Annotated in this window: 53 protein-coding genes and 10 pseudogenes (2 of these 63 cut by a window edge); 47 read left to right on the top strand and 16 right to left on the bottom strand. The window is 35.0% G+C overall.

The genetic code is table 11. From position 1 onward, the window contains the following. The 4 genes from kamA to KFD70_RS00575 all read left to right on the top strand — a co-directional run. On the top strand, positions 1-263 hold the 3' end of the coding sequence (gene kamA / locus KFD70_RS00590; protein WP_336452545.1) for a lysine 2,3-aminomutase. Its footprint begins 1,156 nt before the window's first position; only the last 263 of its 1,419 coding nucleotides appear in the window; its start codon lies beyond the left edge, outside the window; the stop codon is at positions 261-263. Further along, positions 260-532, top strand: a complete 273-nt coding sequence (locus KFD70_RS00585) for a YokU family protein (protein ID WP_336452544.1) — start codon at positions 260-262, stop codon at positions 530-532. Before kamA ends, KFD70_RS00585 begins: the two co-directional genes overlap by 4 nt. A gap of 72 nt (positions 533-604) precedes the next feature. Further along, complete coding sequence (locus KFD70_RS00580) at positions 605-820, top strand: YozE family protein (RefSeq protein WP_336452543.1); 216 nt, start codon at positions 605-607, stop codon at positions 818-820. A gap of 164 nt (positions 821-984) precedes the next feature. Next, positions 985-1,647: a hypothetical protein gene (locus KFD70_RS00575; RefSeq protein ID WP_336452542.1), complete on the top strand. Its 663-nt coding sequence runs from the start codon at positions 985-987 to the stop codon at positions 1,645-1,647. Here the strand turns inward: KFD70_RS00575 and KFD70_RS00570 are convergent, their stop codons facing one another. Further along, on the bottom strand, positions 1,648-1,803 hold the full coding sequence (locus KFD70_RS00570; RefSeq protein WP_336452541.1) for a DUF3930 family protein: 156 nt from the start codon (positions 1,801-1,803) through the stop codon (positions 1,648-1,650). A 158-nt stretch (positions 1,804-1,961) separates the two neighbouring features. On the opposite strand from KFD70_RS00570, the gene KFD70_RS00565 reads away from it, so the two are divergent. From KFD70_RS00565 to KFD70_RS00545, 5 genes are all read left to right on the top strand, one after another. Then, positions 1,962-2,141 (top strand): YozD family protein, encoded by a 180-nt coding sequence (locus KFD70_RS00565; protein WP_003197525.1) that lies wholly within the window; start codon positions 1,962-1,964, stop codon positions 2,139-2,141. A gap of 124 nt (positions 2,142-2,265) precedes the next feature. Further along, positions 2,266-2,457, top strand: coding sequence for a hypothetical protein (locus KFD70_RS00560; RefSeq protein WP_241818440.1), 192 nt, complete (start codon positions 2,266-2,268; stop codon positions 2,455-2,457). Next, on the top strand, positions 2,457-3,278 hold the full coding sequence (locus tag KFD70_RS00555) for a serine/threonine protein kinase (protein WP_336452540.1): 822 nt from the start codon (positions 2,457-2,459) through the stop codon (positions 3,276-3,278). The genes KFD70_RS00560 and KFD70_RS00555 overlap by 1 nt, the downstream gene beginning before the upstream one ends. Further along, a complete protein-coding gene (locus tag KFD70_RS00550) occupies positions 3,260-4,018 on the top strand; it encodes a sporulation protein (RefSeq protein WP_336452539.1) in 759 nt (252 codons plus the stop codon). Before KFD70_RS00555 ends, KFD70_RS00550 begins: the two co-directional genes overlap by 19 nt. Before the next feature lie 80 nt (positions 4,019-4,098). After that, positions 4,099-4,734, top strand: coding sequence for a phosphatase PAP2 family protein (locus tag KFD70_RS00545; protein ID WP_336452538.1), 636 nt, complete (start codon positions 4,099-4,101; stop codon positions 4,732-4,734). Here KFD70_RS00545 and KFD70_RS00540 read toward each other — a convergent pair. Beyond that, positions 4,721-5,602 (bottom strand): cation diffusion facilitator family transporter, encoded by an 882-nt coding sequence (locus KFD70_RS00540; RefSeq protein WP_336452537.1) that lies wholly within the window; start codon positions 5,600-5,602, stop codon positions 4,721-4,723. The genes KFD70_RS00545 and KFD70_RS00540 overlap by 14 nt on opposite strands. Positions 5,603-5,819: 217 nt before the next feature. Between KFD70_RS00540 and KFD70_RS00535 the strand changes: the two genes are divergently transcribed. Beyond that, positions 5,820-6,236, top strand: a complete 417-nt coding sequence (locus KFD70_RS00535) for a YhfM domain-containing protein (RefSeq protein WP_336452536.1) — start codon at positions 5,820-5,822, stop codon at positions 6,234-6,236. 45 nt (positions 6,237-6,281) lie between these two features. Here KFD70_RS00535 and KFD70_RS00530 read toward each other — a convergent pair whose 3' ends face one another. After that, the gene (locus KFD70_RS00530; protein WP_174100783.1) at positions 6,282-6,596 is read right to left on the bottom strand and encodes a thioredoxin family protein; all 315 of its coding nucleotides are present in this window, start codon (positions 6,594-6,596) and stop codon (positions 6,282-6,284) included. A gap of 82 nt (positions 6,597-6,678) precedes the next feature. Then, positions 6,679-7,086: pseudogene (locus KFD70_RS00525) on the bottom strand (tyrosine-type recombinase/integrase). Between KFD70_RS00525 and KFD70_RS00520 the strand changes: the two are divergent. Beyond that, entirely contained in the window at positions 6,987-7,289 is a 303-nt protein-coding gene (locus tag KFD70_RS00520) for an EamA family transporter (protein ID WP_336452646.1), read from the top strand. The pseudogene KFD70_RS00525 and the gene KFD70_RS00520 overlap by 100 nt on opposite strands. Positions 7,290-7,436: 147 nt before the next feature. On the opposite strand, the pseudogene KFD70_RS00515 reads toward KFD70_RS00520, so the two are convergent. The 3 genes and pseudogenes from KFD70_RS00515 to KFD70_RS00505 all read right to left on the bottom strand — a co-directional run. Then, positions 7,437-7,817 (bottom strand): annotated as a pseudogene (locus tag KFD70_RS00515) (MBL fold metallo-hydrolase); the annotation flags it as partial. Positions 7,818-7,898: 81 nt separating this feature from the next. Next, a complete protein-coding gene (locus KFD70_RS00510; RefSeq protein ID WP_336452535.1) occupies positions 7,899-8,753 on the bottom strand; it encodes a manganese catalase family protein in 855 nt (284 codons plus the stop codon). 193 nt (positions 8,754-8,946) lie between these two features. Further along, a pseudogene (locus KFD70_RS00505) lies at positions 8,947-9,096 on the bottom strand (spore coat protein); the annotation flags it as partial. A gap of 235 nt (positions 9,097-9,331) precedes the next feature. Between KFD70_RS00505 and KFD70_RS00500 the strand changes: the two are divergent. Then, complete coding sequence (locus KFD70_RS00500) at positions 9,332-9,544, top strand: alpha/beta-type small acid-soluble spore protein (RefSeq protein ID WP_016131582.1); 213 nt, start codon at positions 9,332-9,334, stop codon at positions 9,542-9,544. Between the two features lie 344 nt (positions 9,545-9,888). Continuing rightward, positions 9,889-10,404 (top strand): DUF3231 family protein, encoded by a 516-nt coding sequence (locus KFD70_RS00495; RefSeq protein WP_336452534.1) that lies wholly within the window; start codon positions 9,889-9,891, stop codon positions 10,402-10,404. A gap of 25 nt (positions 10,405-10,429) precedes the next feature. Here KFD70_RS00495 and KFD70_RS00490 read toward each other — a convergent pair whose 3' ends face one another. Continuing rightward, complete coding sequence (locus KFD70_RS00490; RefSeq protein ID WP_336452533.1) at positions 10,430-10,924, bottom strand: YndM family protein; 495 nt, start codon at positions 10,922-10,924, stop codon at positions 10,430-10,432. 280 nt (positions 10,925-11,204) lie between these two features. Here KFD70_RS00490 and KFD70_RS00485 point away from each other — a divergent pair, with 280 nt between their 5' ends. From KFD70_RS00485 to KFD70_RS00475, 3 genes are all read left to right on the top strand, one after another. After that, positions 11,205-11,417, top strand: coding sequence for an alpha/beta-type small acid-soluble spore protein (locus KFD70_RS00485; RefSeq protein ID WP_000069657.1), 213 nt, complete (start codon positions 11,205-11,207; stop codon positions 11,415-11,417). 304 nt (positions 11,418-11,721) lie between these two features. Next, complete coding sequence (locus KFD70_RS00480) at positions 11,722-11,874, top strand: hypothetical protein (protein ID WP_336452532.1); 153 nt, start codon at positions 11,722-11,724, stop codon at positions 11,872-11,874. Between the two features lie 14 nt (positions 11,875-11,888). Then, entirely contained in the window at positions 11,889-13,232 is a 1,344-nt protein-coding gene (locus tag KFD70_RS00475; protein ID WP_336452531.1) for an amino acid permease, read from the top strand. A 114-nt stretch (positions 13,233-13,346) separates the two neighbouring features. Here KFD70_RS00475 and KFD70_RS00470 read toward each other — a convergent pair whose 3' ends face one another. Together KFD70_RS00470 and KFD70_RS00465 are read right to left on the bottom strand one after the other, a co-directional pair. Further along, positions 13,347-13,973 carry a LysE family transporter gene (locus KFD70_RS00470; protein WP_336452530.1) on the bottom strand — a complete coding sequence of 209 codons (627 nt, stop codon included), beginning with the start codon at positions 13,971-13,973 and terminating at the stop codon, positions 13,347-13,349. 241 nt (positions 13,974-14,214) lie between these two features. Beyond that, positions 14,215-14,973, bottom strand: coding sequence for a YqcI/YcgG family protein (locus KFD70_RS00465; protein WP_336452529.1), 759 nt, complete (start codon positions 14,971-14,973; stop codon positions 14,215-14,217). A 558-nt stretch (positions 14,974-15,531) separates the two neighbouring features. On the opposite strand from KFD70_RS00465, the pseudogene KFD70_RS00460 reads away from it, so the two are divergent. The 5 genes and pseudogenes from KFD70_RS00460 to KFD70_RS00440 all read left to right on the top strand — a co-directional run. Further along, positions 15,532-15,666: pseudogene (locus KFD70_RS00460) on the top strand (spore coat protein); the annotation flags it as partial. 58 nt (positions 15,667-15,724) lie between these two features. After that, complete coding sequence (locus KFD70_RS00455) at positions 15,725-16,225, top strand: DUF2243 domain-containing protein (protein ID WP_336452528.1); 501 nt, start codon at positions 15,725-15,727, stop codon at positions 16,223-16,225. Then, complete coding sequence (locus KFD70_RS00450; protein WP_336452527.1) at positions 16,222-17,016, top strand: cytochrome c oxidase assembly protein; 795 nt, start codon at positions 16,222-16,224, stop codon at positions 17,014-17,016. The genes KFD70_RS00455 and KFD70_RS00450 overlap by 4 nt, the downstream gene beginning before the upstream one ends. Before the next feature lie 100 nt (positions 17,017-17,116). After that, positions 17,117-17,455: pseudogene (locus KFD70_RS00445) on the top strand (hypothetical protein); the annotation flags it as partial. Then, positions 17,397-18,001 (top strand): annotated as a pseudogene (locus KFD70_RS00440) (replication-relaxation family protein). The pseudogenes KFD70_RS00445 and KFD70_RS00440, both read left to right, overlap by 59 nt. Before the next feature lie 51 nt (positions 18,002-18,052). Here the strand turns inward: KFD70_RS00440 and KFD70_RS00435 are convergent. The 3 genes and pseudogenes from KFD70_RS00435 to KFD70_RS00425 form a co-directional block, all read right to left on the bottom strand. After that, positions 18,053-18,667, bottom strand: coding sequence for a pesticidal protein (locus tag KFD70_RS00435; RefSeq protein WP_336452526.1), 615 nt, complete (start codon positions 18,665-18,667; stop codon positions 18,053-18,055). A gap of 689 nt (positions 18,668-19,356) precedes the next feature. After that, positions 19,357-19,461, bottom strand: a pseudogene (locus KFD70_RS00430) (thioredoxin domain-containing protein); the annotation flags it as partial. A 42-nt stretch (positions 19,462-19,503) separates the two neighbouring features. Next, positions 19,504-19,667, bottom strand: a pseudogene (locus tag KFD70_RS00425) (tyrosine-type recombinase/integrase); the annotation flags it as partial. Between KFD70_RS00425 and KFD70_RS00420 the strand changes: the two are divergent. The 5 genes and pseudogenes from KFD70_RS00420 to KFD70_RS00400 form a co-directional block, all read left to right on the top strand. Further along, positions 19,667-19,778, top strand: a pseudogene (locus KFD70_RS00420) (IS3 family transposase); the annotation flags it as partial. The pseudogenes KFD70_RS00425 and KFD70_RS00420 sit on opposite strands and share 1 nt — an antisense overlap. 322 nt (positions 19,779-20,100) lie before the next feature. Continuing rightward, complete coding sequence (locus KFD70_RS00415; protein WP_336452525.1) at positions 20,101-20,370, top strand: Gp49 family protein; 270 nt, start codon at positions 20,101-20,103, stop codon at positions 20,368-20,370. 688 nt (positions 20,371-21,058) lie between these two features. Further along, positions 21,059-21,376 (top strand): hypothetical protein, encoded by a 318-nt coding sequence (locus KFD70_RS00410; RefSeq protein ID WP_336452524.1) that lies wholly within the window; start codon positions 21,059-21,061, stop codon positions 21,374-21,376. Between the two features lie 80 nt (positions 21,377-21,456). After that, positions 21,457-21,669, top strand: a pseudogene (locus KFD70_RS00405) (YqaE/Pmp3 family membrane protein). 485 nt (positions 21,670-22,154) lie between these two features. Next, positions 22,155-23,159 carry a GH25 family lysozyme gene (locus KFD70_RS00400; RefSeq protein WP_336452523.1) on the top strand — a complete coding sequence of 335 codons (1,005 nt, stop codon included), beginning with the start codon at positions 22,155-22,157 and terminating at the stop codon, positions 23,157-23,159. A 114-nt stretch (positions 23,160-23,273) separates the two neighbouring features. On the opposite strand, the gene KFD70_RS00395 is transcribed toward KFD70_RS00400, so the two are convergent. Then, positions 23,274-23,480 carry a KTSC domain-containing protein gene (locus tag KFD70_RS00395; protein ID WP_336452522.1) on the bottom strand — a complete coding sequence of 69 codons (207 nt, stop codon included), beginning with the start codon at positions 23,478-23,480 and terminating at the stop codon, positions 23,274-23,276. Positions 23,481-23,575: 95 nt separating this feature from the next. Between KFD70_RS00395 and KFD70_RS00390 the strand changes: the two genes are divergently transcribed. From KFD70_RS00390 to KFD70_RS00340, 11 genes are all read left to right on the top strand, one after another. Then, positions 23,576-23,761 (top strand): hypothetical protein, encoded by a 186-nt coding sequence (locus KFD70_RS00390; RefSeq protein ID WP_336452521.1) that lies wholly within the window; start codon positions 23,576-23,578, stop codon positions 23,759-23,761. Positions 23,762-24,758: 997 nt separating this feature from the next. Next, a complete protein-coding gene (locus tag KFD70_RS00385) occupies positions 24,759-27,266 on the top strand; it encodes a transglycosylase domain-containing protein (protein ID WP_336452520.1) in 2,508 nt (835 codons plus the stop codon). A gap of 245 nt (positions 27,267-27,511) precedes the next feature. Continuing rightward, entirely contained in the window at positions 27,512-28,657 is a 1,146-nt protein-coding gene (locus KFD70_RS00380) for an MFS transporter (RefSeq protein ID WP_336452519.1), read from the top strand. Between the two features lie 12 nt (positions 28,658-28,669). After that, a complete protein-coding gene (locus KFD70_RS00375) occupies positions 28,670-28,960 on the top strand; it encodes a HesB/YadR/YfhF family protein (RefSeq protein ID WP_336452518.1) in 291 nt (96 codons plus the stop codon). Between the two features lie 421 nt (positions 28,961-29,381). Next, positions 29,382-30,500, top strand: coding sequence for a citrate synthase (gene mmgD / locus KFD70_RS00370; RefSeq protein ID WP_336452517.1), 1,119 nt, complete (start codon positions 29,382-29,384; stop codon positions 30,498-30,500). 98 nt (positions 30,501-30,598) lie between these two features. Beyond that, on the top strand, positions 30,599-32,035 hold the full coding sequence (gene prpD / locus KFD70_RS00365; protein WP_336452516.1) for a 2-methylcitrate dehydratase: 1,437 nt from the start codon (positions 30,599-30,601) through the stop codon (positions 32,033-32,035). An 18-nt stretch (positions 32,036-32,053) separates the two neighbouring features. Then, a complete protein-coding gene (gene prpB / locus KFD70_RS00360) occupies positions 32,054-32,962 on the top strand; it encodes a methylisocitrate lyase (protein WP_336452515.1) in 909 nt (302 codons plus the stop codon). A gap of 110 nt (positions 32,963-33,072) precedes the next feature. Continuing rightward, positions 33,073-34,833, top strand: a complete 1,761-nt coding sequence (locus KFD70_RS00355) for a sigma 54-interacting transcriptional regulator (protein WP_336452514.1) — start codon at positions 33,073-33,075, stop codon at positions 34,831-34,833. 140 nt (positions 34,834-34,973) lie between these two features. Next, positions 34,974-36,683 (top strand): acyl-CoA dehydrogenase FadE, encoded by a 1,710-nt coding sequence (locus KFD70_RS00350; RefSeq protein WP_336452513.1) that lies wholly within the window; start codon positions 34,974-34,976, stop codon positions 36,681-36,683. A gap of 16 nt (positions 36,684-36,699) precedes the next feature. After that, positions 36,700-37,590, top strand: coding sequence for an NAD(P)-dependent oxidoreductase (locus KFD70_RS00345; protein WP_336452512.1), 891 nt, complete (start codon positions 36,700-36,702; stop codon positions 37,588-37,590). 43 nt (positions 37,591-37,633) lie between these two features. Then, positions 37,634-39,094: a CoA-acylating methylmalonate-semialdehyde dehydrogenase gene (locus tag KFD70_RS00340; RefSeq protein ID WP_336452511.1), complete on the top strand. Its 1,461-nt coding sequence runs from the start codon at positions 37,634-37,636 to the stop codon at positions 39,092-39,094. A gap of 75 nt (positions 39,095-39,169) precedes the next feature. On the opposite strand, the gene KFD70_RS00335 is transcribed toward KFD70_RS00340, so the two are convergent. Continuing rightward, a complete protein-coding gene (locus KFD70_RS00335; protein WP_336452645.1) occupies positions 39,170-39,772 on the bottom strand; it encodes a LysE family translocator in 603 nt (200 codons plus the stop codon). Positions 39,773-40,120: 348 nt separating this feature from the next. Here KFD70_RS00335 and KFD70_RS00330 point away from each other — a divergent pair, with 348 nt between their 5' ends. Continuing rightward, entirely contained in the window at positions 40,121-40,306 is a 186-nt protein-coding gene (locus tag KFD70_RS00330) for a hypothetical protein (protein WP_336452510.1), read from the top strand. Positions 40,307-40,361: 55 nt separating this feature from the next. Here the strand turns inward: KFD70_RS00330 and KFD70_RS00325 are convergent, their stop codons facing one another. Then, on the bottom strand, positions 40,362-41,414 hold the full coding sequence (locus KFD70_RS00325) for an enoyl-CoA hydratase/isomerase family protein (protein WP_336452509.1): 1,053 nt from the start codon (positions 41,412-41,414) through the stop codon (positions 40,362-40,364). Positions 41,415-41,844: 430 nt separating this feature from the next. Between KFD70_RS00325 and KFD70_RS00320 the strand changes: the two genes are divergently transcribed. The 9 genes from KFD70_RS00320 to KFD70_RS00280 all read left to right on the top strand — a co-directional run. Next, a complete protein-coding gene (locus KFD70_RS00320) occupies positions 41,845-42,102 on the top strand; it encodes a hypothetical protein (RefSeq protein WP_336452508.1) in 258 nt (85 codons plus the stop codon). Between the two features lie 312 nt (positions 42,103-42,414). After that, complete coding sequence (locus KFD70_RS00315) at positions 42,415-42,654, top strand: DUF2584 family protein (protein ID WP_336452507.1); 240 nt, start codon at positions 42,415-42,417, stop codon at positions 42,652-42,654. A gap of 21 nt (positions 42,655-42,675) precedes the next feature. Further along, entirely contained in the window at positions 42,676-43,833 is a 1,158-nt protein-coding gene (locus KFD70_RS00310) for an exonuclease SbcCD subunit D (RefSeq protein WP_336452506.1), read from the top strand. Further along, positions 43,830-46,919, top strand: coding sequence for an AAA family ATPase (locus KFD70_RS00305; protein ID WP_336452505.1), 3,090 nt, complete (start codon positions 43,830-43,832; stop codon positions 46,917-46,919). The genes KFD70_RS00310 and KFD70_RS00305 overlap by 4 nt, the downstream gene beginning before the upstream one ends. 875 nt (positions 46,920-47,794) lie before the next feature. After that, a complete protein-coding gene (locus KFD70_RS00300; protein WP_336452504.1) occupies positions 47,795-48,580 on the top strand; it encodes a 2,3-dihydro-2,3-dihydroxybenzoate dehydrogenase in 786 nt (261 codons plus the stop codon). 23 nt (positions 48,581-48,603) lie between these two features. Beyond that, positions 48,604-49,821, top strand: a complete 1,218-nt coding sequence (gene dhbC, locus KFD70_RS00295; protein ID WP_336452503.1) for an isochorismate synthase DhbC — start codon at positions 48,604-48,606, stop codon at positions 49,819-49,821. Positions 49,822-49,839: 18 nt separating this feature from the next. Beyond that, entirely contained in the window at positions 49,840-51,456 is a 1,617-nt protein-coding gene (locus KFD70_RS00290) for a (2,3-dihydroxybenzoyl)adenylate synthase (protein ID WP_336452502.1), read from the top strand. A 46-nt stretch (positions 51,457-51,502) separates the two neighbouring features. Beyond that, positions 51,503-52,423 (top strand): isochorismatase family protein, encoded by a 921-nt coding sequence (locus tag KFD70_RS00285; RefSeq protein ID WP_336452501.1) that lies wholly within the window; start codon positions 51,503-51,505, stop codon positions 52,421-52,423. 14 nt (positions 52,424-52,437) lie between these two features. Further along, positions 52,438-57,671, top strand: partial view of an amino acid adenylation domain-containing protein gene (locus tag KFD70_RS00280; RefSeq protein ID WP_336452500.1) — the 5' portion only. It continues 1,921 nt past the right edge of the window; only the first 5,234 of its 7,155 coding nucleotides appear in the window; the start codon lies at positions 52,438-52,440; the stop codon falls past the right edge of the window.

Here is a 57,671-nt window from a genome sequence, read left to right as displayed (position 1 = left end):
AAGGCTACTTTAAAGAAATCTACCCAACTTATGAAGAGAAGCGTTCAGATATTGGCGTGGCTGGATTGATGAGTGATAAGAAATTCAATCTTGTTCCGGATGACCTGCAGCGCATGAATCGCCGCAAAGATTATGAAACAAATGAAGAACATGCCTCCTTAAAAGATAAACGTGATAAGCGTGATCAGTTAAAAGATAAAAAATATCAAGCGCAAATGGCGAAATTAGAAGAAAATAAAAAAGCTGAGGGTGACGCAGTATGAATTGTATGTGGTGTGACAGTACAGAAGCGCAAGAAAGTCTGAATACTGTATATTGGGAATTGCCAGATGGTACAAAAGCCATTGAAATTCAAAAGACACCATGTATTTCTTGTTCATCATGCGGAATGGACTATCAACCTGATCATATTGTAAAAGAAATAGAAGATCAATTGTTTTTAATTTATACAAAAGATCTACCTAAACAACTAACATATGAAGAACTAATGGAACGCCCACGTTTACTAAAGAGAAATTATTTTGACTTTTAACCAGCGATTATGCTGGTTTTTTTCTTTTCTCCCTTGTATAATGTACCCAAGTTAGAAAGGTAGGGAATATGTTTGAAAAAGTCATTTTATCACTATATGATGAAGCACCGTGCGTCTTTAATTAATAATGAAGTATCGAATTTAGCTGAAGCTATGTATGATGATTTAAGTTTTCCAAAGCACTCAGAAGATTACGATGAAATTAGTTCATACTTAGAATTAAGTGGACTACTAGGTAGTATGTCTATTTTTGATGAGGCGTGGGAGTTATACATACAGGAAAGATAAAAATAGTAATCAAATAAAATATATCAATATTGGTACATCACTTTATAAAAAGTGATGTATTTTTTATTGAAAATTTTTTTGAATATAAGCTTATGTGGTAAGCGTTTTTTCATCGTTTGCATATACTGGTATCAAAATCACGACTTTAAAAAGGAGAGAGATAAATGGCACGAAAAAAACAACCTAAATACAATGTGGGAGACATAGTCGTGATTACGCTATATGGAACCGTTGGTAAAATCACAAATATGAAAATATTAGATGGTGTTTATGTATATGAAGTAAATAATCATGATGGATATTATGTGGAACAAACACTTCAACATGTCACGGAACAAGAAATGAAAAAAGGTGAAACAGAATGGATTGAATTGCGCTATCGTTTTACGTTCGGTGACCTAGTGCAAGTTACGGGATATGATAAAGATGTTTTTCGTATCGTTGGGTTTCGGACAGAAGTGTGGCGTTATAAAAATGATGCTTGGGAAGATACAATATATGAATTATCAAGAATTACGGATGGTGAGTGGTTAGAGGCTGATGAATCAGATTTAACCTTGCTTGCGAATGCGCAAACTGCTAACGCGATTTTGAAAAAACTAAAACAAGATAAAGCAGGTATGAATAAATTAGATTTAGGAAAATTGAAATCAATAAACAACTCCAAAAAGGTGAGTATTAAAACAAGCAGACAAGAAATTATTGATGGATTATTAGACATTTATAATGACTATCAATTATTATATGAAACATTTCAAGATGAAGAATATAAAATTGTTATGGATGTTGTCCATAATTATTTAGTTAAATTAACAGAGAAAAAATAGCTAGAAAGTTAGCAGGAACTGAACAAAAATATATGCTGTGTAAGGTATACCTACAATTGTTAAAAAAATAATAAGTGCTTTGATAACAGAGTCTGCCCATTTATCTTCATGCATGAACTCTTCTTTTCTTTGTTCTTCTTTATATTGGTATTCCATTTTTATTTCCCCCTTCAAATAGCTTGTACTACATCGTATGCTTTGAGCTGAATTGATATGACAGACAAGCATGATATAGAAAAGAAAATCTATTTTTCTAATCTTGTATACATAATTTTGAAATTTCTTCATAAAACAGAAATAAAGGAGTGATGCTCATGAAGGAAATTGAAGTCGTAATTGATACGGAAGAAATTGCGGAGTTTTTTTATGAGCAACTAATTGAGAGAGGGTATGTGCCAAAGCGAGAAGAGATTGAAGATCTCGCTGATATTACATTTGAGTATTTACTAGAAAAATGTATGATTGATGAAGTGTTTGATGAGGATGAAGGATGAGAGTAACGACGGGACCTACTCGTCGTTTTTTACACTTCAAAATTCTTTCTTTACAAACTTGTCACAAACATAAAGGATTATTATTGGTATAATAAAAAGAAAATTTGAAACAAGAGGTGAAGGGATGTTCAAAAAAATTATTGATTCTTTACTAGGAAAGAAGAGTAGATATCGTTCCTATTCAAGTAGTGATTATCGTCATAGAGGTCGCTCGTATTCAAGTAGCGATTATAACAGGAGAAGAAATTCTCATGGTTATGGACATCAGCACTATAAAAGAAAACGTAAAAGCCGTAGTTTCTTTTCCAGTAGTTGATGAAGTGGCGTGACATACTTGCTTGGTTTGATAGACCGCTGCGCACTGATACAATTGTTACGCAGCGCTATAAAATTGAATCAGTAATTGGAATGGGCAGCTATGGCTTTACATATATCGTTTATGATTTGCAAACGAAAGAAAAAAAGGTTTTGAAACAATTAAGACAAAGTAAGCAAAGGTATATGTCGGGTAGAATGTCATTTGCACAGGAACAAGCAATTTTAAAACAGTTAGATCATCCGGCAATACCGAGCTTATATGATAGTTTCATATGGAAAAAACAGCCGTTTTTTATAATGGAGTACATGCCAGGTGATAATTTCGAAGACTTCATTTTCAGAGATGGACATGTATATGAAGAACATGAGGTTTTTCATATTTTATATAAGGTACTCGAGCTTGTTTCTTATTTTCATAGTAAAGGTATTATTCATCGAGACTTACGAACTCCCAACATTTTAATGGAAGAGGGGCAGATTAGTATTATCGATTTTGGATTAGCTAGATTTATAGAAGAAATCGATGAGCGGGCATCGACCTATAAAGGAGAACAAGCCTATATGCGGGAAGTTCACTATCGGAGTGATTTTTATGCACTAGGTCACTTTACATTATTTTTATTATATTCTGGTTATGAGTCTACTACAAAAGAAGAAAGACCATGGTATGAAGAGTTACAGCTAGCGAAAGAAAACCGTGAAATTATTATGCGAATGCTACGGATGCAGACTCCATATTATGAGAATGTACAAGATGTTAGAAAAGATGTACGCCATGCATTAGAAAGGATGGGGGATACATGTTTCAAAAGTTTTTAGCAAGTGTTGGAATAGGAAGTGCGAAAGTCGATACAGTTCTTGAGAAAGAAGAATATTTAGTAGGAGAAGAAATTGTAGGTGTGGTTCATATTACAGGTGGATCAGTTGGTCAACAAATTGAAAGCATTTACTTAACATTAACAACGTCATATGTACGAGAAGTAGATGATAAAAAAGTAAGCGCTACATTTGATTTAGAGCGAGTACGTTTAACTGATCCTATTACGATATCTCCAAATGAAAAAGTAGAAATTCCGTTTTCATTCCCGATGCCAATTGAAGCGCCGCTTACTTTTGGAATGAAAACGGTTTGGGTTCATACAGGTCTTGATATTAAGCGGAGTATTGATCCGAGTGATCGCGATTACATTCAGGTGTTGCCGAATGCATTATTAAATAGTGTGTTAGATAATGTAAAGCAACTAGGATTTAGGCTTCGTCAAGCAGAGTGTGAAGAGCTGCCACGTTATTTGCGTACGAATATTCCATTCGCACAAGAATTTGAATTTGTGCCAGTTTCAGAGGAATATTATGGAAAATTAGATGAATTGGAATTATTAATTTTACCACGTGCGCATGATCGATTGGATATCGTTATGGAAGTAGACAGAAAAGCTCGCGGATTAGCAGGGTTATTTTCAGAAGCGTTAGACTTAGATGAGAGAGTCGTTCGTTTTACTGTAACGCGTGAAGATATTCCGGCTATGCAGCAAAAAATTAACAGTTATATTTCTTCATAAATAATGCATAAAAAAAGAAATGGAGAGGGAAACTAAAACAACCGCTCCATTTTTTATTTTTGTATTGTGAGGTTATGTATGTGAAACGATATCGACATGTATACTTGTTAAGCTTATTACTTATTTGTTTTGTCGGATTATCACTTTCGTATCATACCGCTTGTGTTGAGAAATTTGATGATGTTGTTACCGAATTTATCCAAAGTTTTCGGAACGATTATTTGACAGCTTATTTCACTTGGATGTCTTATATTGGTTCGAAAAAAATATATTTCCCGTTATTAATCATAGTTGTAATGTACTTTCTCATTCGGAAAAGGTTGTTAGGTGCGTTATTTTTAATCATCAATTATTATGGATCTCGTCACCTTAACAGCCTTCTAAAATTATGGTACGAACGACCAAGACCAGATGTCACGCAGCTTGTTACAGCTACAGGATATAGTTTTCCGAGCGGACACACGATGAATGCTACAGCATTTCTAGGGTTTATCGCTTATGTAACAATCACGGAACATCGTATTACATTGCATAGAAAGTTATTGATTATTTTTATTACATGTTTCGTGATATTCTCTATTTCTGTTAGCCGCGTATATCTCGGGGTCCATTATCCATCCGATATATTAGCAGGCTGGGCAGCGGGTGGAAGTTGGCTTGTTTTATGTATTATGTTCCATCAAGTATTCATCAAAAAAGAACCTATGTCATCATAGGTTCTTTTTGCGTAGGCTCAACATGAATATGAGTGTGCAAAATTCCAAATTTTTGTTCTAATGTTTCTTCAATTTTATCAGTAATATGATGACTTTTACTCACGTCCATATGAGCATCTACTTCAATTGTAATATCCACATACGTTTGATTCCCATACATACGTGCACGAATATCAACAATATGTTCCACACCAGAAACAAGCTTAACAGCTTGTGAGTATTCCTCCATTTTATCTGGATCAATGCCATCGGTTAACATATGAGAAGCTTCCACAAAGATGTCCCACGCAGTTTTGCAAATGATAAAACCAACAAGTAGGGCCGCGATTGGATCGAGAATCGGCATGTGGAACTGAGAAGCAACAATACCGACAACTGTACCGATGCTAACGAGGGCATCTGATAAATTATCTTTTGCTGCGGCTTCTAGTGCTTTACTTTTTGTACGCTTTGCAATTTTATTATTATATTTGTAAACGATGTACATGACGACAGCACAAAATAAGGCAACCCAGGCTGCAAGCATATTTGGCGCGGTTTTTTGCGGATTAAAAAAGGATTGAATTGCACTTACAATAACTTCTAAACCAACCGTTGCCATAATAAAGGAAGCAACAAGTGAAGCGATTTGTTCTGCACGTGAATGACCATACGGATGATCTGGATCACGAGGCTTTCGAGAAATTTTTAAACCGATTAATACAGCTAAAGAAGCGCCAATATCTGTTAAATTATTTAAACCGTCCGCACGTAATGCACTGGAAAGAGCAATATAGCTAATTACGATTTTCAGTGATGACAAAAATATGTAGGCGATAATGCTGACAATAGCTCCTTTATCAGCTTCTTTATTAGAAAGTGAATTCATAACGATCACTCACCTTTCTGTTAGGAATTTCTTTCTAGTAATAGAGTATCAAACGAAACTCGTGTGGGTCTATACAAACATTGTTGACGTTTTATAGCTTTTTAAGTAGGGGGTAACAAAGTTTCGTGAAGGAAAAATATGTTACGAAGTACAAAGTGAGGAAAGGTGAAATTTTCATGAGGTTTCCTTTACAATATAAGGAAGGGGGAGGAGTGAGATGCACAAACTATTATCTTGTTTCATATTGGTGCTAATTATTTTGGGTAGTACTGGATGTGAGTTGCCTCGTGAAGAAAATGTAAAAAATCAAGACATTTCTAAGCTATCGATATCTGTTTCGAAAGGATTTTGCGGTTTAAACGAAGATTATTTTATGAATATTGAAGACACAGAAAAAATAGAGAGGATTCGTAATCTGCTAAATGACGTAAAAAAACAAAAAAGAAGTGATGAAAAGCCACAATACGATTTGTTGATTACATATCAAAATGGAGATACACATGGAATCCATCTATACCTTGGAGGCGCAGGAGAGAAAAGTGTCATCATGTATATCGGTCATGAGGAAACCGCATATTACACTTCTGAAGAAATGACTAAGCAATTGCGAAAGATAATCATTAAAAAAGACTAAAAAAATACCTCTGAAAAAATATATCTCAGAGGCACTTTTTCTATTTTAGTATGCTTCTAAAAACTCAGTAACTTGTTCTTCTGTTTTTGCATTTGCACTATGTAAATGACCAAGTTTTTCACCATTTTGATACACAAGTAGGCTAGGAATTCCCATTACTTGATATTCTTCCGCAATATTTGGGAACTCATCTTTATTAATAGAATACCATTCAAATTTATTGAACTCTTCCATTACATCTCCGATAAAGTTATCCATACGTACGCAATCTGGGCACCATGTTGTGAAGAACTTAACTACTACTGGCTCCTCGCTTGCGATAATGTCCTTAAATTCCTTGTCACTCTTGATTTCTTTCATGCTTTTCGCTCCCTTTACAATTGTTTTATTTTGTATTTTTTAGGTGGTAATTTCATTAAAAATCAAAACTTCTAACGAATTTTCAACGAACGGTTTTATTTCCGAACAATTCGTTTGCAAATTGATCCACCGCAGTTTCTTGAAGTCCTGGTACGACATGGGAGTAGGTGTCTAATGTGATGCCTACTCTTTTATGTCCTAATCGCTCACTTACAATCTTCGGATGTATACCTTGTTTCAACATGATAGTTGCATGGATATGTCGCAGATCATGGAATTGGATGTCAGGAACCTCACTTTTCTTTATAAGCTTTTTCTAGGGATGTGTCAAACTTCTGAGATTGCAAGGGTTTCCGTTAAAGGTAGGGCAGACTAAATCGTAGTCGTTATATTCACTTCCGTACTGTTCTTTTTCTATATTTATTCGTTCATGATGTTCTTCCAGGGTGTGTAATTTTTTATATTCAATTAACGATGATACGAAAAACATCTCCTACACGTGTAGGATTACTCTTGGGAACAGAATCCATTTTTGCTGCGTTGTTTGCCGTCATAATAGAAGATGAGCACGTAAGCTTGCTTCAATGGATTGGTGGTACTTTAATTGTTATCGCTACTTATTACGGTCGCTATTTAGAAAATTCTAGAGAAAATTGTACAACTCATAAAGCGGAATCAGCCTATCAATCCTAACTGTAATCTCACTTGATGAAGAAGATAATATAAACAATCTTGGAAGGGAATTAGAGGAATTAATTAATATATTAGGAGATTTCCTACTATAACATTGATTAAAATTTTACAAGTAAACCAGAAATCCGTATCACACAATGTTTAAAATAACTGTGTTAGATTTTGAAGTTTATGTTCTTTTAATTTGATTTCGATTAATCTTAGGGTTAATTTCGTTGCATAAATTGGTACATTCAATTGTTTTAATAGATACGGAATACCTCCAATGTGGTCTTCGTGTCCATGTGTAACGACTAAACCTCGAATTTTATCCTTATTTTCTTGCAAATATGTAATATCAGGTATTATCAAATCTATTCCTAATAAACTTTCATCTGGAAACTTAGAACCGCAATCAATAATCACAATATCATCTGAATATTGTATTGCATACATATTTTTTCCTATTTCCTTAACCCCACCTAAAGCAAAAATGGATAGTGTATTTTGTATTGTACTCAAAATGAATATCCTCCTTTTTGAAAACATCCAAGCTTATTTGAATCCATATAGAGATTTTCTAATCTAGATTCATGACCAACCATTTATAAGTGGTTGGTCATAATAATCTCAAAGCTCCATATCTTTTAGTCCCGGACTATGCTCATTTGGCATTTCAGGAAGTTCTGGTACAGGAAAACCTTTTGGTGGCTCTGTTACACTTAACGTTCCTTTGTTTCTACTTGGTGATTCACCTTGGAAGATCTCTCCGATTCTTGTTTCATCCAACCTGAAATTAAATTGAGCATTATGAAATCCCATTTCTACGTACTTTCTACACTCAGGATACTTATTGATATCATAGTTTGGTACTGGGAAAAGTTTTCCCCATTCAACGCCTAAAGTTTCTAATGCTTTCGCAAATGCATTTTGATGTGCATTATCACGCACAATTAAAAAGGCAAGTGTTTCACGAAAAGTTTGATTTGAACTCATTTCATAAATTCTTGTCTTTTGAAGTACACCAGTTGATTCAAGAACTAGGTTATCCATTAAATCACTAATTAGATTTCCATGACTGTATACCCACGATCCGTTCCATGGGTTACCAGCTGCATCTACTGGCAATGAGCTTTGAGCACCTACAATAAAATGGTGAGGATTTGCATGTTTTACCGCCTCATCAAGCGGTGCTTTATCCATACCAGCATTACCTGACGTAGACTCACCAGCTCCATTTAATAATTGATTAATTGTATTCTGAACAAGCTCTACATGACTAATTTCCTCAAGAAAAACCCCTCGAAGTAAATCACGATATTGTTTCGCTTTTCCTCTAAAATTTGAACTTTGAAAGAAATATTGCATCATTGTACGCATTTCACCAAAATGTCCGCCAAGTATTTCTTGTAAGACCTTCGCAGCAGCGGGATCTGGTTTGTCTGGTTTAATAATATTAATCAATTCTTCTTTGTAATAATACATAGAAAGTACCTCTCTTTTTTGAGATAAACAACAACTTTTATATTTCCCAAAGGCAGGGGATTTATTACTATATTGCTTTTATATTCTAATTATTTAATTACAAAAGATAATTAATAAAGAACATATCCTGCTTTCTGTAGAAAGCAGGATATGTTCTTATGTATCAGATAGAATTCCATATATTTTTTAGTTCTTAAAGAGGGTATTGTTGATTTTGTGCTACGTATAGAGCTGTTTGTGTAGTCATTAAATCTACTTGTAACTGTTCTTGTACATTAGTCGGATGATAATACCCTTTATCAATCATATATTGACTTACTTGCTTATGTGTATCAATTGCATCCTGATGAATTCAAGCAAGAGAAAAGAAGAGGAGAAGGAGGGATAACACAATCATTTCAAACAAACCTTGTGATGAAAAGATGCTAGAACAGTTCCTCTTCTTGGCTCTCTCAGCCATATTTTAAGTAGAAAAATAAAACTTATACTTCAAATTCAGGTGGAATGAAATACCATAAAAAGGAATTTATATTTTTCTATGTTTCGTAAAATATTAAAAACATAGGAGGTGATACAATATGGCAAACAATAAGAGTGGAAATCGTAATGAATTATTAGTTCAAGGTGCTGAAAGTGCACTTGATCAAATGAAATATGAAATCGCGCAAGAGTTTGGTGTACAACTTGGTGCAGATACAACAGCTCGTGCAAACGGTTCTGTTGGTGGTGAAATCACTAAACGCTTAGTAGCATTGGCTGAACAACAACTTGGTGGAGGATTTACTCGTTAACTTCATCCCAAAATAGAAAAGATTAGGGCAAGCGATATGGTTGATTATTGGAAACATAGCAGATTACAGTAGTTAGCATATACATCTTTTGTCTGTATAAAATCATGAAATAAACTCTCATAATGAATGCAGTTGTACTCAAAGATTGTTGATAATTTCAAATAATAATCTTTGAGTATTTTATTTGAAAAATTCTTTTCTAGATTACAAACATATACTTTGTGGGGAAGGTGTTTCCCATGAATCATAAAAGATCCTTTTTAGGAACAAATATACTTAAAAATTTATTTTTAATATTAAAAAGCATACTGACTATGATATTTATAAAAGGGAGGCATCTTAAAATGGGTGTATTAAGTGGAAATCCTCAAAATGAACCTTTACATTATGGAGAAGTATTTGATATTTGGAGTTATCTTCTTGCAGCACAAGGAGCAGTTGCTGGCCACCAGGTTTACATTAATCACACGGGTGATGAAGACTTAAAGAAGTTCTTAGAAAATCTAATTGAGAATGATATGACTTCTGAAATAGATGAACTAAAATCACTTCTAAAGGTAAACGGTGTAGCTTTACCACCAGCGCCTCCAGAAAGACCGGTTGCATCTATTGAAGATATTCCTCCTGGAGCACGTATCAATGATGCTGAAATTGCAGCAGCTGTTTCGGCAGGTCTTGCGGCAGGATTAGTAAATTGTAGTCAGGTAATGGGAAAATGTCTTCGAGAAGATGTAGGAATGCTTTTTGGACAATTCCATATGAAAAAAGCACAAGCTGGGGCAACTTTACTACGTCTAAGTAAGAAAAAAGGCTGGGTAGTTCCTCCGCCATTACATGTTAAAAATACTGAACAAGCTTAAAAAAAGTGGCTGAAAGCCACTTTTTTTACTTCATTTTATTCTTTATATCGTTTTCCTTTTGAATGGATCGTACTTTTTCTATCTCAGAACGGTTTAAATATTCATGTGAGATCTCCATAGCATATCTATCGTGATGCATATTAGTTGATTCTCGTGAATCATTGTTTTCATGTAAAACTGCTTTTTTCATATAAATGTGAAAAAATACTTCTATCACACCGATAAGAAGCGCCGCCCAAAATGAAGATGCGACAATATTACGAACGAAATTGTTGTCTGTAAGAAGATACGTTAACACCCAGATTCCTAAAAAACTTAACCCAAAATCTGCAATTGTAGCAACCATGTTCCCATACTTAGGTAGAACAAATAAATCTCCTATTAAATAGGCTGTCCCTGTAATTAGTAATGAAATCAGTAATATTCTAGGAATCGAAACGTCCTGGAATATACCTAAAATCATCAATAATACGGCACTAATAGCGGTATATTTAATTAATAAGGCAACAATATGTTTCATGAATGTTCCTCCTGTTTTTTAACTTTCATGTAGGAATAGTACTTTTCAATAAAAATGGGTTGCACTTTCATAAAGTACAACCCATTTTATCGTGTTCAGGAGGTTTACTCATTACATGATACTCATATGGCACGAAATTTTTTCGCTCTCCTACACAATACTATTTTGTGAAATATAAATATGAATTATGTGTTAAAACAATAAAAATTAATACCAAAAAAAGGACTATATATTTTCGAATGCTTTTTTACATATTAAAATGTGAAGGAGGTGACATAGCATGTCAAACAATAACAGTGGAAACAGCAATCAATTGTTAGTACGTGGGGCTGAACAAGCTCTTGATCAAATGAAATATGAAATCGCACAAGAATTTGGTGTGCAACTTGGTGCAGACGCAACAGCTCGTGCAAATGGATCTGTTGGTGGAGAAATTACAAAACGTCTAGTATCATTAGCTGAACAACAACTTGGCGGTGGAGTTACTCGTTAATTTTATATGTTAAATGGATATAGAGGGGAGACATACTGTCTCTCCTTTCTCATACATTTCTTTTTAAATATATAGTTAATCTTTTTGAGCGTATTAAATAAGTTCAGTAGTCTGAGCCTTATATATTTAAGATTTACAACTATAAAATGTTAGGATTTGAAAATCTGGAATTTTATTTATATATTTTATCCTTTTAACTTTCAATGCTTTAAATATTGACTTAAACAGAATTAAACTAAGTTAAATTCGAGGCTAAAAGGTAGGGAATATGTTCATATAAATCAATTCAGAAGGAGCAGAGTAAATGAAATATGAAGAGGTATTTACGGTTGAGATTTCTGTAGGCAGTGCAAGAGTAGCAAGACATGAATTAAAGGCTCATGATGTCATTGAGGTCGTTGAAAAGCTTGCTCAAAAGTATTTAAGTAATCCTGAGGGGCATTCTCATGATAAATAAAGGAGCATAATGATATGACCTGTCATGATATTAAAAAGCAAACGAAAGAAAAAAAAGATTTAAAATGGTGGCAACTCTCACTCATAGGGATAGGATGTACGATAGGTACCGGTTTTTTTTTAGGATCCAGCATAGGAATTAAAATAGGTGGATCTTCAATTATCCTTATTCTTATTTTAACCGGATTTACTACATATATTGTATTTGAGGCATTGGCAAAAATGACTGTAGATGATCCACAAAAAGGTTCTTTCCGCATTTATTCAAGAAAAGCATTTGGAAATTGGGCTGGTTTTAGTCATGGATGGACATATTGGTGCTCAGAGCTACTTATTATGGGTAGTCAGTTAAGTGCGTTAGGTATTTTTTCTCGCTACTGGTTTCCTAAAATACCACTTTGGATATTTGCTGCTATTTATGGAATAGCAGCTATATTGATTATTTTTATAGGGATTAAGGTATTTGAACATTTAGAAAAATGGATGGCTATTATAAAAATTGTAGCTATTATAGGATTTATAGTGATTGCGATTTTGGTTATTTTCGGATTTATAAGGGGTGGTTTATATAAAGCTCAATTTCCGCAAAATTTTAAAGACTGGTTTCCTAATGGACTAAAAGGCACTTGGTCGTCTCTTATATATGCATTTTATGCATTTGGGGGAATCGAAATCATGGGGCTAATGACAATAAGACTTAAAAACCCTAAAGAGGCACAAAAATCAGGAAGAGTAATGTTAATGATCTTAACGATTATCTATGTAGTTTCTCTAGGGTTGGCAATTATAATGGTTCCATTAAACCATTTTAATACGAAAGAAAGTCCTTTTGTAATAGCATTACAAGATTATGATTTACCGTATGTTCCATTTGTTTTAAATGTAGTATTAATATTAGCGGGTTTTTCGACATTAGTTGGTTCTTTATTTGCAGTGACAAGTGTATTGATTAATTTGGCTGAGGAAGGCGATGCACCTGCGATATTCGCTAAAAAACACAAGAAAAATATCTCTTTTCCGGCTTTAATTCTTATCATAATTGGGCTTGGTGCATCTATCCTTAGTGCTTTGTTACTCCCAAAAAACATATATGAATATGTAACAACTGCAGCTGGGTTGATGCTGTTATATACGTGGAGTCTAATCCTTCTTTCATTTAGGAGATTAATGAGTCCTAAAGGTTGGATGCGTATAAAAAGTATTATAGGTCTTATTATGATTACACTAGCTATAAGTGGAACATTACTTCAAAAAACAACTAGATCCGGTTTTCTAGTGAGTTTGTTGTTCTTAGGAGTGATTATTATTGTTACTATAATTGTTCATTTTGTTTCAAGAAAACAGAATAGAGTTATGTGAAATTGATTGTTAATGGTGAAGTAATCTTCAATTACAAAACAGAGATAACGGACTTTTTAACCCCTATTCAAAAGAATCTGCCTTCCCAAAATGTGAGTAGGCCCTATGTAAAATTTATTGGAAAATGATTTGGTATGTTTGAAATCCAAAATATAATCCATACATAATAAGTGATATTCCAGATATCACTGTAATAAGCGATAACATACGTACATTTAAAATTCTACGGAATATACTAGAAGTACTTGCCATAGTAATATCCCAAATAAAAATACCTAAAATGATACCAAAGCTATATAACAAAAGCTGCTCTTTATTATAGGAAGAAGCGGCTTTTGCTAATATAGAACCAAAAATTCCGAGCCAGAATAGAATTGTTAATGGATTAGATAAAGACATAAAGAAACCAGAAAAGAAACTTTTAGTAATTGAATCATCATTTTCGGTACTCCTGATACTAATTTGATTAGCACTTTTTAAACTTTCTATACCTGTATAGATTAAAACAAAAGCTCCGAAAGACCATAGGAAAAGTTTTATGATGTCTTTTTCGAGGAAATGAATTACACCTAAATAAATAAGTGCCATATACATAATATCTGCAATTAAGGCCCCTATGCCCAGAATCCAAGCATGTAAAAACCCACTTCTAATACCTTTTTCCAACTGTGCAGCATTAATAGGCCCAATTGGAGCAGATAATGATAAACCCAAGAAAACATAGCTTAAAAATATGCCCACTTATGACATGCTCCTCCCACTAAATTTCATTTATATTAAATCTATTCAGTGGTTAATATTTGTACAACTAAATAATATATGTCTTAGCATATTTTTGTTGCTGTACAAAAAAGGGGCAAGTAAATCATACATTTTTTTAAGTGAACTCAGCAAATTATTTCTGAATAGGTGTAGGAGGATTTCATATCATTAATAAACTGAATTTCATAAATTAACCTAATTAGGGTATTTATAGAATTTATTACTTATTCTTATGCAGAAATTTTATTATTCGAGAAAATGGACACTTTGATGGGATTGTCTCGTCATCACGTAAAAAATACTGCTGCCATTCATAATTATCTTTTTGGCCATAATCGTTAAGAGAAGGGTGAATAGGAGCTTTGTCATAAGCGGCCAAACGATGACGTATTAAGTTTTTTAGTTTTTGACTGCGTTTGTCAGAGTTCATAATTTCTTGTAAGACCCATCGAGGAGTTAAAGCAAGCATCATACATGGGAAGTGCCTACTTTGTCTTCTGATATGGGCGGGTGTAGCGCAATAAACAAAATATGATTCGTTATGAAAACAAAACTCCCATGTGTTTTCCATGGGGTTATTTGGAATGTGCTTAGGCCATTCCTTCTCATCCAATTTGCTAGTTTTATTAAGTATGGACCAATAAATATGTTCAAAATTTTCTACTGTAGCTTCTTCCATCAAATCTTTTGGGGTTTCAATAAAAACAATAAGAGAGGCGTATTTACCTGTGTCCTTAGAGTATTCGGTGTATTCTTTAAGTAATTTAGCTAAATTTTCGCTAGTATTGGGTCTTCTAGGATCATCAATGAATCCATATCTAAGGTGATTGGATGTAAAACCATGTTGTGCAGGGATACAAGGAAACGGTCTATTTTTATCAGTCATTTTAAGTATAAAAGAACAGAAAGCATTTTGTTGCCAATGTGGAAGATTAGTAACATCTCTTTGTAAAGAATCTTTATCGTAAAGCATATTCATTTTTTACTCCCTTCCTAAGCAATAATATATAACCTATTAATTATGAAGAAATAGGTGACTAATAAAGAAATGAAAATTATTTTATAATATATATTAATAATATAGATAGAATCTCTCAGAAATTTATTTACTCTTATTGTTGTTTCCTTGCAGTAAAAAAGTTAAGAACCAATAAAATTTGGAAATTATATAAAAAATATGAAAGTACAATGTTCACATTTATATTTTTTAACTAGTATGTTTATAACGTAATAAGAAAGGATGTATCGTTATGAAAATTTATAAGGAAGAAAAAATCAAATTTACAGATTGTAAAGGTGAGGAAATAATTTTAAAAATAAAAACTAAGGATGCAAAGGTACAGTGAAGAGCAATTAAGTATATATTGATCTAATTTAAATTCGAATATTAAGTAGTTTAATTACTTATTTAAATTAAACTCACTTTTATTTTCCATTGTAAAATAAAAGTGAGTTAGGCTAAGTTTATTTAATGCAGTATAAGCACTTTTGTTTTTTTGCATAATGTAACTTGAATCAAGAGTAAGGGGGAACAGCTATGTCTTATCCTAATCAGTTAGCTTGGCATGAAACATTGGATTTACATGAATTAGTAGCATTTCAAGCAATCAGTCTAATCAAATTTAAAAAATCAGTTAAAAACATAATTCCTAGCCAACAGCAGAGTATGTTTAGCGCGCGTTTCTTTTGGGAAAACTAAGAATATACATTGGTGGAAAGGATACGGTTTAATGGCTAACGAAATCGATAATACAAATCATTTAACCTCTTCTGTCTACTTGACCCGTAATCTATGGTCAGGCATCTTGTTTGGACTAGGATTAGCGGCCTTTATAGATGAAACTATTTTTCATCAACTATTGCATTGGCATCATTTCTATGACAAATCTACAACAGATATTGGATTGATTTCAGATGGCTTTTTTCATGCTTTTAGTTGGTTTGCAACGATTGGTTCCTTGTTCATGGTTGCTGACCTTCGCCGTAGAAATGCATTTTGGTTGAAAAGATGGTGGAGTGGCATAATGCTTGGAAGCGGTGGATTTCAATTATATGATGGTACAATTCAACACAAGCTAATGAAAATACATCAGATTCGATACGTAGATAATGTTCTCATCTACGACGTGATATGGAATATAGTTGCGACTGTAATGGTCTTAATTGGGATTCTACTAGTTTTTCAGACAAGAAAAGAATTAAAACTATTGAGAGGTAAAAACCTTAAATGAACAATAATCATCTTCATCACGAAATCTGGAATTTGATGGATTTCTTGCTATTAGTATTGATTGTAATTATATTAATGATTTATATCATAGCTACAGTCTTATCAAATCGTCATCACAAACGATGGCCGTTATATCGAAATGTCTTCTGGATTTTAGGAGTTATTTGTCTGGGTATAGCAGTTGTTGGTCCCTTAGCCCATCGTGCTCATATTGATTTCACAGTGCACATGCTAAGTCATTTACTCCTTGGGATGCTTGCTCCAATTTTTATGGCACTAGCCGCTCCGATGACTCTTTTTTTGCGAACGCTCAATGTGAAAACAGCTCGACGTCTTTCATTTGTACTAAAGAGTAGGCCTCTGCAAACTCTTAGTAATCCAATTGTAACAACCTTACTTAATTTAGGAGGGCTATGGATTCTCTATACGACAAACTTATACTCGATGATGCATCAAAATATACTTCTTCATTTGTTCATACACCTCCATGTTTTTATTGCAGGCTATCTGTTTACCATATCAATAATTTATATTGACCCAGTACCACATAGGTATAGTTATATGTACCGAGCAATTGTTTTAATAGTTGCATTGGCTAGTCATGGGATATTATCAAAATACATTTATGCTCATCCGCCTACTGGTGTAGTCACTGCACAGGCTGAAATAGGAGGTATGCTAATGTATTATGGTGGGGACTTAATTGATATTATTCTCATATTTATTCTTTGTTTGCAATGGTTCAGGGCTAACAAACCGAGAACCAAAGTACATGAGCCAGTAAGTTCTTAAACATTACCAGCTTCTTTTTAATTAAAAACTTCTAAATGAGTTTTGATCAAACTTTTTTATAAAACGGAAAGCTCGTTTCAAAAGAAAAGAATCTATTTTAATTGGTGGGCCGCTAGGTTTTCGAATTGTATTTTGTACACAGTATCCAACAAGTGATTCATTACCAAGGGTTGTAAAGCAAATGTCTAATGCAAAGTTAGGGTTCAGACTACCTACACGAACTGCATCAGAAGTTGTAATAGATGAGCCAGGTTTAGAATCATTACCATCCATCCCAGGAAGGGCCATCTATATGAAAGATAACTTCACTGAGTTACAAGTGCCATTCATTGATGATGAGCTTATGTAGAAACATCTAAAAGAATATGAGGTGGAAAAAGATGCGCACATTGAAACAATTGAAGAAGGAACGTCAGATGGAGGTACTTGCGACGATTAGAATGCTGCAGTTTGCGACGAGAACACATTTGATGTGTGTGCATAATATGGGGGGATACGGAATGCAAACAGGATTATGAAAGACTTAACTCCATTTGTAAGTCGTGTAACCTATTATAAAGAATATGCATACTACCTGAATAAAGAAGGTCATGCCCTATTGGGACAAAGGAAAGTGGTTTCCAGAAATAGAATGGAGCATGCATTATTACGAAATGAAGCATGGTTACATTTATTTTGCCCAGATGATTGGCAAATTGAACCAGAAATACGTTATAGAAAGAATAGAGAAAAAGAAAGAATTATACCAGATGTGAAATTTCGGGATGAAGAAGGGATACTTCATGCAGTTGAAGTAGATCGTTTACAAAAAATAAAGATTAATGAAGAGAAGTTAAAAAAATATGAAGAATTTACGCACATTTATAAGCAAAAATACAATGGAAAGGTGCCAATTATTCATTTCTTTACAGTTACAAAATATAGGGAACAGAAATTGGAACAGTTAGCAGCAAAATATGATATGTATGTGATTCAAAGTATATAAGAGTGTAACAAAAAATAACAGCCCCTCAACTTATAAGTAGAGGGGCGAGGGTTACGAGGGATAAACATCTTCAAATTTAATCCCAACAAGCATATGTTTCATCATTATAAGGCATTGTGCACTATCATTAACTGTGAACGAACAAACTTCCTGTTTAGTTTTTTTTACAACCAAAACATCAAAACTAATTGCTAAAAGGTCTGTAAGATAGTCTTTGTCCTGAGTATCTATAGCGATTAAAATATTATAAGTATATCTTGGAAAACTATTCCCAGTGTTATACCAGAAAATCCATGGTTCAACATCTTGCTTATTTAAATGAATAAACATGTTAGTAATAGCATCGGTCACCTGACTCACAATATCTTGATTTATACTTTCTCCCCAACGATAAGTAGGAAGCGCTAATATATCTTTAATAATCAGATTGCTAATTTTCTCAATTAATTCTGAAATTTGAAGTGCTTCTCCTCCGATGATTGCTTCCTGTGACGACTTCAAAAAGTTTATATCACGATTTGATTCTAGCACGTTGACTAGAGCGCGAGGATCAGTGAAATCATTAAAATCTATATCCAAATCTTCAAAGAATTTCTTTAATTTAAGAACTTGTCCTAAATGTTCTTGTTTCACAGCAAACACATTATGAAAGTGATTATACCCCACTTTTCAACATTCCCTTCTATATAGATCGTAAGACAAATATATGATGGGAACTCCAATATATAACTATTTTTTGTTTTAAAATGTAGTACTGTACCTTTTCGAAAATAAGTTACCCTAAAATCTTGAAGAATAAGATTGTTTAGGTTCATTTTTTTGTTCATTGTAGTTGGAATAAACAGTGAACAATTTTTTAGCGTACGAAATTTGCGAAATGTTGGTGCTACTCCCTCCATCAATTTAAGAGATCAATTGTCTCCAAAAACGAAAAGAATGAGCCGAATTCTCATTAAAACCTGTAAAAAGGTAAAATTTTCGATATGGGGGCTCTCAAAATCTTAGCTTGATAGGCATGAGGTAGTACCAACAAAACATGAATTTTACAGGTTAAGAAAAATTTGAAAGAGAAAAGTTGATTTAATATACGTTAATGAAACGATTGTTTTAAGTAGGTTCTTTAATTGATAATTTTCGTCATAATGTCAGTGAGAGTGATGTGTAATTGAAGAAATACAATGGAGGTTTTTAATTGAAGAAGTATAAAAAGTGCTAACAAGTTTGCAAACAAAAATGCAAACTAAACGAATACTTCTTAGTAATGGTAAGAGCTAAATGGTCGCTGATATGTCCTCTAAATCCTTATATTATAACGTTTGTTAACGATGTATACTCATGCATAAAACTGACTACTTCACCCGAACACAATCTGGGCACCATGTAGTGAAGAACTTCACTACTACTGGCTCCTCGCTTGCGGTAATGTTCTTAAATTCCTTTTCAGACTTGATTTCTTTCATGTTTTTTGCTCCTTTCTATGTCGTACAAATTTGCTAGTATTTTTATGCAAAATCTTCAACTGCTTTTTCTTGTAGTTCTGGTACAACATGCGAGTAGGTGTCTATGTGATGCCTGCTCTTTTATGTTCTAAACGTTCGCTTATAATCTTTGGATGAATACTTTGTTTCAACATCAGTGTTGCATGAGTATGTCTTAGATCGTGGAAAAGCAATATTCGCAAAGTATATAGAATACTATAATCATAAAAGGATTCAGGCAAAACTAAAAGGCATGAGCCTTCGTACAATATCTGGCTCATGCTCAAGAAGCTGCTTAATGAAATAAAACCTCAGTTACCTAAGGGAATAGTAAAAAGTATTTATGAGAAATCCAAATGCAACCACCACAATTACTATTAGAAAGGCTAAAAATTCAAGACTTCTATGACCATGAAGTGCATATATATTATTCATAATGGATTTCGAAACTATAGCTTATAAGATCAGTTACCGTCAAAAGTACAATAACAGATGGAACAAGTGTAACAAATACAAGAAGAGAAAAGACAAAAGCAGGAACAAGGCTTAGAGTTACAACATCATAAGTTAGACATCGAAGAGAAGAAGGGTGAAAAACAAAGGCAGAAGGGTGAGAAGTAAATGAAGAATACTGTAACACAAGAAGATATTAATGGTATTTTAGAAAAAACTCGATGGACAGTTGAGGAGTTTCATGGCAAATGTACAGTAGTGGTTGCTAAGTTGCCGAATGGATTCATTTTAACTGAATCCAGCGCATGTGTAGCTCCTGCTAACTATGATGTGAATATTGGAATTCAATGTTGCAAAGACCGCATTATTGATAAAATTTGGGAGTTAGAAGAATATAGGCTGCAATGTGAATTAGCTAAACAAGTCGCTATAGAATAGCGGCTTGTTTTATATAGTCTCTTTCGCACCTTATAGCAAAACTAGAAAATAGTGCAAATAATGAAATGATAGCTAAAAATTTTTTCATGATCTTTTCTCCTTTTATGTGTTTCTGTAGAGAGTATATTGCTATTTTGATAATGAAAAAGTCGAGTTAGATTACATTACCCTTACAATCTTGTAAGGAAAATTAGATTATTTAGAGAGGTGGGATTTCAAAGATTATATGAATGATATGAAGATTGCTCAACATTATGCTGAACTATATAGGTGATCAAATTTTTGTATTTGAAAAGTATATTAATGTTAAATAATAAAAAGTTTCATTATTGGAGTAGCATTTTTATTTTATAAATCGTACACCTTTTGAACAGGATGAGCATATATTAAAGTATGGGACAAGCGTAAATTGCTTTTTTCATACTCATTGAAAACTCCTTATCACGAAAAGAGCACTTTTAAGTGCTCTTTTTAATTTGGATTTAAGCAATGCGAACAGCGGTTTTGGCAATTGGAATTACACAAATGGTAGAAGAGTGAGATTGAAGCTGTGGTTATTAGGATAAGAACTCTAGGAATGGTTATTTTTTTAGTTTTGATTTTTAGTAATTTAAAATAAAGATAGATGTGTTATGGTGTAGGTTTTTCTTTTCTTCTGTCGAAGATGTAATAAAAGGGAGTGAGTTAAATGGCACAGTTTGAGGTAGAACGGATCACTTATTTAGGAGAGAGAAAAGAAGAAATCGATTTTCGAATAGCTTATGTAAGGATTGATGACTATTTAGACTGGGAAGTCATTATACGTGGAACTACTGATAAAGAAACATTCTTCATTGAAACAATGAAGAAAAATGAACAACCAGTATTTGAATTTATTACTACTGAAGGGGAAGTTTTTCAAGGTAGGACAAAAATAATGAAATTCATCCCGAAATTAACTGATACAGAAATCGCTTTATTTGGTATTGGAAAGTTAAATGGTTATGAAATAAAAAGCATCCAATAGGATGCTTTTTATCATCTTTAGTGCTACATTTATTTTGATGGTGTAAATTTACAAATGGATAATGAGGAGAGCTGGTAAGGATGATGTATTTGTTAGCGATTCTTTTTCCGCCACTTGCTGTTTTACTTTGAGGAAAACCATTTCAAGCAATGATAAACTTCTTTTTGACATTAATTGTATGGGTACCAGGAGTTATACATGCAATTCTTGTAGTCAGTGATAAAAAAGCAGATAAGCGTCTTGAGAAACAAATTAGAGCATATGACAAAATCAATAATAGAAATAAAAATTAAGTGGTGTGACTAAACCTTATATATTCTTTGAAGAAAGCCGGCTTTTATTAAAAAATTTAGTCTATATATTCCTGTCATATACCGTTAAATTATAGTTGACTTAGTAAGTATTCATGAGAAAAAAAGAATCTGTCACAGATTCTTTTTTTCATTATATATATTGGATTAGGAGAGTATGTTAAACCCTTGAAGGGAGCAAGGATTTAACGGTAATAGTAACCGTAGTATTAATATAACATAGTTAACTTCTATAGGTAATTGATAATGTTTGTATTGAATATTACTAATGTTTAGTATAGATACTTAATACCATAAATATAGTATTAACTTATTTAATTTACTATTTGATCAATTGTTAGGTAGAATCAGCAAAACAAACACCTATTTTAATCGATTCCTACTATATACATATTGCAGGAATGTATCCAATCTGCAAGTAACGTTTTAGATATTTAAAATGGTATGACAAAAGGAGAAGAGGAATAATGGACAAACATATTATTGATATTTCTAAGTGGAATGGTAATATCGATTGGGATGTGGCTGCACCGCAAATTGAGCTTGTTATATGTCGGGTACAGTATGGTTCTAGAACAGTTGATGAACAGTATAGAAGTTATGTAACAAATTTGGAACAACATGGTATACCACATGCTGCATATGCTTATGGATGCTATGTTTCTGTGACGGATGCAATTGTAGAAGCGAAGGATTTTATGGAGAGAGTAAGTTCTAACGCTAAATTTCTTGTTCTTGATGTTGAAGATGATACGTTAAAAAGTTGCGGTTCTGATAAGTTAGCTGAAGCATCCCAGGCATTTATCAATACTTGTAAAGCCGCAGGGTGGAAAGTTGGATTATACGTAGGTCATCACATGTATAATAAATATGGTTTAAGAGGAGTGGAAGCGGATTTCCTATGGATTCCACGTTACAGTGGTAATAAACCAGCTTATCCATGTGATATATGGCAATATACTGAAACAGGGAATATTAAAGGGATTGGGAAAGTTGATTTGAATTATTTAGTTGGCGATAAATCACTTTCTTGGTTTGTAGATGATGTAAGTCAGACAAAAGAAGATTTTGGACAAACAGTAGGTATTGGGAGTGCCCTTTCAAAATACCCTGAAGGTTATGGAGTTAATTTATATGAGAATCCTGAAGAACCTATATTTACTGGACGTATCACTAATAAAATTCCTTATCTTATATTTGAAGGATATTGGGGCGGTGGGGATAAGGATATGATTAGATTAGGGAATGAGAAACAGTGGGCGAAACTAGAGCACTTTGATGTAGAGTGGTTCTGTGCCTATTCAAAATACCCTGCTGGATATGGAGTTAATTATTACGCAGAACCTGAATGTATAAACTTTAAAGGTGTGATTGATGGCTCAATTTCTTATCGTGTTTGGGATAGAAAAGATGGAGCAATTGATATTGGACAAAGTAGCTGGATTAAAGAAGAACATGTAGTGGTTCGGTAATATGCTAAAGATAGATTATGTATGAATAATGTGAAAAAAAGATGGTATTATGTTCTCGAACATAATACCATCTTTTTTTATTTTTATAAGTAGACTTTTTATGCATATAGAATTTTAAATTTTTGTGTGACGATAAGAATTTCTAATATAAGTGTCATGATAGTAGCTTTTGGATTGTGCGTTTCGTAATCCTTTGTATATACTTTCTGGCACATCGTAAAAATCATATGTACCATTTCTAAATTCAATTCGTAAAATCATAGATGATGGATTATAACCTACAGCGACTAAATTTCTAGAAATTACTGGATATAAAGTCATGTTAGTTCATCTCCCTTCTTTAATATATTTAGATATTAATAAAGGAAAATCCTGCTATTTTGTCGAAATATAGTCGTTGAGAAGGAGTGGAGAATATGAATGAACAAGAATTTATAGATATTATATTGGAAGAGGAAGATTCTCTAGCACATATTTTAAATGAAATTGTTGAACAAAAAAGAGAGGAAACAGGTTCGTATAACATCACTGTTCAACATGTAATTCCTGTTAGGGAAAAGCATTTTACAGTTATTTTATGTAAAATTGTTTCAGATTTTTAAGAGGATGTATTTCGATGTGCAATGTTGACTTATGGTAGGAGAAGGACAAGTTGATAACTGTTTTGTACTGTTTATCCTGCTATTAACAGTCGGTAAAACCCTAAAAAGGAATTATATTGGTGGCAACTATCAGTAAAAGCCTGATTAGTGAGGACTAATAATTTGTGTGTGATGAAGAAATATTCCACTGATTTTTGTGCATAGGCGATTTTTGAAGAAGCGACTGGAGATAGAGTAAAGGGTTATTTCCATTCACTTTTCTATTTTATGACATAGGAATATTTGTTAGAACGATTCTACAAAGTATGTTGTAGAATTTAGGGTTTATTCTGTTACGTATTGACTGAATCGTGCATTGTAAATAGTATATATGTTGTTGGATAAAATATCATAATTACCTCCTTCACTAGCTATGTTGATTCATTTTATTAGAAGTTCACACGAAATTCATATTGTTATGCTATTTTATTCTCACTATTGATTTGTCGCTAACGATTGTGTAGAAGGAAGTTATATTTTAGATGACAGTTTTTGTACAACTAGTCCGGAATATAATTAGAGCTAAGTTAAGAAATGATTTGGTTTTAATGCAATTACCAGCTTACTATTTGTGGCTGGAACAGGGTGTCAATATAGAACATGGGAGAAACTATTGTTTAAATGTATTAGTTGTGTCTGTATCTTTTTGATACAATCTTTGACAATGAAGACATTTTGGACGGATGTTTAAGAAATGATTTATGTGGAATAAAAGGAGGAATACGAGCTCAAGTTTCAGTGTGAAAAGAATATACTTCTTACTATTACAAGCGTATAGATTAATAGAGTTATATTTTTCATCAAGAGAAACAGGTGGACAATACAAACAACAAAATATGAATTTTTTAAGTGATTCAAAAATGTGTTCGGGGGCCTTTTTGATTAAACAACATTGTAAGAGTAGACTTATTTATTGATGATAAATCAACAAGAGAATTGAAAGGCAGGAGAAAGCAACATGTCAGAAAATTATCGTTCTCGAGAGGAGCGAAGACAGGTACAAAAGAAAAAGCAACCAAGTGCTAATAACGAAAAAACGAAAGGGAAAACATCGTTTTTTCGTAAGTTTTTAATTGGGTGTTTAATACTTGGAATCGTAGCTCTCATAGGTGGAGTAACTACTTTTTTCATTATGATAAAAGATGCTCCTAAACTTGAAAAATCAAAGCTTGTTAATTCACAATCAGCAAAAATTTATGATAAAGATAAAAATCTGATATATGAATATGGGAAAGAAAAACGAACGAATATTACGTACGATCAAGTGCCAAAATTAGTAGAAAATGCATTTTTAGCTACAGAAGATGCACGTTTTTATGACCATAGTGGTGTTGATTTTAAGGGTACTTCACGCGCAATTTTAGTCAGTCTGACTGGGAACTATGGTTCGCAAGGTGGGAGTACAATTACTCAACAAGTTATTAAAAACTATTTCTTATCTATGGATAAAACACCTAAACGTAAGGCACAAGAAATATATTTAGCCTATAAGTTAGAACAACAATATTCGAAGCATGAAATATTAGAAATGTATTTAAATAAAATCAACTTAGGAAACCGTTCATATGGTATTGCGACAGCAGCTGAAAACTATTATGGAAAAGAATTAAAAGAGTTGACTTTACCAGAAGTTGCGATGCTTGCAGGGTTACCAAAGGGACCAAGTATTTATGATCCAACCAAACAACAAAATATAGAGAGAGCAACAGAGCGTAGAAATGTTGTATTACATTTAATGAATCGTCATGGATATATTTCGAAAAAACAAATGGAAGAAGCTTCAAAAGTTCCTGTAACGGAGGGACTTCTTCCACCTAAAGAAATTACAGAAATGCCATATCCAGCATTTATAGACGCTGTTGTGAAGGAAGTGGAGAAAGAGTTACCGGATGCAAACATTGGGTCTGATGGGCTATCTATTTACACAACTTTAGATCCGGAAGCACAGAAGTATGCTGATGATCTTTTAAACGGAAATAGTATTAGTTATCCGAATGATAAATTCCAAGGCGCTTTTACATTTATGGATACAAAAACTGGAGAAATTCGTGCTATTGGTAGTGGACGTGGTGAAAATAAAGCGACATTCAAAGGGCACAATATGGCAATTGAACTAGACCGTTCAGCAGGTTCAACAATGAAGCCAATTTTTGACTATGGCCCAGCAATTGAATATTTAAAATGGCCAACTTATCATCAACTTGATGATTCACCATATAAATATTCAACAGGACAACAGGTTCAAAATGCTGATAGAACGTTTAAAGGTATGATGACGATGCGTGATGCTCTTAAAATGTCTCGTAACATACCAGCCATTAAAACAGCAAAAGAGGTAGGATTAAGTAAAGCACAAAGCTTTGCAGAAAGCTTAGGTATTCCATTTAATAAAGATGCTGTTGAATCAACCGCAATTGGTACGAATGAAGTATCACCAACTGAAATTGCAGGTGCGTATGCTGCATTTGGTAATGATGGTAAATATATAAAGCCACACTTTGTTAAAAAAGTAGTTTATCCTGATGGGAAATCACAAAGTTTTGAACCAAAATCTAAGCGTGTGATGGAAGACTATACTGCGTATATGATTACAGATATGCTACGTTCTGTTGTTAAATCTGGTACAGGTACAGCAGCAAATGTAAGTTCATTAGATGTTGCGGGTAAAACAGGAACAACAAATTATTCATCTAAAGAATTAGCGAGATATGGTATACCAGCTAGTGCATCGCGTGATAGTTGGTTTGCTGGTTATACACCGCAATATACAATGGCAGTTTGGACTGGATATATGAAAGATGGTTCTGAAGATTATATAAGCAGTAAAAATACGAAAATTGCTCAACAAATTTTTAAAGAGATGATGAGTAAATTTGGCACAAGTGGAGCAAAATTCAAAATGCCAAGTACAGTTGTACAAGAGGGAGATGAATTACGTGTGAAAGGTGCAAAACGAGATTCCTCTCCAAATCCGAGCACGTCAAATTCAAACTCAAGTTCAAATTCAAACTCAGATGAACAGAAGAAAAATGATGAGCAAAAGAAACAACAAATAGAAGAAGAGAAAAAGAAACAACAAATAGAGGAAGAACAAAAGAAACAACAAATGGAAGAAGAGAAAAAGAAACAAGAGCAAGAACAAAGTGAAGAAAATAAGGAAAATGATCAAAATGGCCAAGAGCAAGGTAATATAAATCCGCCAAGTAATGGAAACGAAAATGGCCAAGGTGGTACGAATCCGCCAGGTAATGGAAATGGAAATAACCAAGGTGGTACGAATCCGCCAGGTAATGGAAATGGAAATAACCAAGGTGGTACGAACCCGCCAGGTAATGGAAATGGAAATAACCAAGGTGGTACGAATCCACCAAGCAGCGGGAACGGTGAAGGGCAAGTTAGTCCGAATCCACCGAGCACTGGAAATGGCCAAGGTGAGACAAACGCAAATCAAAATGGCGGTCAATAATAATATGTTAATTAGAAAAACAAAGTCGGCTCTAGAAAAAGAGTCGACTTTGTTTTTTTATTTTTATATGAATAAGTAAGTCTTATCTAGTAGAACTAAGCACAAAGTCGTAAGACCAATTCAATCTATCGATGGTAGACCATTTAAATGTAAAAATACGTCTATATACGGAGGAAAATATACCATTAAAAATGTACAATACGAGTATAAATAGTATTGATACAGGTTATATGGAGGTGTTTTTTATGGAGCGATTATGGACTAAGTCATTTATTCAAGTGACTTTAGCGATGTTATTTTTATTTACAGGATTTTATTTACTTGTTCCAACACTCCCATTATTTATAAAGGAACTAGGAGGAAGTGAATCTCAGGTTGGAATTATGATGGGAATGTTTACGATATCAGCTGTTATCGCACGGCCAATTATTGGAGGGATGTTAGATAGGTATGGAAGAAGGTCATTTATCATTTGGGGGCTAGTCTTCTTTGGTATTACGATGTATTCATACAATTGGGTAGTAAGTATTGCATCTTTAGTTATTTTACGAATTATTCACGGTTTGACATGGGCTGTTTCTACGACTGCAGTTGGAACTGCTATTACTGATATTATTCCAAACTCTCGACGAGGGGAAGGAATGGGTTGGTACGGAATGGCAATGACGATTGCAATGGCAATTGGACCAATGATTGGTTTGTGGATGATACAAAGTTATTCCTTCCAGGGCCTATTCTTATTAGCTACATTATTGTCGTTCATTGCACTATTTCTCACATTTGTGACAAAAATACCGTTTACACCACAATTAGAAAAAGGGAAAATACAGTTGTTTGAAAAATCTATTTTACCTATTGCGATTGTTATTTTCTTTTTGGCATTTGCCTATGGAGGAATTACAACATTTTTACCACTGTTTGCAACATCTATTGATGTGAACCCAGGTACATTCTTTCTTGTTTATGCAGTTGCACTAACAATCGTCAGACCGATTTCAGGGAAATTATCAGATAAATATGGAGAAGTATTAATAATTGTTCCATCTTTATTTATAACAGTGTTAGCTATATTTGTATTAACAGCTTCAAATGGACTAATGGGAGTAGTAGCAGCAGCTATTTTATATGGAGTAGGATTTGGTTCAGCACAACCAACTTTGCAAGCTGCGATGCTGAAAATTATTGATCCAAGTAAAAGAGGAATTGCAAATGCTTCTTTCTTTACAGCATTTGATTTAGGAATTGGACTTGGTGCTATTTTACTAGGGTTTGTTTCACAACTTTTCGGTTATCGTATTTTATTTACAGGTAGTGCGATATCAGGAGTGGTAGCTCTCTTGATTTTTATGTTTTTTGTAAAACAGCGATTAACTAAAAAGGTGCTCGTATAAGGAGAGAATAAAATGAACATTCAAATTGAATCTAGAGCCATGCAATGGTTTAAGGAAGAAATGAATTTACAGAGCGGTGATTTTGTACGTTTTGTTGTGCGATATGGTGGTAATAGTACCATCCAATCTAGTTATTCTTTAGGATTAGTTTTTGAAGAACCAGAAGATATAGCTACATCTACTGAACAGGATGGAATCCAATTTTTCATAGATGAAGATGACATTTGGTATTTTCAAGACTATGATTTAGTAGTAAGCTATCATATGGAAATGGATGAAATTGAATTTAATTATATAAAATAATAACTTTATTAAAAATAAAAATATCCTATATAAAAATTATATTGTATTAATAGCAGTATATAAAATATATGTAAGCGAGTTGAGTATAGATACAACTCGCTTTTTTCTTTGTTTAAAAAAGATAATAAATATATGGAAGTGAATAGTTTGTTTTACTAGCTTTATATAGCATTGTATTAAAAATTAATATATTTAGGTTTAAAAGAAAATGAAGGATTATGGAATTAATTGGTAAAAACTTATACGTTATTCTTCAAAAATAGTTTTATTACAGTAGGAAAAGTATAGGAAACTTATCATTATAAAATAAATTGAAATCTTCTAAAAACTCTGATACATTGAAATAGAAATGTAGTTTCACAATATTGTAAAGGCTTACAGTTATGTGCACGAAGATCTATTAGGATTGGAGGAAATGATAATGAAAGCTGAAGAAAAATTTTCCCCGGGATTAGATGGTGTAGTCGCAGCGGAGACGAAAATCTCGTTTCTTGACACAGTAAAAGGTGAAATTGTTATTCAAGGATATGACTTAATTGAACTATCAAAGACAAAAGAGTATTTAGATATTGTGCACCTTTTACTAGAAGAACATCTACCAAATGAGAATGAAAAAAAGGCGCTTGAAAAGAAATTGAAGGAAGAATATGAAGTACCTGAAGGTGTGTTTAATGTTTTAAAAGCATTACCAAAAGAAACACATCCGATGGACGGATTACGTACAGGCGTATCGGCATTAGCTGGTTACGATAACGATATTGAAAATCGTTCGTTAGAAGTGAATAAAGATCGCGGTTATAAGTTATTAAGCAAAGTGCCGAATATTGTGGCGAACAGTTACCATATTTTAAATAATGAAGAGCCTGTTCAGCCTCTAAAAGAATTATCGTATAGTGCGAATTTCTTTTATATGTTAACTGGCAAAAAACCAACTGAGCTGGAAGAGAAAATCTTTGATCGTTCCTTAGTTTTATATAGCGAACATGAAATGCCGAACTCTACATTTACAGCACGCGTGATTGCATCTACGCAATCAGATTTATATGGTGCTTTAACTGGTGCGGTTGCATCTTTAAAAGGAAGCTTACATGGCGGTGCAAATGAAGCGGTTATGTACATGTTGTTAGAAGCAGGTAATGTTGAGAAATTTGAAGAGTTACTGCAAAAGAAATTATATAACAAAGAAAAAATCATGGGATTTGGACATCGCGTCTACATGAAGAAGATGGATCCAAGGGCACTTATGATGAAAGAAGCTTTAAAACAGTTATGTGATGTAAAAGGTGATTATACATTATATGAAATGTGTGAAGCTGGAGAAAAGATTATGGAGAAGGAAAAAGGCATTTATCCGAACTTAGATTATTATGCAGCACCAGTGTATTGGATGTTAGGTATTCCAATTCAACTATATACACCAATCTTTTTCAGTTCAAGAACGGTGGGCTTATGTGCGCATGTGATTGAGCAACATACAAATAATCGATTGTTCCGTCCACGTGTAAATTATATCGGCGAGCGACATGTGCTTAGCAAATAAAAACAACTGGGGAGTTGTTAGAGCCGCCCGCCAGGTGGGTGTTTGACCGACACCCATCCTTAATAATAACGAATTTTCGACAGAAAGGGAAGAATAGCATGATTAAAACAAATGAAATTAAACAAAAAGATGCAATTTTAGAAGAAATTACGGATTATGTATTAAACAAAGAGGTGACAAGTGCAGAAGCATTCAGTACAGCTCGCTATGTGTTACTTGATACGCTTGGATGTGGAATTTTAGCACTTCAATACCCAGAGTGTACAAAATTATTAGGACCAGTTGTACCAGGAACTATCGTGCCAAACGGTACACGTGTACCGGGAACGTCATTTGTACTTGATCCAGTAAAAGGTGCTTTTAATATTGGGTGTATGATTCGTTGGCTAGATTATAACGATACATGGCTAGCTGCAGAATGGGGACATCCATCAGATAACTTAGGTGGAATTTTAGCAGTTGCAGATTATATTAGTCGCGTCCGTATTTCAGAAGGAAAAGAACCATTAAAAGTACGTGAAGTACTAGAAATGATGATTAAAGCACATGAAATTCAAGGCGTACTTGCTTTAGAAAATAGCTTAAACCGCGTTGGTCTTGACCATGTATTATACGTAAAAGTAGCGACGACGGCTGTAGTTGCGAAAATGCTTGGTGGAACACGTGAAGAAATCTTTAATGCATTATCACATGCGTGGATTGATAATTCTAGTCTTCGTACATACCGTCACGCTCCAAATACTGGTTCACGTAAATCATGGGCAGCAGGTGATGCGACGAGCCGCGGTGTTCATCTTGCAATGACTGCTCTAAAAGGTGAAATGGGTTACCCAACAGCATTATCTGCACCAGGATGGGGATTCCAAGATGTATTATTTAATAAGCAAGAATTAAAGTTAGCAAGACCGCTAGAATCTTATGTAATGGAAAATGTATTATTCAAAGTGTCATACCCAGCAGAATTCCATGCACAAACAGCTGCAGAATGTGCTGTGAAATTACATCCGGAAATTAAAGAAAGATTAGATGAAATTGATCGCATTACAATTACAACTCATGAATCAGCAATTCGTATTATCGATAAAGAAGGACCATTAAATAACCCAGCTGATCGTGATCATTGCTTACAATACATTACTGCAATCGGTTTATTAAAAGGTGATATCGTTGCGGATGATTATGAGGATGAAGTAGCTTCTGACCCTCGTGTAGATGAATTAAGAAATAAGATGGTTGTTGTTGAAAATAAACAATACAGTTTAGATTACCTTGATCCGAACAAGCGCTCAATCGCCAACGCTGTTCAAGTTCATTTTAAAGATGGCACAGTAACAGAAAACGTAGAGTGTGAATATCCATTAGGCCACCGTTTCCGTAGAGACGAAGCGATTCCAAAAGTTGTTCAAAAATTCACTGCAAATATGGCAGGTCATTATTCTAGTAAACAACAAGAAAAAATTCATGAAGCTTGTCTAAATGAAGAAAAACTAGAAAATATGAATGTTAACGAATTTGTAGATCTATTCTTAATTTAATAATAGGGGGAATTTAGAATGGCTTGGGTTGTGAATAAACAGTCAACACAGGAGGAGCTTGCCAATCGATTCCGAGCTTTAGTAGAAGCACCTGAAATTTTACAAATTCCTGGTGCACATGATGCAATGGCTGCTCTTGTTGCAAAAAAAACTGGATTTTCAGCTCTTTATTTATCAGGAGCTGCTTATACAGCAAGCAAAGGGTTGCCGGATTTAGGAATTGTAACGTCTACTGAAGTAGCTGAGAGAGCAAGAGACCTTGTTAGAGCGACGGACTTACCTCTTCTTGTTGATATTGATACAGGATTTGGCGGGGTATTAAACGTAGCAAGAACTGCTGTGGAAATGGTGGAAGCAAATGTAGCTGCTGTTCAAATTGAAGATCAACAATTACCGAAAAAATGTGGACATTTAAATGGAAAAAAACTTGTTTCCACTGAAGAACTCGTACAAAAGATTAAAGCAATTAAAGAAGTAGCACCAACACTTATTATTGTAGCACGTACAGATGCTCGTGGTGTAGAAGGGCTGGATGCAGCAATCGAAAGAGCGGTTGCTTATGTAGAAGCAGGTGCAGATGCTATTTTCCCGGAAGCGCTTCAATCTGAAGAGGAATTCCGTTTATTTAACAGTAAAGTAAATGTTCCACTACTTGCGAACATGACTGAGTTTGGAAAGACACCATATTATAGTGCAGAAGAATTTGCAAATATGGGCTTCCAAATGGTAATTTATCCGGTTACATCACTTCGCGTTGCAGCAAAAGCATATGAGCGTGTATTCACACTTATTAAAGAAACAGGCTCACAAAAAGAAGGACTATCTAATATGCAAACGAGAAGTGAATTATATGAAACAATTTCATATCATGATTTTGAAGAATTAGATAACGGAATTGCAAAAACAGTTTTATCTGAAGATCAATAAAACAAAGGGAAAAGGCGATGATGATACATCTTTGGCAAAAACAACTGCTTGATGTGAAGAGTCATCGCCTTTTCATATTTCCTAATTGCTTGCAAAAGAGGTGGAAACATATGAACTCTATAGAAGATTACTCTGTAGGAAGATGGCTGAATAAAGAGTTTCAGTTTGTGAAAACGAGTAATACGATTGCAGAGGCAATCAATCTACTAATCGCATCAAAAACTGAAGAACTGCCTGTACTAGAGGAAGAAAGAATGATAGGTATTGTGAAATTACTAGATTGTGTGCAGTGGCTGAAAGAAAATAGTGATGAAAGTACCTTCGTTCATATGATTATAGATAAATCTTTTCACAATGGAACAAGAGTGGATGCAATGGAAGTGGTTCAGCGTTTACCGTTTTATGTACTAAATGAAAAAAGTGGAATGTTAGAAGGAGTAATAGGTCAAAATGAGCTTCTTGCCTTTCAAAAATTTATAAAACAACAATTAGAAGAAGCAAAGCGTGTAATAGAATGGTTACGGCTTTCCTTTGATACTGCGTATGAAGGGATTGCGATTGTAGATGAAAATGGCGTTATTCAAATGTTTAATGACACGTATAGTCGTTTTGTTGGTGTAACGAAAGAAGAAGCAATCGGACAGCGCGCTGAGAATGTAATTGAGAATACACGGCTTCCAGTTGTATTAAAAACAGGAGTACCAGAAAGAAATCAAGTGCACCGCCTACAAGGACAGAATCTAGTTGTGCACCGGATGCCAATTTGGAAGCAGGGTAGAGTGATAGGTGCTGTAGGGATGTTGATTCATGAAGGAATTTCAGATATTTATAAAATACTAGAGAGATTTGATCAAAAAGAAGGTGTTGTCAAACCATCATTCTCAAAACCGAAGAAGAAGCAAATTCACTTTGAAGATATTCTCGGAGAAAGTCAGCCGATTTCGGAAACGAAAAAAATGGCTCGAAAAGCTGCTAGATCGAAAGCGTCTGTATTAATTACTGGAGAAAGTGGTGTTGGTAAAGAGCAATTTGCGCGGGCTATACACGGTGCTGGTGTAACAAACAACGGTCCATTTATTAGTGTAAACTGTGCTGCCATTCCTGATAATTTACTAGAATCTGAATTGTTTGGTTATGCAGAAGGGGCTTTTACAGGTGCGAAAAAGAACGGGAAGGCAGGAAAGTTTGAGCTTGCAAATCATGGAACGTTATTTTTAGACGAGATAGGCGATATGTCTCTATTAACGCAAGTGAAAATTTTACGCGTTTTACAAGAAAGGGAAATAGAAAGAATAGGTGGTACACATCCAATACCTGTTGATTTCAGGCTAATCGCAGCGACAAATAAAGATTTAAAACAAATGGTGAGAGAAGGAACTTTTAGAGAGGATTTATATCATCGTCTTCATGTTATTCCGATCCATATTCCGCCGCTTCGCTTTCGAAAACAAGATATACCACTCATTGTCGAAGAACATTTACAAAAGTTATGTCAAATGTATGGTGCCGAAGAAAAGACACTTGATAAAGAAGTATTACGTCTTATGTTCCATTATAACTGGCCAGGTAATGTCAGGGAATTAATCAATGTGTTAGAAAGACTATTCGCACTATCAGATGATGCACATATACGAGCGAAGGATTTACCAGAAGAATTTTATTATCGGGATATGGAGCAAAAGAAACTAGTACCTATGATTCAGTCCTTACCTGCAAAACAAGAAGCGATGAAAGTGGTGCGTGAAGAGGAAGAAAGAGGATTAATTGAACACGTTTTAAAAGAAGCAAAAGGAAATAAGTCAAAAGCAGCGGCATTGTTAGGGATTTCTAGGGCGACCCTGTATAACAAATTGTCCCGATTCAAAATCTAGACAATTTGTTATATCGAGTGTAAAACTGTCTAGACAGTTTTACGTTTTCTTGTCATTTCGCCCTTGTTCTATCAAGTTTTTAGTTTGGCATAGATTTTGCATATAAATAAAATGAAGACCGAAATGATAGGGGGATACAGATGGAGAAAACAAAGTTGCAATGGGACGAATTTTTTTCGCTGAATCAGGAGCTTCATACAACCTTTTTTACACCTGAGGATTTTTCAGGTGATGAAGATTTAATCGCAAAAACAACAGAACAATTTGTGAAACAAGAAATTGTTCCGCAAATTGAACATATTGAGCAGCACAATTATCAAGTTTCGCGCCAGCTATTTGAAAAGGCTGGAGAACTTGGATTGCTAAGTATAGAGGTTCCGGAAGAATATGGTGGGTTTGAATTAGGGAAAGCAGTTTCGGGACTTGTAGCAGAAAAGATGGGATATGCAGGAGCGTTTAGTGTTTCTTTTAATATTCACGCTGGAGTAGGAACGCTGCCATATATATATTACGGAACAAAAGAGCAGAAGGAAAAATACTTACCAAAAATTGCGTCAGGCGAATGGATTGGAGCTTATGCATTAACAGAGCCAAACGCTGGATCTGATGCATTAAGTGCAAAAACAAGTGCTGTTTTAAATGAAGAAGGAACAGCATGGACATTAAATGGTGAAAAGCAGTGGATTACAAATGCTCATATGGCTGATGTATATGTTGTTTTTGCGAAGACAAATAAAGGAATGACAGCATTTATTGTCGAAAGAACATGTGAAGGCGTTTCGATTGGCTTAGAAGAAAAGAAGATGGGTATTAAAGGTTCATCAACTGCGACACTGATTTTAGAGGATGTCGTCATTCCTGCTGAAAATGTACTAGGTGAAGTTGGAAAGGGACATCACGTAGCTCTTAATATTCTCAATTTTGCTAGACTGAAACTTGCTTTCGGAAATATTGGGACAGCAAAGCAAGCAATTGGTCTATCTGTTCAATATGGAAAAGAACGAAAACAGTTTCAAACAGAATTAGTTGATTTCACGATGATCCAAGAGAAAATTGCAAATATGATTATTGCTACATACGGTGCAGAGAGCGCAGCTTATCGAACAGCAGGTGTAATTGATGAAGCAATTCATGAGAGTGATGAAAGCATTATGCAGAAAATGTCTCAATTTGCAATGGAATGCGCAATCAACAAAGTGAACGCTTCAGAAACACTTGGAAATATTGTAGATGAAGCGGTACAAATTCACGGTGGTTATGGTTATATGCAAGAATATGAAGTAGAACGATTATACCGTGATGCTAGAATTAGCCGTATATTTGAAGGAACGAATGAAATTAACCGCTTAACAGTTGCGAAAATGTTAATGAAACAAACGAAGCAGCTAGGAGATCAAGTAGATGAAGGTACGTTTGATAATGTAGAACGTAATCATCGCTATATTTTATTATCAAAACAATTATTGAAGCAATCTTTGAAAACGCTATCTCAAACTCCTGAACTAAAAATTGAACAAGAACAAGAATATTCACGCGTATTAGCGGACATGTTGAAAGATGTGTATGTAATGGAATCGGCATTTTTACGTACAAAGAAAGCGGTAAGTAAAAATGGTGAAGAAAAAGAACGTACAAAACAATCTATAACAGATGTTCTTTGTGAAGAAGGGTATCGAAAAGTAGAATCAGCGGCAATTGTTCTTCTTTCTGCAGCAGTACAAGAGGAGCAAAATAGAAACGCTATTCTAGATGAAATTCGTCAACTGTCAGTACCTCTATATACGAACGTATTTACGAAGAAAAGAGAAATCGCAAAAGCGATTATAAATCGTGGGAAATATATTGTTTAAATAGGAGGAGAACAGTATGAAAAAGATTGGTTTTATTGGTTTAGGTAATATGGGTCTTCCGATGTCTAAAAATTTAGTTAAATCAAATTACACAGTATATGGATTAGATTTAAATAAAGATGCGGAAGCTTCTTTTGAGAAAGAAGGAGGAATCATTGGCTTATCCATTGCAAATTTGGCAGAAACATGTGATTTGATTTTTACAAGTTTACCATCGCCTCGAGCTGTTGAAGCTGTTTACTTTGGTGAAGAAGGTCTAATTGAGAATAGCCATTCGAATGTTGTTCTAATTGATACAAGCACAGTAGCACCAGAGCTAAATAAAAGATTGGCAGATGCTGCGAATGATAAAAAAATAGACTTCTTAGCAGCGCCAGTTAGTGGTGGAGTGATAGGAGCGGAAAACCGCACATTAACTTTTATGGTTGGTGGATCAAAAGAAGTGTACGAAAAGGGCTTACCAGTGATGGAAGTATTAGGGGCAAATATTTTTCATGTGAGTGAGCAAATTGAGAGTGGTACAACTGTAAAGCTTATTAATAACTTATTAATTGGTTTTTATACAGCAGGTGTTAGTGAAGCTTTGACTTTAGCAAAGAAAAACAATATGGATTTAGATAAAATGTTTGATATTTTAAATGTGAGCTATGGCCAAAGTAGAATTTATGAGCGTAATTATAAAAGCTTTATTGCACCAGAAAACTATGAGCCAGGGTTTACTGTAAATCTACTAAAGAAAGACTTAGGATTTGCAGTTGATCTAGCAAAAGAAAGCGAGCTTCACTTACCAGTAAGTGAAATGCTTTTGAGTTTATATGATGAAGCTGGTAAAGCAGGATATGGTGAAAAAGACATGGCTGCCTTATATCAAAAGGTAAGTGAGCAATTAATCTCTAGTCATAAATAATAATGAATACTAGCAAATATAAAAATAAAAAGGAGCGAATACAATGATTACAACAGAAATTAAACGCGTGAAAAATCATATTAATGGTGAATGGGTAGAATCTACTGGTACAGAAGTGGAAGCTGTTCCAAATCCTGCGACTGGGAAAATCATTGCTTATGTTCCACTTTCTCCAAAAGAAGATGTGGATCGTGCTGTTGAAGCAGCAAAAGCAGCTTATGAAACATGGTCGAAAGTACCGGTTCCAAATCGCTCAAGACAGCTATATAAATATTTACAACTTTTACAAGAAAATAAAGATGAGCTTGCAAAAATCATTACATTGGAAAATGGTAAAACATTAAAAGATGCAACTGGCGAAGTGCAGCGCGGGATTGAGGCCGTAGAACTTGCAACATCAACACCAAATTTAATGATGGGACAAGCACTTCCAAACATTGCGGGCGGAATTGATGGTTCCATTTGGCGCTACCCAATTGGAGTTGTTGCGGGGATTACACCGTTTAACTTCCCAATGATGATTCCGCTATGGATGTTCCCGTTAGCAATTGCTTGTGGTAATACATTTGTATTGAAAACATCTGAAAGAACACCACTTTTAGCAGAAAGATTAGTAGAATTATTCTATGAAGCAGGGTTTCCAAAAGGAGTTTTAAACTTAGTACAAGGTGGAAAAGACGTTGTAAATAGTATTCTAGAAAATAAAGATATTCAAGCTGTTTCATTTGTTGGATCTGAACCAGTTGCACGCTATGTATACGAAACAGGAACAAAATATGGAAAACGAGTACAAGCACTTGCAGGAGCAAAAAACCATGCGATTGTTATGCCGGATTGCAACCTTGAAAAGACAGTACAAGGTGTAATTGGGTCAGCGTTTGCGAGTAGTGGAGAGCGCTGCATGGCATGCTCTGTTGTAGCGGTTGTAGATGAAATTGCCGATGAATTTATTGATGTTCTAGTAGCAGAAACACGTAAATTAAAAGTAGGCGATGGTTTCCAAGAAGATAATTATGTAGGACCATTAATTCGTGAATCTCATAAAGAGCGTGTACTAGGCTATATTCATAGTGGTGTAGCAGATGGAGCTACTTTATTAGTAGATGGTCGTAAGATTAATGAAGAAATTGGCGATGGGTATTTCGTTGGAGCAACAATCTTTGATGGTGTAAATCAAGATATGAAAATTTGGCAAGACGAAATTTTTGCTCCAGTACTGAGCATTGTGAGAGTAAAAGATTTAGAAGAAGGAATTAAGCTAACAAACCAATCAAAATTTGCAAATGGTGCTGTTATTTATACATCAAGTGGCAAACATGCACAAACATTCCGTGATAACATAGATGCAGGAATGATTGGTGTAAACGTTAACGTTCCAGCTCCAATGGCATTCTTCGCATTTGCAGGAAATAAAGCGTCCTTCTACGGTGATCTTGGAACAAATGGAACAGATGGTGTTCAATTCTACACACGTAAAAAAGTTGTAACAGAGCGCTGGTTTTAATAGATAGAACACGTATGTAACTTGTTACATGTACGAAAAATCCACCACTCATTCATGAGCGGTGGATTTTTATTGCTAACTGTTTTTTTCGAAGGCTAATTTTATACCAAACCCAATTAATATAATACCAGTAAGTCCTTGAATATACCTTTGTGTAGCAGGCTTTTTCATAAAGACACTTATTTTATCAATTAAAAATATATAAAAAGCAAACCATATTACAGTTAAAACAAGGTAGGTAAGCCCCATAATTAAAAATTGAACAAGTGTATTATGATTAGGATTTAAAAATTGCGGTAAAAAGGTCAAAAAGAAAACAGCAACTTTAGGATTTAAAAGATTAGTAAGAAAACCTTGGCGAAAACAAGAAGTGTTTTCATCGGTATGTTTCATTGACAGATCATTCATATCCATGTTGTTTTTGTTTTTTAAGGATAAAAGTGCTTTTATGCCTAAATAGACGAGATAAATTGCACCAACATATTTAAAAAGAGAAAATAAGAAAGCTGATTTAACAATAATAGCAGAAAGACCAATTACAGCAGCTAAAGTATGAATTAAGAGGGCAATACATGTACCGCAAACCGTTTTCACGCCTCCGATTTTCCCGGCAGTAAGGGTGTTTTTCGTAGCCATTGCAGTGTCAGGTCCAGGTAAAATGATAAGACAAATCGACATGATAATAAAAAGAAGATAGTTCTCCACAACCACTCCGCCTTTCTTTGTTTATTATTTTGAAAATTTAATCAAAATAAGTTTAACACAATTTAAGTTGAATGTTAAATCAAATTTAAATATGTTAAGGTATATTTAATAAAATTGTTAAAGGGGGTATAAATGCAGAGGAGCTTCGAAACAGAGAAGGTTAAGTATGAGAGGGCTAGCAAAGTTAGCAGAAATAACACCTTTTATGTTAAGTCAAATTGAATGAGGGTTAGAGAAAGTATTAGAAGTTCCAACCTTTAGTTTTCTAATGGAAGATAAGAATACAACTGATTTAGTTGTCAGGGCAAACGAATGTAAAAAATGATTGTAGGAAATTTATCATATGAATTATTATCGCCGGATTTAACTGGTGCTTTAGTTGCATCTTTAATGACTTCACCACTTAACGCTATTTCCTTAGATATATTTTTAAAACATAAGGGAGAGGAAGTCACTCATATTTTAGAAGGCAACATTGTTTTTCGATTACAACAAATAGTACAGTAATAAAACAAGCTAGATAGAGCAGAAAATGAACTGCTTTCATCTAGCCTGTTTGCTATTATGCATTAAGAAGGTTAAAGAAGCGATTTACTTCTTCATCTGAAACATCACTTAATTGCTTATATTTGTATTGTGGGTTTTGATCCTTATCGACTACGACAGAACGAACTCCTTCAAAGAAATCTTCGTGTCTCATGAAATTTTTAGCGAGTATGAGATCCGTTGCAAAGCATTCTTCTATCGATTTTTCTTTCCCATCAATCAGTTGCTTTAATGTTACTTTTAATGAGAATGGAGATTTTGAGAGTAATGTTTCTTTTGTCTTTAAAGCGAAAGAACTTTCAGCATTCTCTAATGAATGGATGATATCTTCGACTGTTTGGAATGAAAAGTGCTTATCAATTTCTTCTTGCACAGAAGCAAGTTCACTTTCTATACTAGGTGTTGTTTCATATTTATTAATGAGTTCTTTTAAAGTAATATGTACATTTTGATTGTGCCAATTTACTTTTTCAATTGCATTAAGAAAAGTAGGTAACGTTTCAGACGGCATATAATGATCAGCGGCGTTTATATATAACACATCAGCAGCTTTTAAGACAGATGCTGTTAATGCAACATAATGACCAGTTTGTCCTGGTGCTTTATTTAAGAAGTAAGCAGCGCCGACATCTGGGAAAAAACCAATGTTCATTTCAGGCATTGCCCATTTTGTACGCTCTGTGACAATTCTATGTGTAGCACCATTTGTAAGGCCGACACCACCACCCATTACAATTCCATCTAAACAAGCGATAATTGGTTTTGGATAATGATATAAATAAGTATCTATTTCATACTCTTCTTCAAAAAACTGTTCAGCATGCTGTAATGCAGCTTCATTTGAACGTGCTTCATATAATGTTTTAATATCACCGCCAGCACAAAAGCCTTTTGTACCAGCACCTTTTAAGATGATAATGGAAATTTGATCATCCTTTTCCCATTCTTTTAGTTTTTGCCCGATTGGTTTTAACATATCATAAGATAAAGAGTTAAGCGCTTTTGGACGGTTTAAAGTAATTGATGCAACACCATTTTCATTAATAGAAAATAAAACATTTTCAGTCATTTTGAATCCTCCTCTTATATCTCTTCTCGTTCTTATTTCTCGATACAATCTGAAATGTCCTTTATAATTTATTTAATAAGCAAGTATCGTGCCAGTTTTGATGCCTTTCATAAAGAAGAAATACTAGTAAAAAAGTGTCTAACTGTCTAAACAAATGAACAATTAGACATAATATTAGACTTTTTGTAGAAACATGCATATTTTGGCGAGTTCTATTTGCAGGATTTCTACGGATGAAAAGGAATATTACAACAATCATGATGGATTATAGGTTGAAAATGGAGGATATACTATATATATGACTCTTATGCTTGGAAGAAAAGAATTGAATATAGATAAGAATCATATTTTGTTATATTCGCTGAATTGTCTAACTTTTAACGAAGCTTGAGTTTGTATATAATAAGGAATAGAGAAAGGGGAGATCGGAATGCCAGGGCCTTTGCTATTATCGGTTATTATTTTGTCTTCTCTCATGGTAGGAATTACACATTATTTTCATCATACAGATACGACAGAAGAAGTGAAAGATAAAGTACGTCTCGTATTTCCGGTTTTTATCATATCTATTTCACTTTGTTTTATATTAAATAAAGATGGGTATATCGTGGCCTTATTTTCATTTTTTATAGCGATTATTTTAATTACTGTATTGTACTATGTAATGAAAGATTATTTGCAGAAATAAAATTTGATTAAAGATACCCTCACAAACTAGATTATTTTACGTTATAAAAAAGAAACTGTTTTGAAAAAAGATTAATCAAAATGGTTTCTTTTCTTTTGGAAAGAACAATCTCTACATGCAAAATAAGTATGCAATGGAGCGATAGACATCATCATAGTATTTTTCTAAATTTTAAAATTTCACATACTGTATTATAAAATAAAAAAATAAACAAATACGTAAGTAAATTCTTCATCATCTATTCACTTGTCAATCATGAGAAGCCACTATACTATTGAAGTATAGAGAATAATTAAGAGGAGTTGTGTTTATATGAAATTTGAGATGCATATGAAAATTATTTCAAATGAACAAGAAACGAGATTATATATAGAAGAAAATGTTTTTCAATTAACGTTAGATGGTTATCATTTATTTGCTGTGGATGAAATGTTACCTTTATATAAATCTAATCAAGAAAGAATCGGTAGTGCAATTGTTCAAAAGATAGAGTGGGGAAATGGAAAGACAATACTTAATTATCAACTTGTTTCATTACAATCAGTAAATTAAAAGGGAGAAAGGAAGGGAAAGATGAAACTTTTTCATACAGCGGATTGGCATTTAGGAAAACTTGTTCACGGTGTATATATGACCGAAGATCAACGGATTGTTTTAGATCAGTTCGTTCAAGCTGTACAAGAAGAAAAACCAGATGCCGTAATCATTGCAGGTGATTTATATGACCGAGCAATTCCACCGACAGAAGCAGTAGACTTATTAAATGATGTATTACAAAAAATAGTGATTGATTTGAAAACACCAGTAATCGCGGTAGCAGGGAATCATGATAGTCCAGACCGTATTCATTTTGGCAGTAGTTTAATGAAGAAACAAGGGTTACATATTGTGGGACAATTTCAATTTCCTTATGAACCTGTTGTTTTACATGATGCGTATGGAGAAGTACATTTTCATTTAGTACCATATGCTGATCCAAATATTGTTAGACATGTGATGAAAAATGAAGATATTCGCTCACATGATGATGCGATGCGTATTTTCATGAATGAACTTTCGGAAACAATGAATCAAGAAGCAAGACATGTATTTGTGGGACATGCATTTGTTACCTCTTCAGGTGAAGCAGAAGAAAACACAAGTGATGCAGAGCGGCCACTTTCAATTGGTGGTGCTGAATATGTTAATAGCCACTATTTTGACAAGTTTCATTACACTGCGCTTGGTCATTTACATCAAGCGCATTTTGTACGTAATGAAACAATTCGCTATTCAGGGTCACCACTTGCGTATTCTATTTCTGAAGAGCGACATAAAAAAGGGTATTATATTGTTGAATTAGATGAAATGGGACAAACGACAATAGAGAAACGCTTATTTACACCTCGACGCCAAATGCGAACAGTAGAAGCGAAAATAGATGATTTATTAAAGCATCCGACAAGTGAGGACTACGTTTTCGTCAAATTATTAGATGAAAATCCTGTACTACAGCCAATGGAGAAAATTCGTTCTGTCTATCCAAATGCAATGCATGTTGAACGCTCTATGCAAAGAAGAGAATTTACAGAAGCAGATGAAATTGTTGTTTCTAGGCATAAAACGGATGATGTATCCCTTTTAAAAGCTTTTTACAAAGAAATGAAGGGATCAGATTTATCAGAAGAGAAAGAGCGTCTTTTCTTAGAAGTATTACAAACAGTGCAGGAACGGGAAGGTGAACGAGGATGAGGCCACTGCAACTTATTATGACGGCGTTTGGTCCTTATAAACAGCGAGAGATTATTGATTTCAGTGATTTAGGGGATCATCGTATTTTTGCGATTTCAGGAAATACAGGAGCGGGAAAAACGACGATATTTGATGCGATTTGTTATGTGTTATATGGAGAAGCGAGTGGAGAGGAACGTAGTGATACAAGCATGCTTCGTAGCCAATTTGCTGATGACAATGTATATACGAGTGTAGAATTAATCTTTCAATTGAAAGGTAAACAATATGAAATTAAAAGACAACTTGGTCATAAAAAGCAAGGGAATAAAACCGTTACTGGGCATGCTGTTGAATTATATGAGGTAATAGGTGATGAGAAGGTTCCATGTGTTGACCGTTTTCATGTGACAGATGTGAACAAAAAGGTTGAAGATTTAATCGGACTTAGTAAGCATCAATTTAGCCAAATTGTTATGCTTCCGCAAGGAGAATTTCGAAAACTACTAACATCTGAAACGGAAAACAAAGAAGAAATTTTACGACGTATTTTTAAAACAGATCGTTATAAATTAATGCGTGAATTATTGGATCAAAAACGGAAGCAGTGGAAAGACGTCTTGCAAGAAAAGCAAAAAGAAAGAGAACTGTATTTTCGTAATGTCTTTAAGTTGCCGGTTCGAGATGCTTCGTTGTTAGAAACATTAGTGCAGCAGGAACACGTCAATACACATCAGGTAGTTGAAGCACTTGAACAAGAAACGAGTTGTTATGAAGCGGAAGTTGAACAATTACAAATGCAGCAAACAGTACAAACACAGCAATTGAAAGAAGTAGACGGTCGTTTTCATATAGCGAAGTCTGTTAATGAAAAATTCAAGGATTTAGAGCAGAAACAAGAGCAACAAACAACTTTACAAGAGAATCGCACGCAAATGGAAATGCAGGAACAACGTTTTAAACATGCAGAACAAGCAAAACGATTATTGCCATTCGAACAGTGGTATGAAGAAGCAGTGCAAAGTGAACAAAATGCCGAACAATTACTAAAGCAAATAGTTGTTAAGAAGGAAAGGACGACTGCAACCTTTTTACTTGCACAGGAGAAATATGAAGAATTAAAGAGCAGAGAGCCTGTACGTGAAGAAGCTAAGAAAAATGTACAGAGATTAGAAGAATTACAGCCAATTATTGCTTCATTGGCAGAGAAAAAATCAACATTGCAAAAGGTAGAGCGTCAGAGTGAGCAGTTAAAAACAGGTATTCATAAGCTTGAACAACAGCTAGAAGGACAGATATCCCAAAAACAACAAATAGCTGGAGAACTGCAGCAGTTAGAAGTAGCACTTGAACAATATGTAGTAAAAGTAGAAGAACTAACAAATATGCGAGAAGATGCAAAAGTCTTAAAGCAAGCATATGACGTTTGGAAAGAAAAACAAACATATGAACAAGAAAAACAAACTGCTTATCAAAAAATGGAAATAGTTGTTAAATCGTATGAAGATATGGAACGCCGCTGGTTAAACGAACAAGCTGGTGTGTTGGCTCTTCATCTTCATGACGGGGAATCTTGTCCAGTATGTGGTAGCAAGAATCACCCGAAGAAAGCTACAGAATTGGGAGATTCCATCGATGAGAAGCAGCTTGATGAACTGCGGGAAAATAAGAATGTTGCTGAAAAATTGCACGTTCAATTAGAAGAAAAATGGAATTTCTATCGCTTGCAGTATGAACAAGTAATAGAAGAAGTCGTGAAGCGTGGGTATCGCCCAGAAGAATTAGTTGAAACATATCGCGAATTGGTGCAAAAAGGAAAACAACTAGTAGCCGAAGTAAATGCATTAAAAGCAAGCGAAGAAAAGCGTAAACAATTGGCTTCAAGTCTAAAAGGATTAGAAGAACAATTAGAAGAGTTACAGAAGCAAAAACGTGAAGCCGAAGCTACGCAGCACCGCACCGAAATAGAATGTATAGAGCTTCGTACGTCTTATGAACATGATCAACAAAAAATCCCTGAAAGCTTACAAACGTTAGAAGCATGGAAACAGCAGTATGACAATGTTGTTCAAGAGCTTCGTTTTATGGAAGATGAGTGGAAGAAAGTACAAGAAGCTTATCAACATTGGCAAAATGAAAATATACGTGTACAAGCTGAGTACGATGGGGCTGTGAAGCAAGTAACTCATACAAAAGAAAAGAAAGAAGAAACTTTACTTCGTTTTACGACAGAGCTAAAGCAAGGTGGATTTATTGATCAACAAGCTTATAAAGAAGCAAAATTAACAGATGTAGAAATGAAACATCTGCAAGAGCACATCCAAAAATACTATTCATCCCTTGAAGTATTAGCGAAACAAATTGAAGAATTAGCAAATGAATTAGAGGGGAAAGAATGGATAGATATTACGATTCTAGAAGAACAAGTGAAAGAACTAGAAATTCAGCTTGATATTACAAAAGAAAAACGCCAGCGTGCTCAAAGTGCAGTTGCATACATTTCTGATTTACATGAAAATATTAGACGAATTGATGAACAAATTCATGAAGAAGAAAAAGCTTTCCAAGAACTTGTTGATTTATACGAAGTCATGAAAGGGGATAACGAGAGCCGTATTTCCTTTGAACGATACATTTTAATTGAGTATCTAGAACAAATTGTTCAAATTGCTAACGAAAGACTTCGTAAACTATCAAATGGACAATTCTATTTAAAAAGAAGTGAACGAGTTGAAAAACGAAATCGTCAAAGTGGATTAGGATTAGATGTATATGATGCATACACAGGCCAAACGCGTGACGTAAAAACATTGTCCGGCGGAGAGAAATTTAATGCATCGCTTTGTCTAGCGCTTGGTATGGCAGATGTAATTCAAGCGTATGAAGGCGGTATTTCTATCGAAACGATGTTTATCGATGAAGGATTTGGCTCACTTGACGAAGAGTCACTAACAAAAGCAGTTGATGCATTAATAGACTTACAAAAATCAGGACGATTTATCGGTGTGATTTCCCACGTACAAGAGTTGAAAAATGCAATGCCGGCAGTGCTTGAAGTAACAAAGCAGAAGGATGGTTGTAGTCAGACGAAATTTGTGATGAAGTAACAATCTCAATAGAGCAACCAAAATGTGATAAATTAAAAGAAGTATTTACGAAACGGATTGAAAACTCCTTTGATATGATGGAACTTTTAGAACCAATAATTACATTTGAAGAAACGATTGTAAGAGTATAAGGAAAAGAGTCAGCGTAGGTTGACTCTTTTTCTTATACTTAGAAATGTAATGTTTTCTCGTATAAGGGAAAGTATGTGACTGAAACTGATTATAAAGGTATCTAATTTTCGGAAAAATATTATATCAGAATAGTGTATATGGTGTATAAATAGGTGAATGAAATGATATGATTTAGAAAAGAAAGTAAGATTGTCACAAGTTAATAAAAAATAAAAGTATAATTTTAGGTATTTTTCAGAAATTTATTGAGAAAAATGCCGCCTTATAAAATGGTAATTTTTGTATTAATAGTTTATTTGTAGAATAAATTCTAAAGTTTGGATGTTTTGTATAAATTTTCAACATTTTATTCTAAAATTTTTTGAATTGTAATTTTTAAAGAGAAAACATTGAAGATGCGATTTTTATGGATATTAGTATAGAAAAATAGTGAAAAATTTATCAGAAAAATAAAAAAAGGATTGACAATATCATTGAGAAACATTATCATTTCGATGTAGCGAAAGAAAATGAAAATCATTATCAATTAATCGGTTGTGATTATAATCTAAGCTAGTGTGGAAAGAAATGAAGATTAAAATACACTTGACTGATAAGTTTACTATGTGTATTATTTTTTGTGAAAACATCAATTGATAATGATTATCAGTATCATGTTGTGTCTTTCTATATGGGGTTCGTCTTTTGCAAGACAGAAGTATATAAGAATCTAATAGATTCTTGCAAAGAAAGGAATTGAGAATATGGACCTTAGGGAGTTTGATGGGAAAGTTGCTTTAGTTACTGGTGCAGCACAAGGAATTGGGGAGACTGTAGCGAATATGCTTGCGGAAAGAGGAGCAAAGGTTGCAGCAGTTGATAAGAATATTTTAGGTCTCAATAAGCTTATAGATTATCATGCGGCAAGAGGTAGTTCGTTGAAAGCATTCGCTTTAGACGTGAGTGATAGTTCAGCGGTGGAAGACACAGTAAACCAGATCGAGGATACGGTGGGGCCAATTGATATTCTAGTAAACGTTGCAGGTGTTTTGAAGATGAATGCAATTCACTCTTTAAGTGATGAAGATTGGGACAAGACTTTTTCTGTAAATGCTACAGGAGTGTTTTATGTATCCAGATCGGTAAGTAAACGTATGATGTCACGTAAATCTGGTGCGATTGTAACTGTAGGATCAAACGCAGCAAGTGTTCCTAGGATGGAGATGGCTGCGTATGTAGCGTCGAAAGCTGCTGCAACGATGTTTACGAAATGTCTTGGTCTTGAACTTGCGGAATATAATATCCGTTGTAATTTAGTTTCTCCTGGTTCAACTGAGACAGAAATGCAGCGCCTACTTTGGAAAGATGGAAATGGAGCTGAAAAAATTATTGCAGGCTCACAAGATACATATAGATTAGGAATTCCATTAAAAAAAATAGCAACGCCTTCTGAGATTGCTGAAGCAGTTCTATTTTTAGCCTCAGATAAAGCAAGTCATATTACAATGCATAATTTATGCATTGATGGCGGCGCTACTTTAGGAATCTAAATGAAATATAGGAGGTTAAAATAATGAATCATACAACTGCTTTAAAGGAGTTAGCAACAAAATTACTAGATGATTACAAAGCTGGATCTTCATTCTTTTTTGCTTCACCGTACCGCACCATACTTGCCGAGGGAACATTTGCTACGGTGAAACATAGTCAGGCAGAAAATTTTCCTGAGCTGGTTCATGCTGTACTAAATAACGCGAAGCAAGCTGGGCACCATAATCCCATTGTTGTAGGAGCGCTACCTTTTGATCGCACCAAAGCGGTACAGCTCGTTGTACCTCAAGAGAGCAGGATAGCAGAGCGTCTACAATTTGAATTTACAGATCGAATGCAGCAATTACCTGCACTTACATATGAAATAAATCCTATCCCGACACCTGCAGAATATATGCGCGGTGTAGAGAAAGGAGTAGCGAAAATAAAGAGCGGTGACCTAAAGAAAATCGTTCTATCTAGATCGCTGGATTTAAAATCTTCAGAAAAGGTTGATGTTCAAAAACTGCTTCGTGATTTAGCACAGCACAATAAACACGGGTATACGTTTGCAGTAGATTTACCGAAGAGTGAAGAAGGAGAGGGTTGTGATGTTTCATCAAATCGTAGTCGTACACTTATAGGAGCGAGTCCAGAGTTACTTGTTTCACGAAGTGGAATGCAAGTCATTTCTAATCCACTTGCAGGATCTAGACCTCGTAGTGAAGATCCTGTAGAAGATAAGAGACGAGCAGATGAGTTGCTTTCTTCGGCTAAAGATTTACATGAACATGCTGTTGTTGTTGAAGCAGTAGCTGCGGCGCTTCGTCCGTACTGCCGCACATTACATGTTCCAGAAAAGCCATCATTAATAAATAGTGAAGCAATGTGGCATTTATCTACTGAAGTAAAAGGAGAATTACTTGATGCATCAGTGTCTGCGTTAGAATTAGCACTTGCACTTCATCCTACACCAGCTGTTTGTGGAACTCCGACAGAAGAAGCTCGTGAAGCTATTAACGAAATTGAACCGTTTGATCGCGAGTTTTTCACGGGAATGCTTGGTTGGAGCGATCTGAATGGTGACGGTGAATGGATTGTGACGATTCGTTGTGCGGAAGTTGAAGAGAATTCTCTTCGCTTATTCGCAGGAGCTGGTATTGTTGCGGAGTCAAAACCTGAAGATGAGCTAGCTGAAACAGCAGCTAAGTTTCGTACGATGCTTCGGGCTATGGGATTAAATGATGAATCTTTGAAATAGAAGCTAGGGGGATAAATAATGTTAACAGGATGCCGAGAATGGCCTAAGGAATTTGCAGATCAGTATAAAGAAGAGGGATGCTGGCGCGGAGAGACCTTTGGAGAGATGCTGCGAGAACGTGCGATGAAACATGGTGACCAGATTGCAGTGACAAGTGGCGAAAATCATTTGAGCTATAGTGAACTAGATAAAAGAGTGGATCGCTTAGCGGCAGGATTTTTAAATTTAGGAATTAAACAAACGGATCGAGTAGTTCTTCAGTTACCGAATATTACAGAGTTTTTCGAAGTCTGCTTTGCGCTTTTTCGAATTGGGGCACTTCCAGTCTTTGCTTTGCCGTCACACCGAAGTAGTGAAATAAGCTATTTCTGTGAATTTGCAGAAGCAACTGCTTATATTATTTCTGATAAACAGCTTGGATTCGACTATCGAAAACTTGCAAGAGAAGTAAAAGAAAAAGTTTCAACGCTGCAACATGTCATAGTTGTAGGAGAGGAAGAAGAATTTGTAGGTATTCATGATCTTTACTTGGAGCCAGTTGATCTGCCAGAAGTGAAATCTAGTGATGTAGCTTTCTTACAATTATCAGGCGGAACGACAGGGTTATCTAAATTAATTCCAAGAACACATGATGACTATATTTATAGTTTAAGAGTGAGTGCTGAAATTTGTAAACTGGATCAAGAAAGTGTGTATCTTGCTGTCCTTCCAGTTGCACATAACTATCCACTTAGTTCGCCAGGGGTTCTCGGAACACTTTATGCTGGAGGTAGAGTTGTTCTATCCTCTGGAGGGAGTCCTGATGAAGCATTTTCTCTTATTGAGAAGGAACGTGTCACAATTACAGCTCTTGTTCCACCTCTTGCGCTGGTGTGGCTTGATGCCAAAGCATCACGTACTAATGATTTATCAAGTCTTGAAGTCATACAAGTAGGTGGCGCGAAATTTAGCGCTGAAGTTGCTAAACGTGTACGTCCTACATTCGGTTGTACACTGCAACAAGTATTTGGTATGGCAGAAGGACTTGTAAATTACACAAGACTTGATGATCCAGAAGAAATTATTATTCATACGCAAGGAAGACCAATGTCAGAGTTTGATGAAATTCGTGTCGTTGATGAAGATGATAATGATGTGGAGCCAGGACAAGTTGGAAGTTTATTAACTCGTGGGCCATATACAATCCGTGGATATTACAAAGCTGAAGAACATAATGCGAAATCCTTTACTTCGGATGGTTTTTACCGCACAGGTGATCTTGTCAAAATAAATGGGCAAGGATATTTAGTGGTTGAAGGACGCGATAAGGATCAGATTAATCGTGGTGGAGAGAAAGTTGCAGCTGAAGAAGTTGAAAATCATCTGTTAGCTCATGTAGCGGTACATGATGTAGCAATTGTATCTATGCCAGACGATTATTTAGGAGAGCGTACTTGTGCATTTGTAATCGCGCGCGGGCAAGCACCAACTGTTGGGGATTTGAAAATGTTTTTAAGAAATCGAGGAATTGCAGCATATAAAATCCCAGATCGTATTGAATTTATTGAATCGTTCCCACAGACCGGTGTTGGTAAAGTGAGCAAGAAAGAATTGCGGAAGGCAATTACTGAAAAACTTAAATCTATTATGAAGTAATGCATCATAAATAAATATTCTTAACAATTCGGAAGGAAGTGATTAGATGGCGATTCCAGCTATCTCAGTATATCCAATGCCATTAGAGGCAGATTTACCAAACAATAAAGTAACGTGGAAGCCTGATCCAAAGCGTGCAGTTCTTCTTATTCATGACATGCAGGAGTACTTTCTGGATGCATATCATGCAGAGGAATCACCAAGAGTAGAACTGGTTTCAAATATTCAATCTATCAGAAAAACATGTAAGGAACTCGGTGTTCCTGTCGTTTATACGGCACAACCGGGTGGACAAACGCTAGAGCAAAGAGGATTATTACAGGATTTCTGGGGATCGGGCATTCCTGAGGGGCCTCATAAGCAAAAAATTGTAGATGAGCTCACTCCTGATGAGAATGATATTTTTCTTACAAAATGGCGATACAGTGCTTTTAAGAAAACAAATCTTCTAGAAATTTTACAGGAACAAGGACGTGATCAGCTTATTATTTGCGGAGTGTATGCACATATCGGATGCCTCTTAACAGCATGTGAAGCATTTATGGATGGAATACAACCATTTTTCATTGCTGATGCAGTTGCTGATTTCTCACAAGAACATCATAAACAAGCTATGCAGTATGCATCGGATCGATGTGCAGTGACAACGATAACGAATATATTATTAAAAGATTTACAGCGTTTAAAAGAAAATGCTGCAGCAGAAGGGCCTGCAAGGTTCACATTACAATCAGTGCGTGAACAAGTTGCTGAATTGCTTCGTGAATCACCAGAGAATATCAGGGATGGTGAAGATTTATTAAATAGAGGGCTCGACTCAGTTAGAATTATGAGTTTAGTAGAGAAATGGCGCCAGGTAGGTGTAGAAGTTACATTCGCAGATTTGGCTGAGCGTCCAACAATTTATGATTGGTTTCATTTAGTGTCCTCTCAAGAGGAAAAAGAGCTGTCAAATATAGATAGATAAAGGGGTAAATGCGAATGTCTCATTGTCAAAAGGTTCGTCATTCATTGTCAGGTGCGCAAACGGGTATTTGGTTTGCGCAGCAACTTGATCCTGAAAATCCAATTTATAATACGGGTGAGTACATAGAAATACACGGTTCAGTTGATGTGAAAACATTTGAATCAGCTGTGCGTAAGGTTGTGATGGAAGCGGAATCTTTACATGTCCACTTTGAAGAAGATGAGAAAGGACCATGGCAAGTTATCGATGCTTCTCCTGAATTTTATATGCATTTTATCGATGTTAGTAAAGAAGAAAACCCTCAAAAATCCGCTGAAGCTTGGATGGAAGTAGACTTATCTACACCGGTTAATTTGAAAAAGGACAAGCTGTATACGGAGGCACTTTTTAAAATCGATGCGAATCGTTTCTTCTGGTATCAGCGCATTCACCATATTGTGATGGATGGCTACGGCTTTTCGTTACTTGCAGAGCGAGTAGCAAAAGTATATACGGCATATATGAATAATCAATCGTATGATGAGAGACCTTTTGGTTCTGTACATACCATTTTAGAGGAGGACGTTACATATCGAGCATCAGAGCAGTTTGAAAAAGATCGCAAATTTTGGTTAGAACGATTCCAAGATCAACCAGAAGTAGTAAGTTTGGCGGAACGTACTCCTAGAACATCGAAGGAATTTCTTCGCCAAACAGCACATTTGTCTCGTTTAAGTACAGAATCCTTAAAAAAGGTTGCACATGATTGTAAAGTGAATTGGCCGGATCTTATCATCGCTGCAACTGCTATCTATATACACAAGTTAACAAGTGCAAAGGATGTAATTTTAGGTTTACCAATGATGGGACGTTTAGGGTCGGTATCAATTCATACTCCTGGTATGGTTATGAATGTTGTTCCATTTAGATTGTCTATAAGCCCTAATATGAGTTTTGCTGAGGTTGTAAAGCAGGTTTCTAATGAAATTCGTGATATACGCCTTCATCATAAGTACCGTCATGAAGAACTACGCCGAGACCTTAAGTTATTGGGAGAAAATCAAAGGTTATTTGGCCCAATGATTAATGTCATGCCATTTGGTTATAGTCTGAGTTTTGCAGGAAATCATGGTGTGAAACATAATCTTTCAGCAGGTCCGGTTGATGATCTTTCGATAAATGTGTCAAACGAGTTTGGCGGAAATGGCTTAAGGGTTAATTTTGATGCAAACCCTGAAGTATATAGAGTAGAAGAGCTAATAAATCATAAAGATAGATTTATGAATCTTCTAGAAAATATATTAGATCTTCAGGTAGATTCACCGATTGGAAAGCTAGAACTCTTATTTCATGAAGAACGCAAGCATTTAATAGAGTGGAATCAAACTATGAAAGAAAGTTCATTCGTAAGTGTACCTGCTCTCATTGAAAAACAAGTAAGGAAATCTCCTGATACTATTGCTGTCGTATGTGATGGAATAGAACTTACTTATAAAGAATTAAATGAACGGGCAAATCAACTTGCTCACTTCTTGTTAGAACGGGGAGTTCAATCTCAACAATTTGTAGCGTTAGCATTTCCAAGATCTGTAGAGATGGTTATCGGTATGATTGCAGTTCTTAAGACAGGAGCAGCGTATTTACCAATTGATCCAGAATATCCAGAAGATCGAATTGCGTACATTTTAAACGATGCTCAGCCCGTTTGTATCTTAACACATTCTTCTATTTTGGCTAATCTACCGAATGAGAATCATACACAAAGGATTGTACTTGATGGTAAGAATACAAAAGAAGAGTTAAGGGAATATTCTAAAAATAATTTAGACTCATTTGATCATATCTCACTTTTAAATCCTGCATATACAATTTATACTTCGGGATCAACAGGTAAGCCCAAAGGTGTAGTTGTGCCGATGCAAAGTTTAAGTAACTTTTTATTGGCAATGCAAGATCAATTTTCATTACATGTGAATGACCGCTTGTTGGCTGTTACAACTTTTGCATTTGATATTTCTGCTTTAGAAATTTATTTACCACTTATTAGTGGAGCAAGTGTTCAAGTTGCACAAAAAGAAACGGTTCAAGATTCTTCAGCTTTAACAGAGATCATCCAAAAGAAAAATATTACAATTATGCAAGCTACGCCAACACTTTGGCACGCGCTTGTAACAGATTATCCAGAAAGATTAATTGGACTTAAAGTGCTTGTTGGTGGTGAGGCGCTTCCATCGAATTTAGCGTCTCGGTTAAAAGAATTAAATTGTTATGTTACAAATCTTTATGGCCCAACAGAAACAACAATTTGGTCAACTTTCATGGATATGAATGAAGAAGAGAGTGGTACACCTTCTATTGGAAGACCGATTTGGAATACAGAGGTGTATGTACTAGATGCAGGGTTACAACCAGTACCAACTGAAGTGGTGGGGGAATTATACATTGCTGGTACGGGGCTTGCTAATGGATATTTAGGAAAACCAGAATTAACAGCTGAACGATTTGTTGCAAACCCGTTTGGAAAACCTGGTACACGAATGTATCGTACAGGTGACCTTGTTAAATGGCGTCAAGATGGTTCGCTAGAATATGTGAGCCGCGCTGACCATCAAATTAAGATTCGTGGATTTCGTATCGAGTTATCTGAAGTGGAAACGGTATTATCTCAGCACCCTCATGTTGAGCAAGTCGTTGTAATTGTTCGAGAAGATCAACCTGGCGAAAAACGTTTAGTTGCTTACATTGTACCTGATGCTGAAAGCAATCTTGAACTTGCAGAAATTCGAGCATATGCAGCAGAGAGTCTACCAGGTTATATGATACCGTCAGTAATTATGATGATACCTGAATTGCCATTGACACCAAACGGAAAGATTAATCGGAAAGTGTTACCAGCACCTGACTTTAATTTACTTGTTAGTGAGCGCATAGCTAGAAATCCACAAGAAGAAATTTTATGTGATTTATTTGCGGAAGTGCTTAGCATAGCGCGGATTGGAATCGATGATAACTTCTTTGAAATAGGCGGACATTCTCTGTTAGCTGCTCGGTTAATGGGACGTATTCGTGAAACATTAGGTGTGGAATTAGGGATTGGAAAACTATTTGAATCACCTACAGTCGCTGAGCTCGCTAAACAATTAGATGGCACGCAGCGTGCAAGGCCAGCTATTCAGAAGGTAGAGCGTCCAAAAGAAGTACCGCTTTCTTTTGCACAGCGTCGTTTATGGTTCTTGAACTGCTTAGAAGGTCCAAGCCCAACTTACAATATTCCAGTAGTCATTCGAATGTCTGGTGAATTAAATCGAGAAGCTTTACAAGCTGCATTTTATGATATCGTCGATCGACATGAGACACTTCGAACGATTTTTCCTAACACGCTAGGTACGTCATATCAGCAAATTTTGGAGACGAATGAGGCAAATCCTACTTTAATTGTTACGCAGACTACTGATTCAGAATTACCTAAAGTACTTGCTGAAGCTGTAAGATATTGCTTTAATCTTGCAGAAGAGCCAGCTATCCGTATGGAACTTTTTGAAATAAATCCGGATGAACATGTGTTACTTGTATTGTTGCATCATATTGTAGGGGATGGATGGTCATTAAATCCATTGTCAAGAGACATAGCGGCTGCTTATCAAGCACATTGTAAAGGTGAATCAGTTCAGTGGAAGTCGCTTCCAGTACAGTATGCCGATTATGCCCTTTGGCAACAAGAACTATTAGGAAATGAGAGTTTACAAGATAGTCTTATTTCACAACAAATTGAGTTTTGGAAAGAAGAGCTGAAGGCATTACCAGATCAACTGGAGTTACCTACAGATTATCAACGTCCTGTGGAAACGAGTTATCGTGGGGAAACGATAGATTTTCATGTGAATCCAGAGTTACATGAACGACTATTAGAGCTTGCTCGTAAAAATGGTGTTAGCTTGTTTATGGTGTTGCAATCCGGACTCGCTGCATTATTTACACGATTAGGAGCAGGAACGGATATTCCAATAGGCAGTCCAATTGCGGGGCGCAGTGATGATGCGCTTGGAGATATTGTTGGATTGTTTGTAAATACACTTGTATTACGTACAGATACATCTGGAGATCCTAGCTTTAGTGAACTATTAAGCAGGGTACGTAAAGTGAACCTTTCGGCATATGAAAATCAAGATGTTCCGTTTGAACGACTTGTTGAAGTATTAAACCCTGCGCGTTCGAGAAACAGTCATCCACTATTCCAAATTATGTTAGCCTATCAAAATACACCAGAGGCTACTCTTAATATACCGAATCTAGAAACGCATATTGAGATTAAGAGTGTTGGTTCTTCGAAGTTTGATATGACGATAGAAATAAGTGAACGTAGTACATCTGAAGGTCAGCCAAATGGGTTACATGGTTTACTTGAGTTTAGTACAGATTTATTTAAGCGTGAAACAGCTGGAAAATTTGTGAGTCGTTTCATTCGTTTATTAGATGATGCAGCAAAGAATCCAGAACAATCTATTGGATGTTTGGAAATTTTACAAGAAGAAGAGCGTCAAACAATACTTGAAAAATGGAATGGCGGCTTTCAAATTGCTCCTGAGATGACGTTGCCAGAATTGTTTGAGAAACAAGTTCGCTTAACGCCAGATGCAACCGCTGTCGTGTTTGAGGACACTGCGCTAACTTATGAAGAGTTAAATAAGAGATCGAATAAACTTGCACGTCTCTTAATTGAAAAAGGAGTAGGTCCAGAGCAATTGGTTGCTTTGGCGATGCCAAGATCTCTTGATATGATCGTAAGTTTATTAGCAGTTTTAAAAGCGGGAGCAGGATATTTACCGCTAGATCCTGATTATCCATCAGACCGAATTTCATTTATGTTAAGTGATGCTAAGCCTGTTTGTATGATTACGAACAGGGAAGTGACAATAGAGAGTGATGAGATCGAAGCGATTGTAGTAGATGATCCGAAAATAATTGAGACATTAAACAAATATAGTGAAGAGAATATAGAGAATGTGGAGCAAATACAGCCGCTATCACCTTTACACATTGCTTATGTAATTTACACATCAGGTTCAACAGGTAGACCAAAAGGTGTAATGATCCCTCATCAAAATGTTGTAAGGTTATTTGGAGCAACTGATCATTGGTTCCAATTTGATTCAAATGATATTTGGACAATGTTCCATTCTTACGCATTTGATTTCTCAGTTTGGGAAATTTGGGGACCGTTACTGTATGGAGGGCGTCTTGTTATTGTACCGCATACTGTGAGTCGTTC

This window comes from Bacillus pfraonensis, assembly GCF_050768835.1.
Lineage (GTDB): Bacteria > Bacillota > Bacilli > Bacillales > Bacillaceae_G > Bacillus_A > Bacillus_A pfraonensis.
This window is presented reverse-complemented; position numbering and strand designations above follow the sequence as displayed.

Excerpts from the sequence above, each read along its gene's own strand:
- KFD70_RS00550 (WP_336452539.1), top strand. The coding sequence starts at position 3,260 with ATGTTTCAAAAGTTTTTAGCAAGTGTTGGAATAGGAAGTGCGAAAGTC.
- KFD70_RS00480 (WP_336452532.1), top strand. The coding sequence starts at position 11,722 with ATGAAATATGAAGAGGTATTTACGGTTGAGATTTCTGTAGGCAGTGCA.
- KFD70_RS00570 (WP_336452541.1), bottom strand. The coding sequence starts at position 1,803 with ATGGAATACCAATATAAAGAAGAACAAAGAAAAGAAGAGTTCATGCAT.
- KFD70_RS00380 (WP_336452519.1), top strand. The coding sequence starts at position 27,512 with ATGGAGCGATTATGGACTAAGTCATTTATTCAAGTGACTTTAGCGATG.
- KFD70_RS00300 (WP_336452504.1), top strand. The coding sequence starts at position 47,795 with ATGGACCTTAGGGAGTTTGATGGGAAAGTTGCTTTAGTTACTGGTGCA.
- KFD70_RS00455 (WP_336452528.1), top strand. The coding sequence starts at position 15,725 with ATGGCTAACGAAATCGATAATACAAATCATTTAACCTCTTCTGTCTAC.
- KFD70_RS00450 (WP_336452527.1), top strand. The coding sequence starts at position 16,222 with ATGAACAATAATCATCTTCATCACGAAATCTGGAATTTGATGGATTTC.
- KFD70_RS00575 (WP_336452542.1), top strand. The coding sequence starts at position 985 with ATGGCACGAAAAAAACAACCTAAATACAATGTGGGAGACATAGTCGTG.
- KFD70_RS00585 (WP_336452544.1), top strand. The coding sequence starts at position 260 with ATGAATTGTATGTGGTGTGACAGTACAGAAGCGCAAGAAAGTCTGAAT.
- KFD70_RS00535 (WP_336452536.1), top strand. The coding sequence starts at position 5,820 with ATGCACAAACTATTATCTTGTTTCATATTGGTGCTAATTATTTTGGGT.
- KFD70_RS00565 (WP_003197525.1), top strand. The coding sequence starts at position 1,962 with ATGAAGGAAATTGAAGTCGTAATTGATACGGAAGAAATTGCGGAGTTT.
- KFD70_RS00390 (WP_336452521.1), top strand. The coding sequence starts at position 23,576 with ATGAATGAACAAGAATTTATAGATATTATATTGGAAGAGGAAGATTCT.
- KFD70_RS00320 (WP_336452508.1), top strand. The coding sequence starts at position 41,845 with ATGCCAGGGCCTTTGCTATTATCGGTTATTATTTTGTCTTCTCTCATG.
- KFD70_RS00530 (WP_174100783.1), bottom strand. The coding sequence starts at position 6,596 with ATGAAAGAAATCAAGAGTGACAAGGAATTTAAGGACATTATCGCAAGC.
- KFD70_RS00285 (WP_336452501.1), top strand. The coding sequence starts at position 51,503 with ATGGCGATTCCAGCTATCTCAGTATATCCAATGCCATTAGAGGCAGAT.
- KFD70_RS00335 (WP_336452645.1), bottom strand. The coding sequence starts at position 39,772 with ATGTCGATTTGTCTTATCATTTTACCTGGACCTGACACTGCAATGGCT.
- KFD70_RS00400 (WP_336452523.1), top strand. The coding sequence starts at position 22,155 with ATGGACAAACATATTATTGATATTTCTAAGTGGAATGGTAATATCGAT.
- KFD70_RS00560 (WP_241818440.1), top strand. The coding sequence starts at position 2,266 with ATGTTCAAAAAAATTATTGATTCTTTACTAGGAAAGAAGAGTAGATAT.
- KFD70_RS00555 (WP_336452540.1), top strand. The coding sequence starts at position 2,457 with ATGAAGTGGCGTGACATACTTGCTTGGTTTGATAGACCGCTGCGCACT.
- KFD70_RS00325 (WP_336452509.1), bottom strand. The coding sequence starts at position 41,414 with ATGACTGAAAATGTTTTATTTTCTATTAATGAAAATGGTGTTGCATCA.
- dhbC (WP_336452503.1), top strand. The coding sequence starts at position 48,604 with ATGAATCATACAACTGCTTTAAAGGAGTTAGCAACAAAATTACTAGAT.
- KFD70_RS00490 (WP_336452533.1), bottom strand. The coding sequence starts at position 10,924 with ATGAAACATATTGTTGCCTTATTAATTAAATATACCGCTATTAGTGCC.
- KFD70_RS00330 (WP_336452510.1), top strand. The coding sequence starts at position 40,121 with ATGATTGTAGGAAATTTATCATATGAATTATTATCGCCGGATTTAACT.
- KFD70_RS00305 (WP_336452505.1), top strand. The coding sequence starts at position 43,830 with ATGAGGCCACTGCAACTTATTATGACGGCGTTTGGTCCTTATAAACAG.
- KFD70_RS00475 (WP_336452531.1), top strand. The coding sequence starts at position 11,889 with ATGACCTGTCATGATATTAAAAAGCAAACGAAAGAAAAAAAAGATTTA.
- KFD70_RS00290 (WP_336452502.1), top strand. The coding sequence starts at position 49,840 with ATGTTAACAGGATGCCGAGAATGGCCTAAGGAATTTGCAGATCAGTAT.
- KFD70_RS00310 (WP_336452506.1), top strand. The coding sequence starts at position 42,676 with ATGAAACTTTTTCATACAGCGGATTGGCATTTAGGAAAACTTGTTCAC.
- KFD70_RS00350 (WP_336452513.1), top strand. The coding sequence starts at position 34,974 with ATGGAGAAAACAAAGTTGCAATGGGACGAATTTTTTTCGCTGAATCAG.
- prpD (WP_336452516.1), top strand. The coding sequence starts at position 30,599 with ATGATTAAAACAAATGAAATTAAACAAAAAGATGCAATTTTAGAAGAA.
- KFD70_RS00385 (WP_336452520.1), top strand. The coding sequence starts at position 24,759 with ATGTCAGAAAATTATCGTTCTCGAGAGGAGCGAAGACAGGTACAAAAG.
- KFD70_RS00410 (WP_336452524.1), top strand. The coding sequence starts at position 21,059 with ATGGCACAGTTTGAGGTAGAACGGATCACTTATTTAGGAGAGAGAAAA.
- mmgD (WP_336452517.1), top strand. The coding sequence starts at position 29,382 with ATGAAAGCTGAAGAAAAATTTTCCCCGGGATTAGATGGTGTAGTCGCA.
- KFD70_RS00465 (WP_336452529.1), bottom strand. The coding sequence starts at position 14,973 with ATGAATATGCTTTACGATAAAGATTCTTTACAAAGAGATGTTACTAAT.
- KFD70_RS00485 (WP_000069657.1), top strand. The coding sequence starts at position 11,205 with ATGTCAAACAATAACAGTGGAAACAGCAATCAATTGTTAGTACGTGGG.
- KFD70_RS00495 (WP_336452534.1), top strand. The coding sequence starts at position 9,889 with ATGGGTGTATTAAGTGGAAATCCTCAAAATGAACCTTTACATTATGGA.
- KFD70_RS00375 (WP_336452518.1), top strand. The coding sequence starts at position 28,670 with ATGAACATTCAAATTGAATCTAGAGCCATGCAATGGTTTAAGGAAGAA.
- KFD70_RS00500 (WP_016131582.1), top strand. The coding sequence starts at position 9,332 with ATGGCAAACAATAAGAGTGGAAATCGTAATGAATTATTAGTTCAAGGT.
- KFD70_RS00395 (WP_336452522.1), bottom strand. The coding sequence starts at position 23,480 with ATGACTTTATATCCAGTAATTTCTAGAAATTTAGTCGCTGTAGGTTAT.
- KFD70_RS00510 (WP_336452535.1), bottom strand. The coding sequence starts at position 8,753 with ATGTATTATTACAAAGAAGAATTGATTAATATTATTAAACCAGACAAA.
- prpB (WP_336452515.1), top strand. The coding sequence starts at position 32,054 with ATGGCTTGGGTTGTGAATAAACAGTCAACACAGGAGGAGCTTGCCAAT.
- KFD70_RS00415 (WP_336452525.1), top strand. The coding sequence starts at position 20,101 with ATGAAGAATACTGTAACACAAGAAGATATTAATGGTATTTTAGAAAAA.
- KFD70_RS00340 (WP_336452511.1), top strand. The coding sequence starts at position 37,634 with ATGATTACAACAGAAATTAAACGCGTGAAAAATCATATTAATGGTGAA.
- KFD70_RS00345 (WP_336452512.1), top strand. The coding sequence starts at position 36,700 with ATGAAAAAGATTGGTTTTATTGGTTTAGGTAATATGGGTCTTCCGATG.
- KFD70_RS00355 (WP_336452514.1), top strand. The coding sequence starts at position 33,073 with ATGAACTCTATAGAAGATTACTCTGTAGGAAGATGGCTGAATAAAGAG.
- KFD70_RS00540 (WP_336452537.1), bottom strand. The coding sequence starts at position 5,602 with ATGAATTCACTTTCTAATAAAGAAGCTGATAAAGGAGCTATTGTCAGC.
- KFD70_RS00315 (WP_336452507.1), top strand. The coding sequence starts at position 42,415 with ATGAAATTTGAGATGCATATGAAAATTATTTCAAATGAACAAGAAACG.